Origin of the sequence: Marinobacterium halophilum (assembly GCF_003014615.1) — a bacterium.
Taxonomy (GTDB): Bacteria; Pseudomonadota; Gammaproteobacteria; order Pseudomonadales; family Balneatricaceae; genus Marinobacterium; species Marinobacterium halophilum.
Map to the genome: position 1 here is coordinate 57672 of NZ_PYGI01000004.1, position 57282 is coordinate 114953.

57 protein-coding genes (2 of these 57 running past the window's edge) are annotated in these 57282 nt (G+C 57.9%); 22 read left to right on the forward strand and 35 right to left on the reverse strand.

The window, feature by feature from the left end; all coding sequences use genetic code 11:
- Positions 1–846 carry the 3' portion of a membrane-bound lytic murein transglycosylase MltF gene (gene mltF / locus CLV44_RS03830; protein WP_106590787.1) on the forward strand. 639 nt of this gene lie to the left of the window's left edge, so 846 of the gene's 1485 nt are visible here — the last part of the coding sequence; its start codon lies off the left edge, out of view; its stop codon occupies positions 844–846.
- Here mltF and tadA read toward each other — a convergent pair.
- The 7 genes from tadA to guaB form a co-directional block, all read right to left on the reverse strand.
- Entirely contained in the window at positions 838–1335 is a 498-nt protein-coding gene (gene tadA / locus CLV44_RS03835; RefSeq protein WP_106590788.1) for a tRNA adenosine(34) deaminase TadA, read from the reverse strand. The genes mltF and tadA overlap by 9 nt on opposite strands.
- A 278-nt stretch (positions 1336–1613) precedes the next feature.
- Positions 1614–2675, reverse strand: coding sequence for an NADP-dependent oxidoreductase (locus tag CLV44_RS03840; RefSeq protein ID WP_106590789.1), 1062 nt, complete (start codon positions 2673–2675; stop codon positions 1614–1616).
- Positions 2676–2829: 154 nt separating this feature from the next.
- Positions 2830–3399: a TetR/AcrR family transcriptional regulator gene (locus CLV44_RS03845; RefSeq protein WP_106590790.1), complete on the reverse strand. Its 570-nt coding sequence runs from the start codon at positions 3397–3399 to the stop codon at positions 2830–2832.
- Between the two features lie 68 nt (positions 3400–3467).
- Positions 3468–4532, reverse strand: coding sequence for a DUF3137 domain-containing protein (locus CLV44_RS03850; RefSeq protein WP_106590791.1), 1065 nt, complete (start codon positions 4530–4532; stop codon positions 3468–3470).
- Positions 4529–5101: a LemA family protein gene (locus CLV44_RS03855; protein WP_106590792.1), complete on the reverse strand. Its 573-nt coding sequence runs from the start codon at positions 5099–5101 to the stop codon at positions 4529–4531. The genes CLV44_RS03850 and CLV44_RS03855 overlap by 4 nt, the downstream gene beginning before the upstream one ends.
- A gap of 185 nt (positions 5102–5286) precedes the next feature.
- A complete protein-coding gene (gene guaA, locus CLV44_RS03860; protein WP_106590793.1) occupies positions 5287–6867 on the reverse strand; it encodes a glutamine-hydrolyzing GMP synthase in 1581 nt (526 codons plus the stop codon).
- Positions 6868–6961: 94 nt separating this feature from the next.
- Positions 6962–8431, reverse strand: coding sequence for an IMP dehydrogenase (gene guaB / locus CLV44_RS03865; RefSeq protein ID WP_106590897.1), 1470 nt, complete (start codon positions 8429–8431; stop codon positions 6962–6964).
- 119 nt (positions 8432–8550) lie between these two features.
- Between guaB and xseA the strand changes: the two genes are divergently transcribed.
- The 3 genes from xseA (at position 8551) to CLV44_RS03880 (ending at position 11404) form a co-directional block, all read left to right on the forward strand.
- Entirely contained in the window at positions 8551–9897 is a 1347-nt protein-coding gene (gene xseA, locus CLV44_RS03870; RefSeq protein ID WP_106590794.1) for an exodeoxyribonuclease VII large subunit, read from the forward strand.
- A gap of 66 nt (positions 9898–9963) precedes the next feature.
- Entirely contained in the window at positions 9964–10590 is a 627-nt protein-coding gene (gene bamJ / locus CLV44_RS03875; RefSeq protein WP_106590795.1) for a BamJ family beta-barrel-assembly machinery protein, read from the forward strand.
- A 49-nt stretch (positions 10591–10639) separates the two neighbouring features.
- Positions 10640–11404 carry an alpha/beta fold hydrolase gene (locus CLV44_RS03880; RefSeq protein WP_106590796.1) on the forward strand — a complete coding sequence of 255 codons (765 nt, stop codon included), beginning with the start codon at positions 10640–10642 and terminating at the stop codon, positions 11402–11404.
- A 15-nt stretch (positions 11405–11419) separates the two neighbouring features.
- Here CLV44_RS03880 and CLV44_RS03885 read toward each other — a convergent pair whose 3' ends face one another.
- From CLV44_RS03885 to bioB, 7 genes are all read right to left on the reverse strand, one after another.
- On the reverse strand, positions 11420–12238 hold the full coding sequence (locus tag CLV44_RS03885) for a putative metalloprotease CJM1_0395 family protein (protein ID WP_106590797.1): 819 nt from the start codon (positions 12236–12238) through the stop codon (positions 11420–11422).
- A 25-nt stretch (positions 12239–12263) separates the two neighbouring features.
- Positions 12264–12509, reverse strand: a complete 246-nt coding sequence (locus CLV44_RS03890) for a hypothetical protein (protein ID WP_106590798.1) — start codon at positions 12507–12509, stop codon at positions 12264–12266.
- A gap of 128 nt (positions 12510–12637) precedes the next feature.
- Positions 12638–13324, reverse strand: a complete 687-nt coding sequence (bioD, locus tag CLV44_RS03895) for a dethiobiotin synthase (RefSeq protein ID WP_106590799.1) — start codon at positions 13322–13324, stop codon at positions 12638–12640.
- Positions 13325–13333: 9 nt separating this feature from the next.
- Positions 13334–14119 carry a malonyl-ACP O-methyltransferase BioC gene (gene bioC, locus CLV44_RS03900; protein ID WP_106590898.1) on the reverse strand — a complete coding sequence of 262 codons (786 nt, stop codon included), beginning with the start codon at positions 14117–14119 and terminating at the stop codon, positions 13334–13336.
- A complete protein-coding gene (gene bioH, locus CLV44_RS03905) occupies positions 14106–14882 on the reverse strand; it encodes a pimeloyl-ACP methyl ester esterase BioH (RefSeq protein ID WP_106590800.1) in 777 nt (258 codons plus the stop codon). The genes bioC and bioH overlap by 14 nt, the downstream gene beginning before the upstream one ends.
- Positions 14879–16060, reverse strand: coding sequence for an 8-amino-7-oxononanoate synthase (bioF, locus tag CLV44_RS03910; RefSeq protein WP_106590801.1), 1182 nt, complete (start codon positions 16058–16060; stop codon positions 14879–14881). The genes bioH and bioF overlap by 4 nt, the downstream gene beginning before the upstream one ends.
- 9 nt (positions 16061–16069) lie before the next feature.
- Positions 16070–17125 carry a biotin synthase BioB gene (gene bioB / locus CLV44_RS03915; protein ID WP_106590802.1) on the reverse strand — a complete coding sequence of 352 codons (1056 nt, stop codon included), beginning with the start codon at positions 17123–17125 and terminating at the stop codon, positions 16070–16072.
- 100 nt (positions 17126–17225) lie between these two features.
- On the opposite strand from bioB, the gene CLV44_RS03920 reads away from it, so the two are divergent.
- From CLV44_RS03920 to CLV44_RS03975, 12 genes are all read left to right on the forward strand, one after another.
- Positions 17226–17927: a ComF family protein gene (locus CLV44_RS03920; protein ID WP_106590803.1), complete on the forward strand. Its 702-nt coding sequence runs from the start codon at positions 17226–17228 to the stop codon at positions 17925–17927.
- Between the two features lie 33 nt (positions 17928–17960).
- Complete coding sequence (modA, locus tag CLV44_RS03925; protein ID WP_106590804.1) at positions 17961–18695, forward strand: molybdate ABC transporter substrate-binding protein; 735 nt, start codon at positions 17961–17963, stop codon at positions 18693–18695.
- Positions 18682–19368 carry a molybdate ABC transporter permease subunit gene (gene modB / locus CLV44_RS03930; protein ID WP_106590805.1) on the forward strand — a complete coding sequence of 229 codons (687 nt, stop codon included), beginning with the start codon at positions 18682–18684 and terminating at the stop codon, positions 19366–19368. The genes modA and modB overlap by 14 nt, the downstream gene beginning before the upstream one ends.
- Positions 19365–20438, forward strand: coding sequence for a molybdenum ABC transporter ATP-binding protein (modC, locus tag CLV44_RS03935; RefSeq protein WP_106590806.1), 1074 nt, complete (start codon positions 19365–19367; stop codon positions 20436–20438). Before modB ends, modC begins: the two co-directional genes overlap by 4 nt.
- A 73-nt stretch (positions 20439–20511) precedes the next feature.
- A complete protein-coding gene (locus CLV44_RS03940; protein WP_106590807.1) occupies positions 20512–22143 on the forward strand; it encodes a Na/Pi cotransporter family protein in 1632 nt (543 codons plus the stop codon).
- Between the two features lie 39 nt (positions 22144–22182).
- On the forward strand, positions 22183–22905 hold the full coding sequence (tsaA, locus tag CLV44_RS03945; RefSeq protein WP_245912595.1) for a tRNA (N6-threonylcarbamoyladenosine(37)-N6)-methyltransferase TrmO: 723 nt from the start codon (positions 22183–22185) through the stop codon (positions 22903–22905).
- Between the two features lie 3 nt (positions 22906–22908).
- Positions 22909–24003, forward strand: coding sequence for an efflux RND transporter periplasmic adaptor subunit (locus CLV44_RS03950; RefSeq protein ID WP_106590808.1), 1095 nt, complete (start codon positions 22909–22911; stop codon positions 24001–24003).
- Positions 24004–24014: 11 nt separating this feature from the next.
- Entirely contained in the window at positions 24015–27098 is a 3084-nt protein-coding gene (locus CLV44_RS03955; RefSeq protein ID WP_106590900.1) for an efflux RND transporter permease subunit, read from the forward strand.
- 27 nt (positions 27099–27125) lie between these two features.
- A complete protein-coding gene (locus CLV44_RS03960) occupies positions 27126–28109 on the forward strand; it encodes an SLAC1 anion channel family protein (protein WP_106590809.1) in 984 nt (327 codons plus the stop codon).
- An 81-nt stretch (positions 28110–28190) separates the two neighbouring features.
- Complete coding sequence (locus CLV44_RS03965; RefSeq protein ID WP_170069255.1) at positions 28191–30098, forward strand: diguanylate cyclase; 1908 nt, start codon at positions 28191–28193, stop codon at positions 30096–30098.
- Between the two features lie 71 nt (positions 30099–30169).
- Positions 30170–31462 (forward strand): adenosylmethionine--8-amino-7-oxononanoate transaminase, encoded by a 1293-nt coding sequence (gene bioA, locus CLV44_RS03970; protein WP_106590811.1) that lies wholly within the window; start codon positions 30170–30172, stop codon positions 31460–31462.
- Positions 31463–31484: 22 nt separating this feature from the next.
- On the forward strand, positions 31485–31916 hold the full coding sequence (locus CLV44_RS03975; protein WP_106590812.1) for an acyl-CoA thioesterase: 432 nt from the start codon (positions 31485–31487) through the stop codon (positions 31914–31916).
- 12 nt (positions 31917–31928) lie between these two features.
- On the opposite strand, the gene dnaB is transcribed toward CLV44_RS03975, so the two are convergent.
- From dnaB to CLV44_RS04015, 8 genes are all read right to left on the reverse strand, one after another.
- Positions 31929–33317 carry a replicative DNA helicase gene (gene dnaB, locus CLV44_RS03980; RefSeq protein WP_106590813.1) on the reverse strand — a complete coding sequence of 463 codons (1389 nt, stop codon included), beginning with the start codon at positions 33315–33317 and terminating at the stop codon, positions 31929–31931.
- Positions 33318–33431: 114 nt separating this feature from the next.
- Positions 33432–33878: a 50S ribosomal protein L9 gene (gene rplI / locus CLV44_RS03985; protein WP_106590814.1), complete on the reverse strand. Its 447-nt coding sequence runs from the start codon at positions 33876–33878 to the stop codon at positions 33432–33434.
- 137 nt (positions 33879–34015) lie between these two features.
- Positions 34016–34246 carry a 30S ribosomal protein S18 gene (gene rpsR / locus CLV44_RS03990; RefSeq protein ID WP_091825431.1) on the reverse strand — a complete coding sequence of 77 codons (231 nt, stop codon included), beginning with the start codon at positions 34244–34246 and terminating at the stop codon, positions 34016–34018.
- A gap of 28 nt (positions 34247–34274) precedes the next feature.
- Entirely contained in the window at positions 34275–34688 is a 414-nt protein-coding gene (gene rpsF, locus CLV44_RS03995; protein WP_106590815.1) for a 30S ribosomal protein S6, read from the reverse strand.
- A gap of 134 nt (positions 34689–34822) precedes the next feature.
- Entirely contained in the window at positions 34823–35230 is a 408-nt protein-coding gene (locus CLV44_RS04000) for an OsmC family protein (RefSeq protein WP_425436393.1), read from the reverse strand.
- 27 nt (positions 35231–35257) lie between these two features.
- Positions 35258–36085, reverse strand: a complete 828-nt coding sequence (gene trpC, locus CLV44_RS04005; RefSeq protein WP_106590817.1) for an indole-3-glycerol phosphate synthase TrpC — start codon at positions 36083–36085, stop codon at positions 35258–35260.
- Complete coding sequence (trpD, locus tag CLV44_RS04010; RefSeq protein ID WP_106590818.1) at positions 36085–37125, reverse strand: anthranilate phosphoribosyltransferase; 1041 nt, start codon at positions 37123–37125, stop codon at positions 36085–36087. The genes trpC and trpD overlap by 1 nt, the downstream gene beginning before the upstream one ends.
- Before the next feature lie 23 nt (positions 37126–37148).
- Positions 37149–37730: an anthranilate synthase component II gene (locus tag CLV44_RS04015; RefSeq protein WP_106590819.1), complete on the reverse strand. Its 582-nt coding sequence runs from the start codon at positions 37728–37730 to the stop codon at positions 37149–37151.
- Positions 37731–37963: 233 nt separating this feature from the next.
- Between CLV44_RS04015 and hrpB the strand changes: the two genes are divergently transcribed.
- A complete protein-coding gene (gene hrpB, locus CLV44_RS04020) occupies positions 37964–40489 on the forward strand; it encodes an ATP-dependent helicase HrpB (RefSeq protein WP_106590820.1) in 2526 nt (841 codons plus the stop codon).
- On the opposite strand, the gene CLV44_RS04025 is transcribed toward hrpB, so the two are convergent.
- The 3 genes from CLV44_RS04025 to CLV44_RS17620 all read right to left on the reverse strand — a co-directional run bounded on the left by CLV44_RS04025 (position 40480) and on the right by CLV44_RS17620 (position 43473).
- On the reverse strand, positions 40480–42576 hold the full coding sequence (locus CLV44_RS04025; protein ID WP_106590821.1) for a sensor histidine kinase: 2097 nt from the start codon (positions 42574–42576) through the stop codon (positions 40480–40482). The two genes, hrpB and CLV44_RS04025, sit on opposite strands and share 10 nt — an antisense overlap.
- Entirely contained in the window at positions 42576–42887 is a 312-nt protein-coding gene (locus CLV44_RS04030; RefSeq protein WP_106590822.1) for an antibiotic biosynthesis monooxygenase family protein, read from the reverse strand. Before CLV44_RS04030 ends, CLV44_RS04025 begins: the two co-directional genes overlap by 1 nt.
- A 133-nt stretch (positions 42888–43020) precedes the next feature.
- Positions 43021–43473, reverse strand: a complete 453-nt coding sequence (locus CLV44_RS17620; protein ID WP_106590823.1) for a cold-shock protein — start codon at positions 43471–43473, stop codon at positions 43021–43023.
- A gap of 189 nt (positions 43474–43662) precedes the next feature.
- Here CLV44_RS17620 and CLV44_RS04040 point away from each other — a divergent pair, with 189 nt between their 5' ends.
- Complete coding sequence (locus tag CLV44_RS04040) at positions 43663–43869, forward strand: SlyX family protein (RefSeq protein WP_106590824.1); 207 nt, start codon at positions 43663–43665, stop codon at positions 43867–43869.
- A gap of 15 nt (positions 43870–43884) precedes the next feature.
- Here the strand turns inward: CLV44_RS04040 and CLV44_RS04045 are convergent, their stop codons facing one another.
- From CLV44_RS04045 to mpl, 5 genes are all read right to left on the reverse strand, one after another.
- Positions 43885–44673, reverse strand: a complete 789-nt coding sequence (locus CLV44_RS04045) for a class I SAM-dependent methyltransferase (RefSeq protein WP_245912596.1) — start codon at positions 44671–44673, stop codon at positions 43885–43887.
- The gene (locus CLV44_RS04050) at positions 44670–45494 is read right to left on the reverse strand and encodes an undecaprenyl-diphosphate phosphatase (RefSeq protein ID WP_106590826.1); all 825 of its coding nucleotides are present in this window, start codon (positions 45492–45494) and stop codon (positions 44670–44672) included. The genes CLV44_RS04045 and CLV44_RS04050 overlap by 4 nt, the downstream gene beginning before the upstream one ends.
- On the reverse strand, positions 45491–46183 hold the full coding sequence (gene tsaB / locus CLV44_RS04055) for a tRNA (adenosine(37)-N6)-threonylcarbamoyltransferase complex dimerization subunit type 1 TsaB (RefSeq protein ID WP_106590827.1): 693 nt from the start codon (positions 46181–46183) through the stop codon (positions 45491–45493). The genes CLV44_RS04050 and tsaB overlap by 4 nt, the downstream gene beginning before the upstream one ends.
- A gap of 65 nt (positions 46184–46248) precedes the next feature.
- Complete coding sequence (locus CLV44_RS04060) at positions 46249–46890, reverse strand: flavin prenyltransferase UbiX (RefSeq protein ID WP_106590828.1); 642 nt, start codon at positions 46888–46890, stop codon at positions 46249–46251.
- A complete protein-coding gene (gene mpl, locus CLV44_RS04065; protein ID WP_106590829.1) occupies positions 46880–48262 on the reverse strand; it encodes a UDP-N-acetylmuramate:L-alanyl-gamma-D-glutamyl-meso-diaminopimelate ligase in 1383 nt (460 codons plus the stop codon). The genes CLV44_RS04060 and mpl overlap by 11 nt, the downstream gene beginning before the upstream one ends.
- Before the next feature lie 148 nt (positions 48263–48410).
- Here mpl and CLV44_RS04070 point away from each other — a divergent pair, with 148 nt between their 5' ends.
- The 4 genes from CLV44_RS04070 to CLV44_RS04085 all read left to right on the forward strand — a co-directional run bounded on the left by CLV44_RS04070 (position 48411) and on the right by CLV44_RS04085 (position 52156).
- Positions 48411–49382 carry a class 1 fructose-bisphosphatase gene (locus CLV44_RS04070; RefSeq protein ID WP_106590830.1) on the forward strand — a complete coding sequence of 324 codons (972 nt, stop codon included), beginning with the start codon at positions 48411–48413 and terminating at the stop codon, positions 49380–49382.
- Between the two features lie 99 nt (positions 49383–49481).
- Complete coding sequence (ppa, locus tag CLV44_RS04075) at positions 49482–50015, forward strand: inorganic diphosphatase (RefSeq protein ID WP_106590831.1); 534 nt, start codon at positions 49482–49484, stop codon at positions 50013–50015.
- A 120-nt stretch (positions 50016–50135) separates the two neighbouring features.
- On the forward strand, positions 50136–50981 hold the full coding sequence (locus CLV44_RS04080) for an AAA family ATPase (RefSeq protein WP_106590832.1): 846 nt from the start codon (positions 50136–50138) through the stop codon (positions 50979–50981).
- Complete coding sequence (locus CLV44_RS04085; RefSeq protein WP_106590833.1) at positions 50981–52156, forward strand: vWA domain-containing protein; 1176 nt, start codon at positions 50981–50983, stop codon at positions 52154–52156. The genes CLV44_RS04080 and CLV44_RS04085 overlap by 1 nt, the downstream gene beginning before the upstream one ends.
- Positions 52157–52183: 27 nt before the next feature.
- Here the strand turns inward: CLV44_RS04085 and CLV44_RS04090 are convergent, their stop codons facing one another.
- The 5 genes in view from CLV44_RS04090 to CLV44_RS04110 are tightly spaced (at most 49 nt apart) and all read right to left on the reverse strand, a layout consistent with a single transcriptional unit that may run on beyond the window.
- Positions 52184–53176, reverse strand: coding sequence for a tetratricopeptide repeat protein (locus CLV44_RS04090; RefSeq protein ID WP_106590834.1), 993 nt, complete (start codon positions 53174–53176; stop codon positions 52184–52186).
- 49 nt (positions 53177–53225) lie between these two features.
- Positions 53226–54191 (reverse strand): type II secretion system F family protein, encoded by a 966-nt coding sequence (locus CLV44_RS04095; protein ID WP_106590835.1) that lies wholly within the window; start codon positions 54189–54191, stop codon positions 53226–53228.
- A gap of 3 nt (positions 54192–54194) precedes the next feature.
- A complete protein-coding gene (locus CLV44_RS04100; RefSeq protein ID WP_106590836.1) occupies positions 54195–55184 on the reverse strand; it encodes a type II secretion system F family protein in 990 nt (329 codons plus the stop codon).
- 15 nt (positions 55185–55199) lie between these two features.
- Positions 55200–56579: a TadA family conjugal transfer-associated ATPase gene (locus CLV44_RS04105; protein ID WP_106590837.1), complete on the reverse strand. Its 1380-nt coding sequence runs from the start codon at positions 56577–56579 to the stop codon at positions 55200–55202.
- 3 nt (positions 56580–56582) lie between these two features.
- On the reverse strand, positions 56583–57282 hold the 3' portion of the coding sequence (locus tag CLV44_RS04110; RefSeq protein WP_106590838.1) for a CpaE/TadZ family protein. Its footprint extends 548 nt past the window's final position; 700 of the gene's 1248 nt are visible here — the last part of the coding sequence; the start codon falls outside the window, past its right edge; its stop codon occupies positions 56583–56585.

The following is a 57282-nucleotide window of genomic DNA, read 5'->3' on the forward strand; positions in this document are numbered from 1 at the left end:
TCCTTTTATCCCGGCCTGAAAGCCGCCTTTGAATTGCAGTCTGCACAACCGATCGCGTGGATGCTCAACCGTCATCGCGACGGCACCCTGAAAAATGCCCTGAACCAATGGTTCAAGCTGGACAGCACCCAGGCTCTGATCAAGACACTGGAGGAGCGCTATTTCTCACGCACCAACCCACTCAACTTTTTCGACACCGTCACCTTCAGGCGCGACCTGCAGGAACGCTTTCTGCCACTCTATCCATGGTTCAAGCAGGCCGAAGAGGAAACCGGCATCAACTGGCTGCTACTGGCGGCTATCGCTTATCAGGAATCACACTGGAATGCAGACGCGGTTTCACCCACCGGCGTCAGGGGCATCATGATGCTGACCCAAGCGGCAGCCGAAGAAGTGGGCGTCAATGACCGCACCGACCCCAAAGAGAGTATTCTGGGCGGCGCCCGCTATCTGGTGAACGTAAAGAAAAAGATACCCGATCGTATTACCGAACCCGACCACACCTGGTTTGCACTGGCGGGCTACAATGTTGGCTTTGGGCACTTGGAGGATGCACGCATCCTGACCCAGAAAGCCGGTAAAAACCCGGACAAGTGGCAGCACGTACGTGAATTTCTGCCGCGCCTGAGTAACGCAAAATACTATCCCCAGACCCGATACGGCTATGCACGCGGGCACGAGCCCGTTACCTACGTCAGCAACATCCGCAAGTATATAGAGTTGTTGCGCTGGGAAGTGGATACAGCCAGTGCCCGCGACGCCACCACTACACCCGAAACCGACAGCGACGCGGCAGAGGCGGAAACCCAACGCTTCCCGCTGAGCAACCTGCCCAGCTCACTCTGAGGGTGGTAGCTGACGCTGCTGTTTCTGCTGCCGCTTGTGCTCACGACGACGGCGGAAGAAGTCACTGATCATGGTGGCGCAGTCATCCGCCAACACCCCACCTCGATAGTCAGGGCGATGATTGACCCATGGCTGATCAAACAGCTGCTGATTACTGACCAGTGCGCCCGCCTTGGGTTCTGTCGTGCCGAAGATCACCCGCTCGATCCGCGCATGCACAATCGCGCCCGCACACATGGTGCAGGGCTCAAGGGTGACATAGAGCTCAGCCCCCACCAGGCGGTAGTTCCCAACCTGGGCGGCGGCTTCACGCAGCGCCATGATCTCAGCATGAGCGGTCGGATCATGACCGCTGATCGGCCGGTTCCAGCCTTCGCCTATCACCTGCCCATCGCGCACGATCACCGCACCGACCGGCACCTCGCCCAGGTCTGCCGCCTGCTGCGCCAATTGCAGCGCCCGCTGCATGTAAAACTGATCCTGCTCCATCCTGTACCGCTCTATTTTCCACACACGAAAAAGCCCGCAAACGCGGGCTTCTCAAACCGACAATCCTGACTCCCCAAGATCACCACTCAACGACCAATGGACCCTTGATGGCCAGTATAGCCGGGGCTCACACGGCGACCAATAGCAGATGGCTCAAGCCAGCTTTATCTCTGCAGAATGCAGCTGACCGTACCATAACGCACAGGCCTACACAGACCATCAGCTACTGCTGCAGTAATTACGCTATCTTCAGCAAGGGTCTCGTGATCATCAGACTATTACTGTCCTTCTATGGACTGAACCAATTCGTCCGGGCCTACTCGCACCACCAGTTTGCCGAAGTTCTCCCCTTCTAGCAGGCCTCTCAGAGCATCCGGTACCTGCTCCAAACCCTCGATAATTTGCTCACGATATTGGATCGCGCCATCGGCTACCCATTTGCTCATATGCTCGGAAAATTCACCGTAGCAGTGACCATAATCATCGAAAATGATAAAGCTCTGAACTCGAACTCGGCGAGTCTGCAGTGTTGACCAAGCCATATCCAAATGATCAGGCCCTTCAGGCAATTCGCTGGTATTGTAACCAGAAACAGTGCCGCACAGTGGTATACGGGCACAGAGGTTAAGCAGGGGCAGAACCGCCTTGAATACCTTGCCTCCCACGTTCTCAAAGTAAATATCAATGCCGCTGGGACACGCATCAGCCAGCTGCCGAGCAAAGTCCGTACTCTTGTGGTCCAAGGCCACATCGACCCCCATTGACTCCAGGTGCTGACGCTTTTGTTCGCCTCCGGCAATAGCGACCACTCTACACCCCATGATTTTGCCAATCTGCGCCACCGTCGCTCCTACCGGGCCAGTCGCCGCCGCCACTACCAGCGTCTCACCGGCCTTGGGCTGGCCGATATCCATCAACCCCATGTAGGCGGTAAAGCCCGGCATACCCAACACTCCCAATGCATGGGAAACAGGACCATAATCTGGATCGAGCTTGAACAGCATAGAGCCATCAGACACACCATAATCCTGCCAGCCCACCGTATAACTAACCACCCAATCCCCTTCCTTGTAGTCGGGATGCCTGGAGGCCATCACACGGTTGACTGTGCCACCCACCATAACCTCACCGATGGCAACAGGCTCAGCATAGGACTCGGCATTACTCATACGACCACGCATATACGGATCAAGGCTCAGATACACGGTGCGCAACAGCATCTGGCCGTCTTCAATTTCCGGCACAGGACTTGTCTGGGCATGGAAGTTGTCTTTACCAGGCGCGCCCTCAGGCCGGGAAGCCAAAGTCAGCTGGCGGTTTTCGAATTGGTTTTGGGTCATCGATCTAATCTCACAGTTAAAAGTGTATTAAAGACTGAAATTAAGGGCGTTATGCGCGAGCCTGCCGTCTATCGCCATATCCACTGATTGAAACACGACCCGAAAAAGTAGACCGGTCGTCTAGAAAAAGGGCAAAAAAACGCCCACTCACAATTCAGGTGCGGGCGAGCAATTGACGTGTCAGTTGCATGGCCTGCTTCATATGGCTCTGGTCCCGATTAAGCTTGCCCAGCAAGCCCGTTCCCAACCAGAGTTGATAAAGGTTAGTCGCTAGTAATTGACTATCCTGCTGAGGCAAGGAACCATCAGCAATGGCAACCTCTATCGCCAAAGCCAGGCGGCGGATGACCTGATCAGTACCTTTCTTAAGCGTCAGGCGCATGGCATCGGATAAATCAGCCACCTCCGCACCCAGCTTGATCACCAGGCAATCACTATAGCTTTCTTGCCACTGGTCGAAATAATCCAACAGCAGACTCTGACCATCCTTTCCCTGCACGCCGAATAGCCTGTCCATCTCGGACCGGTATTGACTGAAATAGGATGCCAGCAACGCTTCACCGAATTGCTCTTTGGACTGGAAATAGTGGTAAAAAGACCCCTTGGGCACACCTGCCTCTTTTAACAGCGTGCTGAGTCCAACCGAGCTAAACCCCTGGCACGACAGTATTTGTCGACCAATCTCCAGCAGATGCTCTTTGGTGTTTTCATGTCGGGTATTCATACTGGCTAGTCTATAATCAATTAGACCGGTCGTCTAGTTGTTTTACAGCTCCTTATCACTGGCACTCATTACTCCGAAGCAGACTCGGCAAACTGCTGCCCCGCCAGATTCCTGACCGCCAACCAGTCCAGCTTCAACTGGTGAATAATACCTGTGATCATCGCCAACTCCTGCTCAAGCAACGGCATCTTCTCCAGGTCAAATGCCGATGCATTGATATCGGCCACCTCCATAAGGTCTCCAAAATAGGACAGCATGAACAATACTTTGTCACCTCGAAATTCGCAGGTAAGCCCAGAACCCTGTGCCCGCGCCCGGAACAACTCATCCAGCGCAATGATTCGCTCCATCATTGCTGGCGTCAGCAGGTAGCGCGCATATTGCTGATCCGACCCATAGACCTCATATCGTTTTTCAAAGTCGGGGTTTTCCAACGCGACACGGTCTCGCCTTAGCGGTGCCGACAACACATTACCGACCTTGCCATAATCCGCTTGCACCATCGTATAGCCACTGAACGTAAACGGCATGGTAATCAGCAAGGCACCACCATCATGCACCGTGGTACTGGATTTACCGCTACCGCGCGTCAGGTCCAATTCACAAAACTCAAACATGACATCATCAACGACACCACGAATATAGTCTTCGCTGGTCTTGCGGGAGTAGGACGGCATAATTTCGAACGACTCCACCGCTTTCAGGTCGATACAGCCACTCTCATCGTAAGTGTAATCGCCGAAAGCTTGCAACAAAACCGGCAGCAGCTTCTCCTTGTAGCGACGCATATATTGAACCTGGGGCCAAAATACCCACGTACCGCAGCCGACAAACACAAACAGAGTGACTAATGACAGGTCGCCCGAGATAAGCGTGGCAATATCCAGCGCCAAAGCCGGCAACCAGAGCAACCAGCCCAGACGAATAAACCAGGTCTTGCGCCTGTTTTTGCTGGCCAGCTTTTCCAGCCGATATTGCTCAAGCGGCTCCAGTAACGGCAAAACATCACGCTCTATAATTGCCCGAAACTCATCCGACAAAGGACCGCTCGCTTCGGGTTTACGGTAAGCCGTGCCATTGGTAAGCTGTTTGACGGCCTCGAATGCTTGGAAAAAGGTTCTCAGCAAACTCATGATTTAAGAAAATCATCAGCGTTTATGGGTGCCCGGTCCGTCTCCGCGACCTCAAAAAACGGCATGGATTTCACCCCCATTGCAGCTGCAATCAACGTACCAGGAAAGATTGTGATCGCATCCTTTAAACGACGTGCTGCCGCATTATAGCTGCGTCGCGCAGCAGAAATATGCTCTTCCACATCCGCATATACTCGCTGAGCCTCAGCCATATTTTCTTGGGATTTTAGCTCGGGATAATTTTCGACCGCGACCATCAAGCCTGAGAGCTTCCCTTCCAAAGCCCCTTCCAACTCAAACCGCTTTTCCGCATCCACACGATCAGATGACTCCGCCGCCTTGAGCACCTCGGTTCGCAAGCGAGTAACCTCGGTCAACAATGACTGCTCATGCTCCATGAAGCGCGAGGCTATCTTCAAAATATTGGGAATCAGATCGGTGCGTTTTTTCAGCTGAACATCAATGCCTGAAAACGCTTCTTCAGCCGCATTGCGGCGAGACACTATAGTGGCGTACCAGAAATAGAACAGCAGCAAGACAGCGACAACAGCCGCGATGAGCCAACTCATGACAACATCCTTGTTCAGATGGGTGAAGGACATACAAGACTAGAGCCTGCACCAAAATGGTGTCAAGTTCTTTGCACAGACCCTCTACCCAACTATTTTTCTCACCACGCAGATACAAAAAAGCCCATGATTTCACGGGCTTTTTAAGTTCATCGCAGCCTTAATAAGGTGCTTTTAATGACGCATCATTCCCACTCAATCGTGGCCGGCGGCTTGCTGGATACGTCGTAGGTCACACGCGAGACCTTGGCAACCTCATTGATGATACGGCCGGAAACGGTTTCCAGCAGTTCATACGGCAGGTGCGCCCAGCGTGCGGTCATGAAGTCGATGGTTTCAACGGCACGCAGTGCAATAACGTACTCGTAGCGACGACCATCACCCACAACACCGACCGATTTCACCGGCAGGAATACGGCAAATGCCTGGCTGGTCTTGTGGTACCAGTCAGCCTTGTGCAGCTCTTCGATGAAGATCGCATCCGCTTCACGCAGGATATCGGCGTACTCTTTCTTCACTTCGCCGAGGATACGTACACCCAGACCTGGGCCCGGGAACGGATGACGGTAGACCATGTCATACGGCAGACCCAGCTCCAGACCGATCTTGCGCACTTCATCCTTGAACAGCTCGCGCAGCGGCTCGACCAAATCGAACTTCATGTCTTCCGGCAAGCCACCCACGTTGTGATGCGACTTGATGACGTGCGCCTTGCCGGTTTTGGATGCGGCAGACTCGATTACGTCCGGGTAGATGGTGCCCTGCGCCAGGAAGCGGCAATCCTGCAGCTTTTCTGACTCATCATCGAACACTTCAATGAAGGTGTTACCGATAATTTTACGCTTGGCTTCCGGGTCCGCTTCACCTTTCAAGCGGCCCAGGAACTGGTCTTCAGCGTTAACACGGATCACGTTCACGCCCATGTTGCGGGCAAACATCTCCATGACCTGAGTGCCTTCAGCCTTGCGCAGCAAGCCATTATCCACAAACACGCAGGTCAGCTTGTCACCGATCGCCTTGTGCAGCAGTGCTGCTACAACCGAAGAGTCGACACCACCGGACAGACCCAGCAACACCTTCTCATCACCCACCTGACGCTGAACTTTCTCGATCAGATCCTGAATGATATTGGCAGCCGTCCACAAACCATCAGTACCGCACATCTCGCGTACGAAACGCTCAAGAATACGCAGGCCCTGTTTGGTATGGGTCACTTCCGGGTGGAACTGTACGCCGTACAGGTTACGCTTGGGATCGCACATCGCGGCAACCGGCGCTGAGTCGGTCGCGGCAATGACGTGGAAGCCTTCCGGCATCTCGGTGACCTTGTCACCATGACTCATCCAAACATCCAGCGACAGCGAGCCATTATTGGCAATGTGGTCTTCAATACCCTCCAGCAGACGGCTCGGGCTATCAGCCAGACGCACACGGGCATAACCGAATTCACGCTTGTCGGAGCTGCTAACCTTGCCGCCCAACTGTTCGGCCATGGTCTGCATGCCGTAGCAAATACCGAGAACCGGCACGTCCATCTCGAACACGCACTCAGGTGCGCGCGGAGAGTCCAGTTCAGTCACGGACTCGGGTCCGCCTGCCAGAATGATGCCGTTGGGGGCAAATTCACGAATCGCCGCCTCATCCATATCAAAGGCATGGATCTCGGAGTAGACCCCGATTTCGCGCACCCGGCGGGCAATCAGCTGGGTGTACTGGGAACCGAAATCCAAAATCAGGATGCGTTGCGCGTGAATGTCTTTGCTCATACTCAGTGACTCCACCGAATGCTGGCCGCCAGGCGGCGCAAACAAAAAGTGGGGCAGTCAGACGCCCCACTCTATTGGTTAGTGATTAATGTGTTCAGCCCACACGGTAGTTGGGCGCTTCCTTGGTAATGCTGACATCGTGCACGTGGCTTTCCGTAATACCGGCACTGGTGATGCGGACAAACTTGGGCTTGTTACGCATCTCTTCAATCGTCGCGCAGCCGGTGTAACCCATGGAGGCACGCAGGCCACCCATCAACTGGTGCACAACACCCGCCATCGGCCCCTTGCAGGGCACACGACCTTCGATACCTTCCGGCACCAGCTTCTCGGCACCGTCTTTGGCATCCTGGAAGTAGCGGTCGGATGAACCGGTCAAGCCGGACATCGCACCCAGCGATCCCATGCCACGATAGGACTTGAACGCACGGCCCTGATACAGCTCGACTTCGCCGGGCGCTTCATCAGTACCCGCCAGCATGGAACCTACCATGACCGCAGACGCACCGGCCGCAATTGCCTTGGAGAAGTCGCCAGAGAAACGGACGCCGCCATCAGCGATCAACGGGACACCATGCTCACGCAATGCCGCCGCCACGTTGGCAATCGCAGAAATCTGCGGTACACCAACACCAGCCACAATACGCGTGGTACAGATGGAACCGGGGCCGATACCGACCTTAACGCCGTCTGCGCCGGCTTCAGCCAGCGCCACCGCTGCTTCGGCTGTGGCAATGTTACCGCCGACAACCTGTACCTGCGGGAAGTTCTGTTTCACCCAGGAAACGCGATCAATTACGCCCTTGGAGTGGCCATGTGCCGTATCGACCACAATCAGGTCAACACCCGCTGCAACCAGTGCCGCCACGCGGTCCGGCGTTTCCGGACCCGTACCCACTGCAGCACCGACAATCAGGCGACCCTGGCTGTCTTTTGCCGCATACGGGAACGCCTGCGCTTTGCTGATATCCTTGACGGTCATCATGCCACGCAGAGTAAAGGCGTCGTCCACCAGCAGAATTTTTTCAATGCGATGCAGACGCAACAGGTCACGGATCACTTCCGGGTCTTCACCCTCAGGCGCCGTTACCAAACGATCTTTCGGCGTCATGATAGTAGACACTTTCGCATCCAGATCATGTTCGAAACGAACGTCGCGGCTAGTGACGATACCGACCAGCTCGCCGTTATCCACAACCGGGAAACCGGAGAAACTCAGCTTTCGCGACAGCTCGATGATATCACGCACCGTGGTATCGGAGCTGCAAGTCACGGGGTCCGTAACCACACCAGACTCGAACTTCTTCACCCGGCGCACTTCTTCCGCCTGCTGTTCGAGGGTGAGATTCTTATGGATGATACCGATACCACCTTCCTGCGCCATGGCAATTGCCAGGCGGGATTCGGTGACCGTATCCATCGCCGCCGAGACCAGCGGAATATTCAGTTCAATACCCTTGGTCAGGCGGGTTTTCAGTGAGACGTCCTTCGGGAGCACTTCCGAGTACCCCGGAACCAGCAAAACATCATCAAAGGTGAGCGCTTCTTCAACGATTCGCAACATACTGAACCAGCCCGTTTTCTGTGAAAAATTAAACCGGAAATTATACACAAAACCTGCCCGCACAACAATCAACAATGAATGTGGATGCCATAATTAACAGGGTCATTTAAGATGGTCGCATGAACACACTCACGCCATCCCAAAATCGCAACGCGATCAGCGTCAGCGAGCTCAACCGTCAGGTCAAGTCACTGCTGGAACATTCCTTCATGACCGTGCAGATTGAAGGTGAAATCAGCAACCTGGCACGCCCCTCTTCCGGACACTGGTACTTCACCCTCAAGGATGATCGCGCCCAGGTACGCTGCGCCATGTTCCGCGGCCGTAACCAGCAGGTACGCTTTCGCCCCAAGGAAGGCGATCAGGTGACCGTACTGGCCAAGGTCAGCCTGTACGAGGGGCGCGGCGACTTCCAGCTGATCTGTGAACAGATGCAGGAAAGCGGACAGGGGCGCCTGCAGCAGGCCTTCGAACGCCTCAAGTTGCAGCTGGCCCAGGAAGGGCTGTTCGACCAAGGGCGCAAACGCGCCCTGCCCAGCCCCCCGCGCCATATCGGTGTCATTACCTCGCCGACCGGCGCTGCAATTCACGACATTCTGCAGGTGTTGGCACGCCGCTGCCCGAGCCTGCCGGTCGCCCTGTACCCAACGGCCGTGCAAGGTGCCGAGGCCGCGAGCCAAATTGTCCGCGCGATCCAGCTGGCCAACCGTGATCAGCGCTGCGACGCCCTTATTGTTGGCCGTGGCGGCGGCTCGTTGGAAGATCTGTGGCCATTTAACGAGGAGATCGTTGCTCGCGCCATTGCGGCATCGACCATTCCGATCGTTTCAGCTGTCGGTCACGAAGTGGATATTTCCATCAGCGACCTGGTTGCAGACCTGCGTGCACCGACACCCTCTGCCGCTGCCGAGTTGCTCAGTCCGGACCAGGCTGCACTCCACCTGCACCTGGCGACACTCCGACAACGCCTGACCCGGCTGACACAACGCTACCTGGCCCAGCACAGCACCCGCCTGGCACACCTGCGTGCGCGCTTGCGTCACCCGGGTGAACGCCTGCGCGAGCAGTCTCAACGACTGGATCAGCTGGAATTACGCCTGCATCGAGCACTGCAACAGCGGTTGCAACAACGCCACGTACGCCTGACCGAACTGCATAATCGCTTGCAGCGCTGCTCACCCTCGCGCCTGTTGCTGCAGAAGCAGCAACAACTGCAACCACTGCAGCAACGCCTGCACAACGGCATCACCCTGCTGCTGCAACAACGTCGGCAACTGCTGCAATTTCAGGCCCGCCAGCTACAGGGCGTCAGCCCGCTGGCTACGCTGGAGCGTGGCTACGCCATCGTACAGAACGAGCAGGGACAGGCCATTACTCGACAGGAACAGGTCACACCGGGCGAAACCATCAGCGCCCGCCTGCATGAGGGCATGCTGATCTGCACTGTCGACCGGTACGCAGACTGATCGGTGCCGCCAGCTGTGGTACGATCACAGCCCTTTGCGATCAACCCAACAACACAGGCAAACTTCATGTCAGAACAGGTTTTTGAAACAACCGAACAGCGCGCCAGCTACGGCATCGGCCGTCAGATGGGCGACCAGCTGGCTCAGGGCAGCTTCGACGGTGTCAACGTTGAATCCGTGGTTTCCGGTCTGCGTGACTCCTTCCATGGTGAAGCCCTGCGTGTTCCGGCCGAACAGATTCAGGCTGCGTTCAACGAGATCACTCAGCGCATGCGCGAAGCTCAGGAAGCCCAGGCCAAAGAAGCCGCCGCTGCCGGCGAACAGTTCCTGGCCGACAACGCGGTTCGCACTGGCGTCGTCACCCTGGAATCCGGTCTGCAGTACGAAATTATTACTGCCGGTGAAGAAAACGGTGAGCACCCGACCGCTCAGAGCAAGGTGCGCACGCACTATCACGGCACCTTCACCGACGGTAAGGTCTTCGACAGTTCATACGATCGCGGCCAGCCGGCCGAATTCCCGGTCGGCGGCGTGATTGCCGGCTGGACCGAAGCCCTGCAGCTGATGACCAAAGGTGCCAAATGGCGTCTGTACGTTCCTTACCAGCTGGCTTACGGTGCTCAGGGCTCACCGGGCGGCATCCCGCCTTACTCAACGCTGGTCTTTGATGTCGAACTGCTCGATATCATCTGATCCATCCGGGGTGCCTGCGGGCACCCCGCTTGCCCGAGAGAGTCTTATCATGTTGCTGCACTTTCAACGCCACGGCCAAGGCGAGCCGCTGGTCATTCTGCACGGTCTGTTCGGTACGCTGGATAACTGGGGTGCCCAGACCAAGGCACTAAGCGAACATTTCGACGTAATTGCAGCTGACCTGCGCAACCACGGCCGCTCACCTCATACCGATGAGATGAATTACGCAGCCATGAGTCAGGACCTGCTGGACCTGCTGGATCACCTGCAGCTAAAGCGCATCAACCTGATGGGACACTCCATGGGCGGCAAGGCCGCCATGCAGTTCGCACTGGATCATCCCGAACGGGTCGCACGCCTGATCGTGGTGGACATCGCGCCGGTGACCTATACCGCCCGCCATAACGATGTCATCACCGGCCTCAAGCAGATCGACCTGGCAACACTGAAAAGCCGTGGCGATGCCGACCGCATTCTTGCCGAGCACGTTGATTCCGTCGCTACCCGTGCATTTCTGTTGAAAAACCTCTACCGCAACCAGGACAAACAGTTCGCGTGGCGGATGAACCTGCCGGTGCTGGAACAGCATTACGCCGAGATCGGCGCCGCCCCAAAAGGTGAGGCCTACACCGGCCCGGTACTGTTCATTAAGGGTGGGGATTCAGACTACCTGCAGGCAGAACACCAGCAGCCGATTCAACAGCTATTCCCGACGGCAGGTTTCAAGATCATTGCCGGTGCCGGTCATCTGCCGCACGTGGAAAAACCGACCGCATTTACCCGGCTGGTGGAAAAGTTTCTGGCTGATAACTGATGCGAGAGGGGGCGTTCAGGCCTGAAGGCTGAACAGTGAACCGGGAGGATACATGCGGTTGTAGGCACCGCTGTTGATCAGTTGTTGCTGCACCACATTCAACCCGCCCTGCTCCGGTGTCTCACGTCCACGCGAATCAGACTCTGCAGAGCGATTACCCGCCGCCGCTTGCGTTACGCCGGTAGTATTCGGTTCATCGGCGGCAGCGGACTCATCCACAGCACCGACCTCTTCCGCATCACCTTCGTCGTCCGCAGGCTCACTTTCTTCCAGCTTGGCCAGCTCGGCACGAGCCTCAGACGCCATCGCCCGCGCACTGGCAGCCACACGGTAATCCTGGGATGACGGCTCAGCCGGTGCCATGGCAGCACGTACGATCGCATCGGCTTTTTCCAGCGTCGCCTGAGGGCTGTCACTCACCGCCGAGGTATCGATGCTGACTTCACCACCCACCGCGTACATGCGACCATCCGGTCCACGCTGGTAGCTGTAAGAAACGGCACCGGTATGACCACCGCCAGCGGCCTGGTGCGCCATTTCATGCTGCCGTACTTCAAGATCACGGGCGCTGAGTTCACGCAGAATCTGCTGATCCTGCTGTTGCTGAGCCGCATCAGAAGAGCTAGTTGCCGGCGTACGATCACGACGCGAAGCCTCTTCCGGCTCGCGCCCCGGCGATGCTTCGCTGCTGGCATTCGTACCCGGCAGCTCAGTGCGTGCAGTCGCCGGGTCTGTGGCCTGTGCACCGTCCGCAGACGCTACACGACCATAGCTATTACTGCCGCTTGCGATAACAGCTATGGGAGATGGCGAGATGCTGCTCAGTGCAGACATGAATGCAGGCTCATGATGAGGTTATTCAGACACGGGTATCGATCAGATTGCCCAACACTTCGTCGGTCTGATTAACCACCTTGGTGGCTGCTGCCTCGGTTGCCTGATCAACGCTGGTCTGAGCGACAGAGGCGTTCACTTCCCGGCCGGAAGCCAATTCAGCGGAATCGGCACGACCCGCGCCCTGAGCATCACCGGAGACCTTGGGCGTATTATCCAGAGTACGGTTGACGCTGAACATGCCGCTGTTCTGAGCTGAGGTTATATTCATGGTAAACCCTCCATCGATCCTTGGGGCCAATCGACTGCCGACTGCCTGAACGGAAAAAGAGCTCTGTTCAAACCATCAACAATCCTAATTAGGGCCAGTATAGATCAAGCGCCGCAACTGGTCACTTTTTACTCACCCCATAGCGCACTCAGATCAAGATGGTCGGCGGCAGCATCGGCTGTCGGCTCTTCCAGCCAGGGCACTCGTCCCAACAACGGTGCGCGGAACAGGCGCTCCAGCGTCGCCAGATTTTCGTCCGGGCAGCTCATGTCGGGATCGACATGGTTTGCCACCCAGCCGACCAGACGCAGACCGTCACGGGCAATCGCTTCGGCGGTCAGAATAGCGTGGTTAATGCAGCCCAGCTTCATGCCAACCACCAGAATGACATCCAGTTCCAGCAATTGCGGCAACCGCGCCAGGCTTTCACGCGTGTTCAATGGCACGCGCCAGCCACCGGCCCCCTCAACCAGCACCAGGTCCGCCGGCTGCATCATGGCTCCGCGGCAATAGGCCGCCAGCCGATCAGCCGTTAAGGCCCGCCCTTCCTGCTCGGCCGCGATATGCGGTGCAATCGGTGGGGCAAAGGCGACCGGATTGATCTGTTCGTAACTAAGCTTAATGCTGGCGGCTTGTTGCAGCTGCAGCGCATCGGCATTGCGCAACCCGTCCGGGGTCTGCTCGCAACCTGCCGCAACCGGCTTCAGGCCGACCGTTTTCAGCCCCTGTCGGTTCGCAGCGGTCAGCAAACCGGCGGTCACCAGTGTCTTGCCGGCATCGGTATCGGTACCGGCGATAAAGAAACGCTTTTTCACTGAGACTCCTTATGCACTGGGCTCTTTGAACAATTCCAGATAATAGACTTCGTAGGTCGCCGGCAGCGCACCCTCAGGTAAACGCTGCTGCTCGTAGGCGTCCAGTAGCCGAATCAGGCGCTGACGGCTACTCAACCCCTGTTCACGGCGGCTGTTGACGTTGTGCGCCCCCAGGGCCTTGAGTTCGTGCATCAATTGTTGCAGTCGATCGTAATACAGCACCCGGTGTTCCACTTCGGTGCGCACCGGGCGCAAGCCGCGATTATGCGCCAGTAACTGATCCAGCGAAACGAAACCGTTCACATGGACATCATCATCGACTGCAGCCCACGCGCGCTTGAGTTCATGCAGGGTGTCCGGCCCCAACGTGGCCAACAGACAGCGGCCACCCGGCTTCAGCACCCGCGCCAGCTCGGCGAGCAGACGGTCGGGACGTTCACACCACTGCACCGCCAGGCTCGACCAGATCAGCGCCACACTGGCATCGGCCAATGGCAACTGCTCGGCATCACCGCACAGGTAATGTGCAGCACTGACCGGCCGCTGCTCACGGGCAAAAGCCAACATGCCGTGGGCAAGATCCAGATGCAACAGCGGCGCGTCGGGATAATGCTCACGCAATGAGGGGGCTGCGTAGCCGGTGCCGCACCCCAAATCGAGCAAACAGCCATCGACGCGCTCAGGGAGCCAGCCCATCAACCGATCGGCGATGTCACGCTGCAACTGAGCCACGGAATCATAGCTCTGGGCGGCGCGACTGAAAGCCTGGGCAACCTTGCGTTTATCCCGCTGCATGCGCATCGTCCCAGTATTCGATCAGGGACATCAGCCGCGTCAGTACGGTATCGGCGTGACTGATAAAGGGCAGATGGGCACTCTGTTCGATAATTTGAATGCGCAGCTGGGCATTCAACCTCAAAGCCTCATCTGCCAGCGCCACCGGCACCAGCTGATCTTCACGGCCCAGCAGCAACTGCGCCGGGCAGTTGAGACCAACCAAGGCGGTACGCAGGTCAGCTTCCAGCAGCTGCAACGCCGCAGCCAATGCCTGAGGCCGGGCGTCGGCAATTACAGCCTTCAGCTGTTTAAGTTCATCACGGGCACTGACCGAACCGCGTGTCTGCAGAGCGGCAAAACGCTGCAATGTTTTCGCCTCGTTGCCCACCAACGATTCGGCAAATGCACCGAACACCTCGGCCGCCATGGCGCAGGGCCAACCTTCACGGGCCACAAAACAGGGATTGGCCGCAATCAGACTCAGGCTGGCAACCCGTTCCGGCACCTTGGCCGCCACCGCTAATGCCAGCTGTCCACCCAGGGACCAGCCAACCCAATGAGCGCGCTCAGGCGCAACGGCCAACAAGGACTCCACGACAGTCTCCAGCGACATGTCGCCCGCAGGTGCCGAGCGCCCCAGTCCCGGCAGATCGACCCGAGTGACTCGGTAACGCTCGGACAGCCGGTCGGCAAAATCGCCCCAGATGTCGGAGCTCAAGCCCCAGCCATGCAATAACACCAGGTCGGTCCCCTGGCCACGCACGTTCGTCCACAGACTCACGCGGCACCTCCTGCGGCTCGATCGATACGCACGGCGTCCAGCGCATCCAGCAGACGGTCGACTTGCGCCTCGCTATGAGCAGCACTGAATGTCACACGCAGACGCGAACTGCCAGCCGGCACGGTCGGCGGGCGAATGGCGCTAATGAAAATGCCCTTCGCTGCCAGCGCGGCGCTGATCCGCATCGCCTCACCGGCATCGCCGATCATGATCGGCTGAATCGGTGTAGGTGACTCCATCAACTCATAGCCCAACTGCTCACAACCACTGCGGAAACGCTTGATCAGCTGCGCCAACCGGTCACGACGCCAGCTGTCGGCCTGCACCAATCGGAGACTGGCACGGGTGGCTTCGGCCACTGCCGGTGACATGCTGGTGGTATAGATGTAGGTCCGAGCGAACTGGATCAGGGTTTCGATCAACACCTCAGAGCCAGCCACAAAAGCGCCGGAGGTACCGAACCCCTTGCCAAGCGTACCGACCAATACCGGCACCTCGTCATTACTCAGACCGAAATGCTCGACGCAGCCGCCACCGGTGGCACCCACACAGCCAAAGCCATGAGCGTCATCGACCATCAGCCAGCCCTCATGCTCACGGGTGACGCGACTCAGCTCGGGCAGGTCGGCAATATCGCCATCCATGCTGAAGACACCGTCAGTCACCACCAGTTTGCGCCGCGCCTCGGAACGACTCAGACGCTGGGCCAGGCTTTCAGGATCGTTGTGCAGATAGCGTTGGAAACGGGCACCACTGAGCAGGCCCGCATCCAGCAGAGAGGCGTGATTGAGACGGTCCTGAAACACGGCATCCTGCTTGTCCACCAGAGCATTGACTGCACCGATATTGGCCATATAGCCGGTGGAAAACAGCAACACTCGCTCACGGCCGGTGAATGCCGCCAGCTCTTCTTCCAACGCATGGTGCGCCTGCGAGTGACCATTGACCAGGTGGGACGCGCCGCCACCGACGCCATAGGTATCCGCACCGCGTTTGAGCGCCGCGATCACCTCCGGGTGGTTGGCCAGCCCCAGATAGTCGTTGGAGCAGAACGCCAGATAACGCTGCCCGTCGACACTGACTTCCGGCCCCTGTGCCGACTCCAGCACCCGACGCTGGCGGTACAGGTTGTCGCGCCGCCGCGCCTCAAGCGCAACGGCCAGATCGTTGAACGACATGAGCGCGCCTCAGTGCGTAGCAGAGGCGTCGACGAACAGGTCAGCATCCTGCTGCGCCTGAATTTCGGCCGCCAGCTGCTGCTCCTGATCGGCATCGGAATTTTCGATGCGCTGCTCCGGGCGGATCCCCAGACGCTTGAACAGCTGCAGGTCACGGTTGGTTTCCGGGTTCGGCGTGGTCAGCAGACATTCGCCATAGAAGATGGAGTTGGCACCGGCGAAGAAGGCCATCGATTGCAGCTCATCGGACATCTGTTCACGACCGGCCGACAGACGCACATGGGATTTCGGCATCATGATGCGGGCAACAGCGATGGTACGGACGAACTCCAACGGGTCCAGATCATCGACGTTTTCCAGCGGCGTGCCCTGCACCTTGACCAACATGTTGATCGGCACCGATTCCGGCTGCTGCGGCAGATTGGCCAGCTGCATCAGCAGGCCGTAGCGGTCGCGGGCAGTCTCGCCCATGCCGAGGATGCCGCCGCTGCAGATTTTCATGCCGGAGTCACGCACATGCTGCAGCGTATCGAGACGGTCCGCATAGGTGCGGGTGGTGATGATCTTGTCGTAGAACTCCGGCGAGGTATCCAGATTATGGTTGTAGTAATCCAGTCCTGCCTCGGCCAACTGACCGGCCTGGGATTCCTGCAGCATGCCCAGCGTCATGCAGGTCTCCAGTCCCATCGCCTTCACGCCTTTAATCATCTCGATCACGTAGGGCATGTCGCGCTCGGTCGGGTGTTTCCAGGCCGCGCCCATGCAGAAGCGGCTCGAACCGGATTCTTTCGCCTGTTTGGCCTTGTTCAGCACCGCTTCCACTTCCATCAGACGCTGCTTTTCCAGGCCGGTATTGTAGTGCGCGCTCTGCGGGCAATATTTGCAATCTTCCGGGCAGGAGCCGGTCTTGATCGACAACAACGTGCTGACCTGGACCTCGTTGGGATTGAAGTGCTGACGGTGCACCGTCTGCGCCTGGAACAGCAGGTCATTCATTGGCAGCTCGAACAGGTCGCGAACTTCCTGCTCAGTCCAGTCGTGGCGCACTTCGGCGTTGCTTTGCATGACTTCAATCCCCTTGTGGCATAATCGTTGAGCGCCCCCAAGGATGCGGGGGCGGACAGAATGCAGATCATCATAAGGCGACAGAGGAAGCTGTCAACCTATGTTTAAACCAGTAATGAACTACTGTTCAAAAAACATACATCCGTGCGCATTATGCGGTGCGCCCGATGCCGACCATCATGGCCTCTGTGCCGACTGCCATGGCGACCTGCCCTGGCTGGTCCGTGCCTGCCCCCGTTGCGCCCTGCCACTGGAGCCGCATGCGACCACTACCTGCAACCATTGCCGACACGCACCGCCCCCCTTCGACCGAACCCTGGCCGCCTTTCATTACGACTTTCCCCTCAGCCAACTGTTGCCACACATCAAGTATCAGCGCCAGCCGGCACACATTGGCTGGCTGGGCCGAGTACTGGCGGCCTATCTACGGGTACATTATGAAGATGATTGGCCCGATGCCCTGATACCGGTGCCCATGCACCCATTGAACGAGCTGCACCGGGGCTTCAATCAGGCATCTCTGTTGGCAGAGGTACTGGCCAAACAGTTACAGCTGCCGATAGAGCCGGTTTTGCGCAAGCGTCAGCGCACCCCTCATCAAATGTCGCTGAATCTGGAGGATCGCCGGCACAATCTGCACAACGCCTTTGATGTAGCCCGACCACCCGCCCGCCATGTTGCCCTGATCGACGACGTCATGACCACCGGTACCACTGTCAGTACGCTGACCACGCTGCTCAAGCGGGCCGGTGCCGAGCGGGTCGATATCTGGGTACTGGCCAGAACGCCCGAGGTTCGTTAAATTGAACCTTCAGATTCCGTCACAAGGCCTCCCATGTTCAAAACCGCGCTCTGCTGCCTGCTCCTCTGGCTCCCCGCCAGCGTCAGCGCCGATACGCTGAAGCTGGCAGTGGCAGCCAACTTCAAGACTACACTGGAAATGCTGGTCAAGCAGTTCGACCCGCAGCAGCAACATGACATTGTCATCAGCAGTGCATCCACCGGTGTGCTCTATACCCAGATTCATCAGGGCGCACCCTTTGATATTTTTTTTGCTGCCGACCGTGCCCGTCCTGAGCGCCTTGAAGCCGAAGGACTTGGCCTGGCCAACAGTCGCATGACCTATGCAGTGGGCCAGTTGGCTTTGTGGCAACCGGCAGGACAGCCAACTTCACTGCACAGCCTGAACAGTACGCGTCTGGCCATCGCCAACCCCAAAACGGCACCCTATGGTCTGGCCGCGCAGCAGGCACTGATGACAACCGGTCACTGGCAGGACATGCAACGGGTACAGGGCAGCAACATTGCCCAAACCTTCCAGTTCGTCCACAGCGGCAACGTTACCCAGGGCCTGGTTGCACATGCGCAACTCCGGCAGCTCGATATACCTGCCAACCAATGGGTGGTTATCGACGCCAGACTCTACGCCCCCATAGAGCAGCAGCTGATCCGCCTGCAGCGCAGCGCCGACAACCAGTTGGCCGAGCAGTTCATCCACTTCATGCGTTCAGCCGACGCTCGCCACCTGATTGAACACAGCGGTTACGGGCCTGCCGATGCTGCCCACTGAGCAGGACTGGGCCGCACTCTGGCTGACCTTGCAGCTGGCCAGCCTGACTACGGTCATCCTATTGCTGCTCGGCACTCCGTTCGCCTGGTGGCTGGCGAATACCCGCTGCCGCTGGAAAGCCGTGCCTGAAGCGCTGGTAGCACTACCGCTGATCCTGCCCCCCACCGTACTCGGTTTTTACCTGCTGCTGGCTTTCGCCCCGGATGGCATCCTCGGTGCGCCCTGGTTGTGGTTGACCGGCTCCGGGCTGGCATTCAGTTTCACCGGTCTGCTGATCGGCTCCATCCTCTATTCACTGCCGTTTGTGGTGCAGCCGTTACAAAGCGGTTTCGAGCAACTGGACCACTCACTGCTGCGCGCAGCTGCAACGCTGGGTGCCGGGCGCTGGTCTCAATTCAGACGGGTCGTGGTGCCGCTGTGCCGCCGCAGTTTTCTCACCGCCATTACCCTCGGCTTTGCCCATACGGTTGGCGAGTTCGGTGTCGTGCTGATGATCGGCGGCAATATCCCCGGCAGCACCCAGGTGCTGTCGATCGCGCTCTATGATCATGTCGAAACCCTCGACTACGCCCGCGCGCACTGGCTGGCTGGCGGCCTGTTGCTGTTCTCCGTCCTGCTGTTACTGCTGCTGTACAGTCTCAACCGGCGGCCACGTACCGAGGCACGCTCATGAGTCTGGAGATAAGTGTTCGCCATCGTTACCGCGATTTTGAACTGGACCTGCAGCTAAGCCTCGCTGGCAACGGCATCACCGCTCTGTTTGGCCCTTCAGGTTGTGGCAAATCCACGCTGCTGAGAGCACTGGCAGGCACCGAACCGGCACAGCACGGCACGATCCACTTTGCCGACCAGTGCTGGCAGGACAGTCAAACCCGGTTCCTGCTGCCCCCGCAACAGCGCGACATCGGTATGGTATTTCAGGATGCGCGCCTGTTTCCGCACCTGAACGTGGGCGAAAACCTGCGTTTTGCCGCACCCTATACCCGTGGGGGCGTTCAGCTGGATGCCGATAGGCTGCTGCACCAGCTCCAGCTCGAACCGCTGCTGCAGCAGATGCCCGCTACCCTTTCCGGTGGCCAGCAACAGCGCGTCGCGCTGGCCCGAGCCCTGCTGAGTCGCCCCCGTCTGCTGCTGATGGATGAGCCCCTGAGCGCCCTGGATCAAGCCTCACGCAACCTGATTCTTAGCCTGATCGAACAGCTGCAACGCAACCATTCCCTGCCGATCATCTATGTCACTCATGCCGTCGATGAAGTACTGCGGCTGGCCGAACACATGGTGCGCCTGCAGGACGGACGCGTCATTGCCGAAGGCGATCCGGCTATTCTATTCGGGCGTTCCGACAGCGATCCATTACTGAGTGACCGCGCCCTGCTGCGAGGGCAGGTCAGCCACCATGACATGGAGTACCGCATGAGTGCCGTGGCCTGTGCCCCCGGCCAGCCGCCAGTCTGGATCTCCGGTACCGAGCATGCACCGGGAACGGCTATCACGCTCAGCATACAGGCCCGCGACATCGCCCTGTCGCTCCACCCGCTCACCGGCACCAGTCTGCAAAACCAGCTGCCGATGGAGGTAGTCGAGATCAACGGTCATGACAGCGACCGTCCCCGCCTCATTCTGCGTTTCGGCCAACACCGGCTCCCCGTCAGCATCACTCGTCGGGCACTGGTACAGCTGGAACTGCGCAGCGGCATGCATGTATGGGCGCTGATCAAGTCCGTTGCCGTAGAACATCAATAAAGACAAGTAGTTACTCGACCAACGTCCAAGTCTTTGCTAGCTTCATCATTGTACGTATAAAAAGGCACACGGAATGACACTGGAAATGCTGGGACAGCTATTCGGCGGTATCGGGCTATTTCTGCTCGGCATGCAACTGCTTACCAACGGCCTCAAACAGGCCGCCGGGCGTTCGCTCAAGGCCACGCTGGAACACGCCACCGGGTCACGCCTCAAGGGCGTCGTGTCCGGTGCCTTGATTACCGCACTGGTCCAGTCCTCCAGCGCAGTCACGGTGGCCACTCTCGGCTTCGTCAACGCCGGCCTGCTGTCACTGGGACAGTCGGTATCGATCATTTATGGCAGCAATATTGGTACCACCATGGTCGGCTGGCTGGTGGCGCTGATCGGGTTCAAATTCAAGATCAGTGCCTTTGCCTTGCCCCTGATCGGAGTCGGCATGGTGTTGCGTGTCAGCGGCGGCAACAGCCGACGTGCCCATCTCGGCAGTGCCATTGCCGGTTTCGGTCTGTTTTTCATCGGCCTCGACTTTCTGCGCGGCAGTTTTGACGGTTTGAGTGCCTCGGTTCCGCTGGCTGAATTCGGTACCGGCCCGCTGGCGCTGGCACTGTTCGTACTGGCCGGCATTTTGCTGACCTTCCTGATGCAAGCGTCCGCCGCCGTGATCGCCATCGCCCTGTCGCTGGTATATACCGAGAGCATCTCCCTGACCGCCGCCGCCGCACTGGTGATCGGAGCGAACGTCGGCACCACTACCACGGCTCTGCTGGCCTCCATCGGCGCGACGCCCAACGCCAAACGCATATCGGCCGCCCACGTTCTGTTCAACCTACTCACCGGTCTGGTCGGACTGGTACTGTTGATCGGACTTAGCGGCATCCTCGATCGGCTCGACTCGGCACACGTTGACCTGGTCTCCATGCTGGCCCTGTTCCATACTCTGTTCAACATTGCCGGTGTACTGCTGATGTGGCCGCTGACCGACCGCATGGTACGTTTTCTGAAGCAACGCTTCCGCACCCAGGAAGAAAACGAAGCCCACCCCCGATACCTGGACAACAATATCCTGACCACGCCCTCACTGGCCGTTGAGGCGATAAACATGGAGTTGGCCCGTGTCAGTCGGGTCTGCAGCCGCATGGCACGTGAAGCGATCAGCGCTGAGCGTGCTGCCTCCGTGCGCCTGCAGCAGCAATATGAAAGCATTAACCTGCTGATCAACAAAATTGGCAGCTTCAACCAGGAGCTGGCCCGCCAGAACCTCAATGCCGAAATCAGCGAAACCCTGCCCGTCTCTCTGCGTGTCGCCCGCTATTTCAGCGAAATGGCCCGGCTTGCCGCCCGTCTGCCAGAATACTATCCGGTGCTGGAACAGATTGAAGATTTGGGCATACGGGCCAATGTACACGACTACCAACAGGCCGTTATCCACCTGATCGATGCCTGTGAGATCAATGAGGCTAAGGATACTCAGGGTTATGAAGCCCACCAGATGAAACGCCAGATGGAGCATGAATATCAGCACCTGAAAAGCACACTGCTGAATCAGACCATCTCCAGCCAGTTGACCCCGGCGGATTCGGTCGCCCTGCTCGATGCGCTCAGCCATATTCACCGCCTGGCGGAACAGGCCGAGAAAGCCTCCCGTCACTGGAGCAGTACTACACCGGTACAAACCCGCGCGCCGCTGCTGGACACCGAGTGATGCGATATACTGCGCGGCAACGGACCAGCGGAGCAGCAGATGAGCGATCAGACGACCCTACCGATGCAGGCAATCGGGTATATTCACAGCCCCTTTGACGAAAAGTTCGGTATTCCGCGCCAGCCCGGCCTGGCCTCCATCCGCGCCCAGGTGGAGCTGGTACCACCCTTTGCGTCGCCTGATGCCGTGCGTGGTTTGGAGCATTGCTCTCATATCTGGCTGGTATTCATATTCAGCGCCACGGCTGACAAGGGCTGGAGCCCTACCGTTCGCCCCCCGCGACTCGGCGGCAACCAGCGCCTCGGGGTGTTTGCCACCCGCTCGCCCTTCCGTCCCAACCCTATCGGCCTCTCCTGTGTTCGCCTGGTTGGCATACGCTGTGAAGGCGAACGGGTGTGGCTGGATGTAGAAGGAGCTGACCTGCTTGATGGCACGCCGATTCTGGACATCAAACCTTACCTGCCCTATTCCGACAGTCTGCCGGAGGCCGAATTTGCCCTTGCTTCCCGCATCGAACGCCTTGCGCTACCGGTGGTATTCAGTGCCGAAGCCGAAACTGCCTGCAGCCGGATCAGCGATGAGCTGAACCAGCCACTGGCGCGGCAAATCAGTGAAATTCTGCTGTGTGACCCACGCCCTGCCTACAAGAAGGGCGACAGCGAGCGTATCTACGGCATCAGCCTGTACGGCTTCAACATCCGCTTCCGGATCAGCTCCGAGCAAATCGATGTGCTCAGCCTTGCCCCCCACCCAGAGACTTGAACCATGCGCATACGGACTCGCCTGCCCCTGACCATCAGCCTGCTGAGCGCAGCCCTGCTGTTGGCTGGATGTGAACCTGCCCCCATCGCACAGCCAGATCCTGACCGCTCTCGCCCGGCTAACCTGTTCAAGGTGCGCTCGGCTGAAGCGGGCCTGCAACGCCAGTTCCCGGCAACCGTTGAGGCCTGGCGCAGCGCCTCGCTGGCGTTTCGCGTCCCCGGCACGCTGGAGCAGCTGCCGGCTCAGGCCGGGCTGGAGGTCAAACAGGGCGACCTGTTGGCACAACTCGACACCACCGACTATCGCCGCGTTCTTGAAGAGCGCGAAGCACGCTTTGAACTGGCCGATATCCGCTATCAACAGCAGGCCTCATTGCTGGCGCGCAACTACACCTCCGAAGTCAGCCTCGATGAGGCCCGCGCCGAGCTGAAAGCGGCCCGTGCCGCACTGAATATCGCCCGCGACAATCTGGGCTATACCCGTTTGCACGCGCCGTTCAGCGGCATCATCTCGCAGCTGCAGACCGAAAATTTCCAGCAGGTGCAAGCCCAGCAACCGGTCCTTATGCTGCAGGACGAGAGCCGTCTGGATATCCGCTTTGGCGCCCCTGAATCGATTATCAGCCGTCTGCGTCCGGACCTGGAACCCAACGGCGACATCTGCGGTCAGGTCCGCTTCACCTCTCACCCTGCACATGAGTTCACCGCCTGCTATGCCGAGCACGAAGTGGTATCGGACAGTCGAACCCGCAGCTATGAAGTGGTCTTCCGCATGGACCGTCCCGAAGTTTTCACTGCCCACAGCGGCATGAGCGTGGAGATGAATGTGGATCTGGCCCCCCTGCTGCAACCACAAGCCATCACCGGCCTGCCAGTGCCGGTAGGTGCCGTGTTCATGCGTGACCAACAGCACTGGGTCTGGCGTCTGGATCACGAAGATCGCGCCCGGCGGGTACCGGTCACACCCTTGCAGGTACGCGGTAGTCTGATGCTGATCGATGCCGATCTGAACAGCGGCGACCGGCTGGTGGCTGCCGGGATCAGTGAAGTCAGGGACGGCATGAAGCTGCATCCGATCCTTCAGGAACGCGGACTCTAGGCGGAGCGATGATGAATCTGACCGAATATGCCATGCGCCAGCGCGTGATCAGCTGGATGTGCATACTGCTGCTGTTTGTCGGCGGTGTGCTGTCGTTTTTCAAACTGGGTCAGCTGGAAGACCCCGAGTTCACCGTCAAGGAAGCGATCATCGCTGTACCCTACCCCGGTGCCTCGGCTCTTGAGGTGGAGGAAGAGGTCACCCTGCCGGTCGAGATGGCACTGCAACAGTTGGCGCAAGTGGATACCATCGCCTCGATTTCCTCGGCGGGGCTGGCGCAGATCACGGTGGAGATGAAAAGCACCTATCGCGAACAGGAGCTGCGTCAGATCTGGGACGAGATGCGGCGCAAGCTTAATGACCTGACCCCTGCGCTGCCTCCTGGCGTAGGGCCGCTGCAGATCAATGATGATTTTGGGGATGTCTTCGGTGTCTTTCTGGCCCTGACGGGTGAAGGCTTTGACTACCAGACGATGGCCGATTATGCCGACTTTCTGCGCCGCGAACTGATTCTGGTCGATGGCGTTAGCAAGGTCAGCATTGGCGGCCGCCACCAACAGCAGATTATTGTCGAAGTCGACCGCAACCGGATGGCCGCGATGCAGGTTTCGCCGCTGATGATTCAACAAGCGATCAATGCACAGAGCCTGATCAGCAACGCCGGCAGCATCCGCATCAACGGCCATCGCCTGCGTATCAGCCCCGAGGGCAGCTCGACCTCGGTGGAACAGCTCAGCAACCTGTTGCTGGGCCAGGCCGGTGGGCAGCTGGTGTACCTGAGTGACGTAGCCAATGTGTACCTCGACTATGCCGAGCCACCCGCGCACCTCTATCGCTACAACGGTACCCAGGCACTGACGCTGGGGGTTTCCTTCACCTCGGGGGTTAATGTTGTCGACGTGGGCAAGGCGGTCAAGGCGCGACTGACGGAGCTGGATTACCGCCGCCCTGTCGGGATGACACTCGATACTATCTATGACCAACCGCGCCAGGTCGAAACCTCGGTCAACAATTTCCTCATCGGGCTAGCCCAGGCAATCGCCATTGTGGTGCTGGTACTGCTGGTGACCATGGGCGCACGCTCCGGGTTGTTAATGAGTCTGGTGCTGCTGCTGACGATTCTGGGGACGTTCATTGTCATGAACATCGCCTCAATCAGCCTGCACAGGGTCTCGCTGGGGGCACTGATCATCGCACTGGGGATGCTGGTCGATAATGCCATCGTGATTACCGAGGGCATTCTGATTAACCTGCAGCGCGGCTATTCACGACTGGAGTCTGCCGTGCGCATTGTCGGCCATACACGCTGGCCACTGCTCGGTGCGACACTGATTGCGATCACCGCTTTTGCACCGATCGGACTCTCTCCCGATGCCACCGGCGAGTTTACCGGCAGCCTGTTCTGGGTGCTGTGTATCTCATTACTGCTGAGTTGGCTGCTGGCCATCACCGTAACCCCGTTTCTGGCATCGGTACTGTTCCGCGAACGCGCCGACAACAGCCCGGTACAGGAACCCTATCAGAGCCTGTTCTACCGTCTGTTCCGCATACTGCTGGGATACGCTCTGCGCTGGCGTTGGCTGACGCTGGCACTGGCATTTGCCCTGCTGGTTACGTCTGTTGCCAGCTTCAAACATGTGCGCCAGGGCTTCTTCCCTGATGCCAGCCTGCCGCTGGTACAGGTCGATTACTGGTTGCCCCAAGGCAGTGATATCCGTGCCACTGAAACCGACATCAGCCGGATCGAACAGGATCTGCTGCAACTCGACGGTATTCGCCAGATCACCAGCACACTCGGCCGCGGGGCCGAGCGCTTCATGCTCACCTACGCACCGGAGCGCCAGTATGCCAGTTATGCCCAATTGCTGGTGGAAGCCGACAACCGCGAGGATCTGGAGCGGCTGCTGCCACACATACGCTTGTATCTGAGCAGCCAGTACCCGCAGGCCCAAAGCAAGCTGACCCGCATTTCCATCGGTCCGGCGTCGAAGTCCAAGGTTGAGGCTCGCATCAGTGGCCCTGATGCTGAAATCTTGCGGCAGCTGGGACAACAGATGATCACCGAGGTGTTCGACTCCACTCCAGGCGCGGTGAATATCCGTCACGATTGGCGTGAGCGTACACCGGTGATCGTCCCCCGCTTCGATGCTGCCGAGGGCCGCCGATTGGGCATTACCCAAGCCGACCTGTCCGGTGCCATTGCTCGCAACGTCGATGGCCAACTCAGCGGGCTGATCCGCAACGGCAGCCAACTGCTGCCGGTCATGTTGCGCCCGCCGGCTGCACAGCGCCAGCATCCCGAGCAGCTGGAATCGATGCCAATCTTCAGCCAGACATTGCAGCAGTGGGTGGATGCCAGCCAGGTCATCAACCGCATCGATGTCGACTGGGAAGACCCACTGATCATGCGGCGGGATCGCAAGCGCACTCTGACCATACAGGCCGACCCGGATCCTGCCAGCAGCCTTACCGCTGCAGACCTGTTCGCCGAGATACGCCTCCGTGCAGAAGCCATGGCTCTGCCGACCGGCTACAGTCTCAGCTGGGGCGGCGAACACGAAATCCAGCAGGATGCCAACCGGGCACTGTTTGCGTTCGTACCGGTCGGCATCCTGGTGATGGTGGTGATTACTGTGCTGCTGTTCGGTTCGGTTCGACAAACCCTGGTCATCTGGCTAACGGTACCGATGGCACTCATCGGCGTCACGCTTGGCCTGCTGACCATGCAGACCGCCTTCGCCTTTACCGCTCTGCTGGGCATCCTCAGCCTGAGCGGCATGCAGATCAAGAACAGCATCGTGCTCGTCGAAGAGATCAAGCGTCTGCATGATGAAGACGCCTACAGCTGGCATGACGCCATTGAGGAGGCCGCAATCAGTCGCTTGCGTCCGGTCTCCATGGCAGCGTTGACCACCATACTGGGCATGCTGCCGCTGCTGCCTGATGTGTTCTTCAGACCTCTGGCCGTGACCATCATGTTCGGCTTGGGATTCGCAACCCTGCTGACCCTCCTGGTCGTGCCGGTGCTGTTTGCCCTGTTCTACCGCATCAAGTTCCAGTTGCCACCGGCAGACACCCAACGTCATAATATATAAGAACATACTAATCAAAGGAGTGCCTTCATGCCGGACTCACACGCTGCCCCGACCGGGGTGGCCGCCTGGCTGCCGTTTTTCCCCGTTGCGTTTTTTGCCAGTGTAATGGGGTTGACCGGCCTTACACTGAGCTGGCAGAAAGCAAGCCATAGCCTAGGACTGTCGCCGGTTGTCGCCCAGGTACTGCTGGTCGTGGCCGCCAGTGTGCTGCTGACGCTAACCTGCGTGTATCTGGTCAAGGTCTTGCGCTACCGCCAGCAAGTGCAGGAGGAGTTCAACCATCCAATCCAGATCAGCTTTTTCCCGGCGTTCTCCATCAGTCTGCTGCTGTTGTCTGCGGCCACATTCGAGGTATCGGTGGCACTGTCGCATTATCTCTGGGTCTGTGGAGCCGGAATTCACCTGCTGCTGACGCTGCACGTACTGACCCAATGGATCCACACCTCGCGCTGCAAGGTTCAGCACAGCACTCCGGCCTGGTTCATTCCAATTGTCGGCAATATCATCGTGCCCATCGCGGGCGTACAGCATGGCTATATCGAAGCCAGCTGGTTCTTCTTCGCCATCGGCCTGCTCTACTGGCTGGTATTGAAGACGCTGATTTTCAACCGCATCCTGTTTCATGACCCGCTGCCGGAAAAGCTGCTGCCGACCCTGTTCATCATGATCGCTCCCCCGGCGATCGGCTTCATTTCCTATGTCCAGCTGAACAACGGTGAAGTGGATAACTTTGCCCGGATACTCTATTACGCCGCGCTGTTCATCACCCTGCTGCTGTTTACCCAGCTGCCTCGCTTTTCACGCATTCAGTTCTACCTGTCCTGGTGGGCCTATAGCTTTCCTCTGGCCGCCTTTTCAATCGCGACACAAATCATGTGGTGGCACACGCACAGCCCGTTCTTTCTGTTGCTGAGCTGGGTTTCGCTGATCGTCGTCACTTTTGTTGTCATTCTGTTACTGATCAAGACCCTTCAGGCCGTCATCAGTGGCAGACTGTTTCAACCCGACTAAACTGTCGCTGAACACCAGACGACTCATACCTGTGTGTTAAGCTGAAGTCACCAACAACCAACACCGATGGATAGCCCCCGAATGAAAAGAGTCAGCTATATTCTGGTTCTGGTGGGGCTGTATGTCGGCGTGGTGTTCTTTCTGCACCAAATCCGCCAGGACAAGGAGCAGCAGTACCTCAACCACGTCGCCACGCTGCTTGAAACCACCTATACGGCCAGCCTGGATCGTTATGCGCTGGCAATGGACACTTTTCATTCCGGCCTTATCCAGCAGCCGGGGGTTTTGTCGTTGTTGAAAGACGGTAGCCAAAGCGAAGGCCCGCGCCAGCAGGCACTGCGCAATGCGCTGTATGAACAGCTGCTGCCCCGTTATCACTTCCTGCAGGAACGCGGGATCCAGCAATGGCAGTTTCACCTTGCCGACGGCAGCAGCTATCTGCGCTTCCATGCACCGGGGGTTTACGGCGACAACCTGCTGCCAGCACGCCCATCACTGCAGCAGATGCAGCTGCAGCCCCGACCCCGCTACGGCTTTGAGGTCGGTCGCCTGTTCATTGGTTTCCGCTTCATTCACCCCCTGTTTTATCAGGGTCAGTGGATTGGCAGCATGGAGACGGCCGTGTCCTTTCAGCAAGCCAGCCAAACCCTGGCCCAGCTTGCTCCCGGACAGGCGTTCCTGTTCCTGCTGCACCGTGGGACGGTAGAAGATGTCAGCTTCAATGACCTGCGCGGACAACTGCGACCGGCCATCATCAGTGACGACTTTCTGCTCGATGACCGCAACTTGCGCCAGCCCGGACACAGTCCACTGCCGCTTGATCAGCTGCTGGACACACTGGCCGGACGTACACTGGACCGACAACTGGCAAACGGCCAGCAGTTTGCGCTGGCAATTTACCACCAAAGCCTGGGCTACAGCGCCACCTTTATCCCGGTATACAGCTTCGACCAGACCCTGGGTGGCTATATCCTGGCCCTGCATCCGGAGCCATTGCTGACCAGTATTCAATGGGAGTACTACAGTGCAGCGGCGATCAGCCTGCTGATCATGATCCTGCTCGGCTGGCTGTTGCTGAGCCTGCACCAGCAGCGTCAACAGGTGTTGTCACAGAAGCAGCGACTGGATGCCATCGGCCAGGCTGTTGGTGAAGGCATTTACGTGCTTGACCCCAGCGGCCAGACCCTCTACGTCAATCCCGCGACCTGCCGCCTGACCGGCTACAACGCCGGTAAGCTCTACGCCAGCAATATCCATACGCTGCTGCATACACATGATGGGAACGATACCCTGCCGCTGGAGCAGTGCCCCATCTTCAGTACCGCATTGCGCGGCCACACATACGAAAGCGATGAGCTGTTCCGCACCCGCACCGGCACCCTTCTGCCCGTAGTCGTGACCAGCCGCCCCATGATTGAAAACGGTCTGATTACCGGTGTGGTTTCGGTGTTCCGTGATATCTCCGAGCGCAAGGAAAACGAACATAAACTGGAATTGCTGGCGACAACCGACCCGTTAACCGGTCTCAGCAATCGCCGTGCCTTCATTGAGCGCCTGCACGAAGAGCAACGCCTGTGCCGCCGCTTGCAGCATGAGAGTGCATTGATGATGATCGACTTTGATCACTTCAAGGAGATCAATGATCGTTACGGACACTCGGCAGGGGATGCCGTATTGCAGCATTTTGCCCAGGTTGCCAGCGACTGCCTGCGCACTACCGACCTGCTGGGCCGTTTGGGTGGTGAAGAATTCGCCGTACTGTTGCCCGGCACCGACCGCGCAGGCGCCCTGCATCTGGCCGAGCGCATCCGCGAATGCCTGGAACAGGAGCCGACCCATACCGATGACGGTGATATACCGATGACGTTGTCAATCGGCCTGACGCTGCTTGACCCCGCCGATGATGGCACATCCACCGCGCTGAACCGGGCTGACAAGGCGCTGTATCAAGCCAAGAGCAGTGGCCGCAACCGCGTCGAGTTCTGCTGAAGCGGGGTTGCGCCCATCGCTAAAGACCGCTCTAATGAGGCCCCTCATCCATCCACGAGGAGTCAGCTCCCATGACGCACGGCCCCAACGCAGAGCAACTGGCGTTCGATTCCCAGCATATCTGGCACCCCTATTCATCCATGATCAATCCACCGGCGATGTTTCCGGTCGAGTCCGCCGCCGGTGTGCGCATCCGCCTGAGCGATGGCCGGGAACTGATCGATGGCATGGCCTCCTGGTGGTCGGCGGTACACGGTTACAACCATCCACGCCTGAACGCGGCGGCCAAGGATCAGATCGACCGCATGTCCCATGTCATGTTCGGCGGCCTGACCCACAGCCCCGCGATCGAGCTATCACGCAAGCTGGTTGAAATGACACCGGAGCCACTGCAGCGGGTATTCATTGCCGACTCCGGTTCAGTCGCGGTGGAAGTCGCGTTGAAAATGGCAATTCAGTACTGGCACGCCCGTGGCAAACCCGGCAAGCAACGCATGCTCAGTATCCGCAATGGCTATCATGGCGATACCTTCGGTGCCATGTCGGTGTGTGACCCGGTCAACGGCATGCACGAGCTGTTCAGCGGTGTGCTGAGTACACAGCTTTTCGCCCCACGGCCCGAAACCGGCTTCGATGCCACCTTCGACCCGAGCGACATTACTGCACTCGAGCAACTGCTGGTCGACCATCAGGATGAGATTGCCGCGCTGATTCTGGAGCCTATCGTTCAGGGTGCAGGCGGCATGCGTTTCTACTCGCCGGAATGGCTGCGTGCGGCCCGTTCGTTGTGCGACCGCTATGAGGTCCTGCTGATTGCCGACGAGATCGCCACCGGCTTTGGCCGCAGCGGCGAGCTGTTTGCCTGCAACCATGCCGATATCAGCCCGGATATCATGTGTGTCGGCAAGGCACTGACGGGCGGCTATATGACCCTGGCGGCCACGCTGGCAACTGCCGAGATTGCCACTGCCATCTCCTCTGGTGGTGCCGGTTGCTTCATGCACGGTCCCACGTTCATGGCCAATCCTCTGGCCTGTGCCGTTGCGTTGGAAAGTCTGACCCTGCTGGAAGAGATGAACTGGCAGCAACAGGTCCGGCGACTGGAAGCCGGCCTGAAGCAGGGACTGGCACCGGCCCGTGAACTGCAGTCCGTAGCTGATGTACGCGTGCTTGGGGCCATCGGCGTCATTGAACGCCATGAACCGGTCAACCTCGCCGAGGTACAGCCGCTGTTCGTCGAACGCGGCATCTGGGTGCGCCCTTTCGGCAAGCTTGTCTATGTCATGCCGCCGTATATCATGAGTGATGACGACCTGGCCACTCTGACCGGTGCCATGGTCGATGTAATCCGTCTTCTGGATTAAGCAAACGAAGGAGCCTGCAATAATGGCGCGAATCAAACTGGATATGCCGGACAACTACCTGTTCAGTACGGAGCTGGCCGTGCGGATCAGTGATATCAACTATGGCGGCCATATGGGCAACGATGCCGTATTGTCGATGGTACACGAAGCCCGGCTGCGCTTTCTCAAGCACTATCACTACACCGAGATGGATGTGGAGGGAGCCAGTATCATCATGACCGACTCAGCCATCGTTTATAAAGCGGAAGGGTTTCATGGTGACCGTGTACAGGTGGATGTCACTGTCGCCGATTTCAACAAGTACGGCTGCGACCTCTACTACCTGCTCAGCAACAAGGATACAGCGGTGGAAATTGCCCATGCCAAAACGGGCATTGTGTTCTTCGACTACGATACCCGCAAGGTACTCGCCGTCCCTACAGGCTTTCGCAACAAGGTGCTCAGGGAACCCTGAGCACTACCGACACTACTCGTCCATGCCGTAATCGTAACTGCCGTGCGCCAGGTTTTCGAAGCGGGTGTACTTGCCGATGAACGCCAGCCGCAGTGAACCGATAGGGCCGTTACGCTGCTTACCGATGATGATCTCGGCGGTGCCCTTGTCCGGACTGTCTTCGTTGTACACTTCATCGCGATAGATGAACATGATCACATCCGCATCCTGCTCGATGGCACCGGATTCACGCAGATCCGAGTTGACCGGGCGCTTGTTGGGACGCTGCTCAAGACTACGGTTCAGCTGCGACAATGCTACCACCGGACAGCCCATCTCCTTGGCCAGCGCTTTCAATGACCGCGAGATCTCGGAAATTTCCTGGGTACGGCCTTCACTCTTGCCGGTCTTCAGAGTCATCAACTGCAGGTAATCGACCATGATCATGGCCAGGTCACCATGCTCACGCACGATGCGGCGAGCACGGGTCCGCATTTCATTGGGACTGATGCCCGGCTGGTCATCAATGAACAGCGGCTTGTTCTTGAGCATGTTGACCGCCGTGGTCAACTTCGGCCAGTCATCTTCTTCCAGCTGCCCATTACGCACCTTGGTCTGGTTGATACGCCCCAACGAGGACAGCATACGCGTCACCAGCTGATCGGCAGGCATCTCCAGCGAGAACACCAGCACCGGCCGCTCGGTCGCCATCAGTGCGTTTTCCACCAGGTTCATGGCAAAGGTGGTCTTACCCATTGACGGACGCGCCGCCACGATGACCAGATCCGCCTTCTGCAGGCCACCGGTACGGTCATCCAGATCATCGAAGCCGGTGGTCACACCGGTCAGCGAATCGGCGTTATTGAACAGTTCATCGATACGATCAACCGCGCGCTTGAGCAGCGGATTAACACCTTCAGGACCACCTTGATTAGGCCGGTTCTCAGCGATCTGGAAGATCTTCTGTTCGGCTTCATTGAGGATCTCGTCCGACGCGCGACCCGCAGGGTGAAAAGCGCTGTCGGCAATCTCGTTGGCAACACCAATCATCTGCCGCAGCAGCGAGCGGTCACGCACGATTTCCGAATAGGCTCGAATATTGGAAGTGCTCGGCGTGTTACGCGCCAACAGAACCAGTGCTTCCAGCCCGCCCGCCTGCTCCAGCTCAGCGGTCCGATCCAGCTCTTCGGACAGGGTAACCACGTCGATCGGCCGCCCGCCGTCGATCAGTTTCTGCATGGTCCGGAAAATCATCCGGTGGCCCTGGCGGTAGAAGTGCTCTTCAATCAGGATTTCGGAGACGGCATCCCAGGCATTGTTGTCCAGCATCAGGCCGCCCAACACCGACTGCTCGGCTTCGACCGAGTGCGGTGGTTGCTTGATCTGCGCCAAAGCGTCGTCATTCAAGTCGGCGATTTCCATTGCTGAACTACCTCTTGCCGTTACTGACCATTGTCAGGGTGTTGAACATGCATAAAAAAAGCACTGCGCAGTATACCACGCAGTGCTTTTTCGTAACCGGATGTCGGGCGGAGATTACTCGCCAGCGATAACCAGTTTGATGCTCGCAGTCACTTCAGGGTGAACCTGAATGTCGACGTCGAATTCACCGATGTGACGGATCGCGCCTTCCGGCAGACGCACTTCGCTCTTGTCGACTTCAACGCCGGCAGAGCTCAGCGCTTCAGCGATATCACGGGTACCGATAGAACCGAACAGTTTACCTTCATCACCCGCTTTGGTGACCAGGGACAGTTCCAGCTCGTTCAGCTGCTCAGCACGCGCCTGCGCAGTGGCCAGCTTGTCGGCAGCTGCTTTTTCCAGCTCGGCACGACGTTCTTCGAATTGTGCTACGTTAGCAGCAGTAGCCGGTACGGCTTTGCCCTGGGGAACCAGGTAGTTGCGACCAAAGCCTGATTTAACAGCAACTTTGTCGCCCAGCTGACCCAGCTTACCGATATTTTCGAGCAGAATAACTTCCATCTCGTAAAACCTCTTGTTCTGCAAAGGCTGCAGTCTTGAATCCTGTCTGCGGGTGCCTGCCGACACTCACAGCATCTAACATGTCAGCTGTGCCATATCCTCGGATACGCACAGCTTCCAGCTGTATCAGCCGACGCTTATACGTCGTGGCTGTCGGTGTACGGCAGCAGAGCCAGGTAACGAGCGCGCTTGATAGCGGTCGCCAGCTGACGCTGGTAGCGTGCCTTGGTACCAGTGATACGGCTAGGAACGATTTTGCCGGTTTCAGTGATGTAGCCTTTCAGGGTATCCAGATCTTTGTAATCGATCTGTTTTACGCCTTCAGCGGTGAAACGGCAGAACTTGCGACGACGGAAAAAACGTGCCATCTGAACTTCTCCAATAATAAGTTAACGATTACTCTGCAGCAGGGGCTTCTTCAGAAGATTCAGCAGGCTGTTCCTGCTTCTGCTCTGAACGCTCTTCGCGACGCGGCTTGCGCTCTTCGCGAGATTCGGCTGCTTTGATCGGAGAATCTTCAGTGACAGCTTCGTTGCAACGGATCACCATGTTACGCAGAACAGCATCGTTGTAGCGGAACATGCTGGACAGTTCGTCCATCACTTCCTGAGTCGCTTCAACGTTCATCATGATGTAGTGTGCTTTGTGAGCATTGTTGATCGGGTAAGCCAGCTGACGACGGCCCCAATCTTCCAGACGGTGGATCTGGCCTTCGGCACCTTCGATCAGCGCTTTGTAACGCTCAACCATCGCCGGGACCTGCTCGCTCTGGTTCGGGTGAACCAGGAATACGATTTCGTAATGACGCATTTTTGCTCCTTACGGTTTCACAGCCTCCAAATCACCCGCCACATGCCGGTGGTTGAAAGCAAGGAGTTAAATAAATAATAGGACGCAACATTTTACGGCCGCGTCCCGAATAATACAAGTAACAATCAGACAACTTACTCGACTTCGATAATATCGAAGCTGTGGCTGATCTTGACGCCGCCACGTTCCAGCATCAATGACGCTGAACAGTACTGCTCAGCGGACAGACGCACGGCACGTTCGACCGCCGCCGGCTTCAACTTGCGCCCGCTGACCGTGAACTTGACGTGGATCTCGGTGAAGACCGAGGGGACTTCATCGGAGCGCTCGGCCTGAATATCGGCCACGCAGTTAACCACATCCTGACGTGCCTTGCGCAGAATGCCGACCACATCAACACTGGTGCATCCGCCCAGGCCCGCCAGCATCAGCTCCATCGGCCGCGGTCCCTGCTGCAGGTCTTTATCAATCGTAATATCGAAACCGGAACCGGTGGTCGCCTTGAAGCGATCATCGCCGTCCCAGTTGACACTGACACTCATACTCATTCGATGTATCTCTGTAGAGGGTTAGTTTGCCGTCTGTGCGGCCGCAAAGAAGTCGGCCAGGGTCTGGCCCGGGTCTTCAGCACGCATGAACGCTTCGCCGATCAGAAAGGCATTGACCTTGCGTGCCTGCATGGCAGCCACATCATCGGGGGTAAGGATACCACTTTCCGTGACCACGATGCGGTCCTCCGGGATCTGGTCCAGCAGTTCAAATGTGTTGTTCAGGCTGACGTCAAACGTGTGCAGATCACGGTTATTGATACCGATCAGGCGTGTATTGAGCGGCAGAATACGGTGCAGTTCTGCAGCATTGTGGACCTCGATCAGAACATCCATGCCCAATTCATGGGTCAGCGCCGTCAAGTCGGCCAACTGCTGGTCATTCAACGCTGCCACGATCAACAGGATGCAGTCGGCTCCCAGTGCCCGCGCCTCATAGATCTGGTAGGGCTCAACAATGAAGTCCTTGCGGATCACGGGCAATGAACAGGCGGCACGTGCCTGCTGCAGATAGTCATCACTGCCCTGGAAAAAGTCCACATCGGTCAGCACCGACAGGCAGCTTGCGCCCCCGGTTTCATAGGATGGCGCGATCTCGGCCGGTACAAAGGGATCACGAATCACACCCTTGGACGGACTCGCTTTCTTGATCTCGGCGATCACGGCAGCACGTCCGGCCGCCAGCGCACGCTCCAGACTGGCAACGAAGCCGCGCGGGTCGGTTGCACCGCCCTGCTGCCGAGCGATCTGCGCCTTGAGATCGTCAATGGAAACGCGCGCGCTGCGTTCGGCAACTTCTTCATGCTTGCGCGCAATGATTTTCTTCAGAATCGTCGGCGTATCGCTCATCACTTGTCCTGCTCCAGCTGCTGACTGAAGGTGGCCAGCTGTTCCATTTTATTCAGCGCCGCACCAGAGGCGATCGCCTCCAGCGCCTGCTCGACGCCCGCCTTATGGCTCTCGGCCTGCCCACCCAGATAGATGGCTGCACCGGCATTCAGCGCAATCATCGCTGCAGCCTTTCGCGCCATCAGGGTGTCGCTGTTGCTCAGCGCGGCCCGAATCAGGCTCAGCGATTCATCGGCATTGCTGATCGTCAAACCGATCAGGCTCTGGCTATCAATGCCCAAGTCTTCAGGTGACAGGGTATATTCACGAATTGCACCGTCTTTCAGCTCAGCGACATGGGTGTGGGTCGCCAGACTGATTTCGTCAAGGCCATCATCGGCATGTACCACCATGATGTGTTCAGCACCCAGCTGCTGCATGACCTCGGCCATCGGTCGGCACAGCTTTTTGGTGAACACGCCGATCACTTCACGCTTGGCACCGGCCGGATTGGTCATCGGACCGAGGATGTTGAACAGGGTACGCATACCCAGGGCCTTGCGCGCACCGATGGCGTGCTTCATGGCACCGTGATAACCCGGTGCAAACATGAAGCCGACACCAACCTCATCGATACAACGCGCCACCGCATCAGCCCCCAGATCCAGATTGATCCCGGCCTGTTCCAGCAGATCGGCACTGCCACTACTGGATGACACCCCTCGGTTACCGTGCTTGGCCACGTATACACCGCAGGCGGCCGCAACAAAGGCACTCGCAGAAGACACATTGAACAGGTTGGCACCGTCACCGCCAGTACCGACGATATCAACCAGCGGCCCTTTCTCGGGACGGACCGGCGTGGCCAATTCACGCATCACCTGAGCGGCACCGGTGATCTCCTCGATCGATTCGCTTTTCATCCGCAGCGCCACCAGAAAGCCCGCTACCTGTGACTCTGTGCAGGCACCGGTCATAACCTGCCGCATGACTTCGACCATCTCGTCGCGACTCAGATCGATATGATCGACCACACGCGCCAATGCGTCCTGAATGTTCATTCCGTGTCTCCTCTGAAAACGGGTTAACACTGCTGCAAAAAGTTGTCCAACAACTGATGTCCCTGTTGGGTCAGCACCGATTCGGGGTGAAACTGGACCCCCTGAATGGGCAAATCCCGATGCCGGAGCGCCATGATTTCGTCAGGCTCACCGTCGGCATTTTCGGTCCAGGCGGTCATTTCCAGGCAGTCCGGCAACGTCTCACGACGCACCACCAGCGAGTGGTAACGGGTAACCTCCAACGGCTCGGCAAGCCCGCTGAACACGCCCTGTCCATCATGTCGAATCAGCGAGGTCTTGCCATGCATGACCTGACGCGCACGCACCACCTCGGCACCGAATGCCTGGCCAATACTCTGGTGACCCAGACACACACCCAAAATGGGAATGCGGCCGGCAAAATGGCGGATTGCCGCGATCGAGATCCCGGCTTCATCCGGGGTACAGGGGCCCGGCGAGATCACCAGATGCGACGGCTGCAATGCTTCGATCTGTTGCAGCGTGATGGCATTGTTGCGATAGACCTGAACCTCGGCACCCAGCTCCTCGAAGTAGCGCACCACATTCCAGGTAAAGCTGTCGAAATTATCGATCATCAGCAGCATCTCAACTGCCCTCCACCGATGTGAAAGATCCATACTGCACGCACTGCACCCTTGCACTCACCTTGACTGTCGTTCGGCTGTCATCGGAATGGCAGCCTGTATGAGAAGCCATAATACAGCAAGAGCATGTAATAGCGAACTGATACATGGCAGCCTGCAACCACCCCTGAACGCGGCCAGCGCCCGCCATTTCTGCTAGAGTCATCTCTTTTTCACACGTTGATGAAGTGACCATGGCCGATACGCACCTGCCGCTGCCGATCGATCCCCTGCTGGACGAGATCCGCCACACCCTGACCCGGCATGACGAGCTGATCCTTGAAGCGCCGCCCGGTGCCGGCAAAACCACACGCGTACCACTGGCATTACTGGATCAGCCATGGCTGGGACAGCAGAAGATCCTGCTGCTGGAACCGCGACGCCTGGCGGCAAAAGCGGCCGCTCAACGGCTGGCCGATCAATTGGGCGAGTCCGTGGGACAACGGATCGGCTACCGTATCCGCCTGGAGAGCAAGATCAGCGCCGCCACCCGCATCGAAGTCATTACCGAAGGCATTCTGACCCGTATGCTGCAGGACGACCCCGGCCTTGAGGGGATCGGCATGATCATTTTCGACGAATTCCATGAACGCAGCCTGGATGCCGACACCGGGCTGGCGCTGGCATTGCAGGGACGAGAACTCCTGCGCGAAGGGCCGGCGCTGAAGCTGCTGTTGATGTCGGCCACTCTCGACAGCGACGCTCTTGCGGCTCTGCTGGGTGATGCCCCGGTACTGCGCAGTGAAGGCCGCAGCTACCCTGTCGAATGCGTGTATTCAGCTCCTTCCCGCACGGACGATCCGATCGAAACCCGCGTCGTACGCCGGATCCAGCAGGCCCTGGATCAGCACTCCGGCAGCGTACTGGTCTTTCTTCCCGGTCTGGGTGAAATCCGCAGGGTCATGCAGCAGCTCGAAGCCACACAGCATGCACATCAGGATCTACGGATCGCTCCTCTGTATGGCGACCTCTCCCTTAGCGAACAGCAGCAGGCCATCGCCGCGCCAGCGACAGGGCTCCGCAAAGTGGTACTGGCCACCGCGATCGCCGAAACCAGCTTGACCATCGAAGGCATCGAGGTTGTCATCGATGCCGGACTCAGCCGCCAAGCCCGCTTCGACCCTGCCACCGGCATGACCCGCCTGTATACCACTCGCGTCTCCGCCGCCGCCGCTACCCAGCGTGCCGGACGTGCCGGGCGTCTGGGTCCGGGCACATGCTACCGCCTCTGGTCAGAAGAACAGCACGCTCAATTGCACGCACACACGCCCGCCGAGATCCTTCATGCCGACCTGGCTCCTCTGGCGCTGCAACTGCTGCAATGGGGCGTAAATGATCCGACCGAACTCTGCTGGCTGGATATACCACCGGCAGGCGCGTTCACTCAGGCACTAGCGCTACTGCAACAACTCGACGCCATTGATTCACCGGTACCACAACAGTTCCGCCTGACTCCGCGCGGCAAACAGATGGCCTTATTGCCAGCCCACCCGCGCCTGGCACACATGCTGCTGTGCGGTGCCGAACAAGGACACATCGAACTGGCTGCCAACATCGCCGCACTGCTTTCGGAGCGAGACCCGCTGAACAGCGACCAAGCCGACCTACTGCAACGCCTGGATTGGCTGCACCAACAACATTCACGGGATGGGCGTGCTGCCCGCATGCGCCAGCTCGCCCGACAATATCGACAACTCTGTCCTGCCCCCGACACTACCAGGACGGAGCTGCCGGCCCCCATGGCAGCCGGTTATCTGCTGGCATGCGCCTATCCCGACCGTCTCGCACGCCAGCGCGACGCGCAGCCGACACATTACAGGCTCAGCCAAGGACGCGGCGCACAACTGGCTGCCCATGATCGCCTGACCCGACACCCCTGGCTGGCTGTTGCCGCGCTCAGCAGTCATCAGGACAATGCCACCGACCGCATTCGTCTGGCGGCACCGCTTGACCCTCAGCTGTTCGAGACCCTGCTGGCTGACCGAGTCAGGCAGGAAAAAATTGTGGAGTGGGATACACAACAGGACCGCCTGATTGCTGAACAACGCACTCGTGTGGGGCAACTGATTCTGCAGCGCCGTACTATTGCCACCGTCAACGCCGAGCAGAAAGTGACTGCGTTAATTGCCCTGGTCCGGCGTGAAGGCCTTGGTCTGCTGGCCCTTGATGCGGATACCGAACAACTGCGCCGCCGCATCGCCTTTGTACGCACCCACGATTCTGAGCCGGACACCTGGCCCGACTTTTCAGACACAGCCTTGCTGGCAAACCTTGAAGACTGGCTGGCTCCCTGGCTCAACACGGTGAGTCAGCGCAGCGATTTTGCCCGCCTGAACCTGCATACAATGCTGCGCAGCCAACTGGACTGGGAACAACAACAGCGGCTGGACCGGCTCGCACCCGAGCGCATGACCGTGCCGTCAGGTTCACGTATCCGCATCGACTACAGCCAGTCCCCTCCGGTACTGGCGGTCAAGCTGCAAGAGATGTTCGGCTGCGACACCACCCCGCTGCTGGGCTTCGGCATTGCCGTCACCCTGCATCTGCTGTCACCGGCACAGCGACCGCTACAGGTAACTCAGGATCTGGCCGGATTCTGGCGCAGCAGTTATCACGCGGTACGCAAGGAAATGAGAGGACGCTATCCGAAACACCCCTGGCCGGAAGACCCTACCGTGGCGGTCGCCACGGCCCGCACCAAACGTGCGACTCAATCCTGAGCCGCAGCGTCTTCCTCATCGGCAGTGGGGAGCTCAACCCAGAACGTTGAGCCATGCTCTGGAACACTGTCACAGCCGATACGGCCGCCCATCAGTTCAACCAGCTGCTTGCTGATGGTGAGGCCGATACCGGTACCGGGAATGTTGCTGGTTTCATGCCCCAGGCGATTAAATGGCACAAACAGGCCCTGCTGGGCCTCTGCACTCATCCCCCAACCGGTATCACTGACACTGATTCGGACGTGATCACCCAAGTCTCGACACACAACCCGCACCTGCCCCTCTGGGCGGTTGTACTTGATGGCATTGGACAACAGGTTCAGCAGTACCTGCTGCACGCGCTTGGGATCGGCCCACACCAGACTTTCACAGCAACCCTCGACACGAAACAACTGTACGCCTTTCTGGGTGGCCTGGGGTTCGACCATTCTCAAACACCCGTCTACCAGCTCGCCCAACGGCACATGCTCGGCGCGGACCGAAACATGGTCAGCCTGCACCTGAGCCAGGTCCAGCACATCATTGATCAGGCTCAACAACAGATGGGCCGCATGCAGGATCTCATCGACACAGGCCTGCTCGTCAGCCCCCAACCGATTACTGCCTCGCAGCAGCTCGGCAAAGCCTATGATGGAAGATAACGGCGTTCTCAATTCATGGCTGACACTGGACAGAAACCGGCTCTTGGCACGATTGGCACGTCCCAATTCAGCCCCCATGGCGACCACCGCATCGGCACTTTGCTGCAATTCCTGCAACTCAAACCGGGGCCGGGGCTGCTCATAATGCTCTTGGCCAATATTGACCATGATGCGGTTAAGCGTGTCCAACGGCGTGGAAATGGCACCGCTCAGCCACACCGAGCGGCGCCAGATATAGACAAAGAACAGCAGATAAAACAGCAGCAGCCCCGCAATCAACAGGTACCCTATAAGACGAAAATCACGGGCCAGGTCATCCACCGAACGGTACACTTCAGCTTCATCAACCACCGCCAGCAGCTGCCAGCCGGTGGCACCAATTTCTTGCCAGGCAACCCGTTTTTCCCTGCCACCAAGCTGCAAGGTGCCCCGACCCTCTCGTGCATTGCGCATCATTTCAGCCAGTACACGGGTGTCTGCACGCTGCTGTATATTGAACTGCTCCGGCTTGAAGCTTTCTCGGGTGATCGCCTCCGAGTAGCTGAACCGGGTCAGTTCCTGCACCCCGAAATCATCTTCACCCTTGGATGGCAGCGCCATGATGATGCCCTGACGGTTGATCAGCATCACATAGCCCTGCCAAGGGATGTCGAGTTGCAGAATCTGCTGCACAATCGTCTTCACGGTTACATCCAGACCAACCACGCCCTCCAGAAAGTCACCCCGGTAAACCGGCGCAATCGCCGACGTCATCCACCCCAGCCCTGCCGGGTCCACATACACATCGGTCCACACCACGTTACGGCCAGGGTTATGCGCCTGATCGGCCTTGTAGTAAAAGTTGTATTCAGGAATAGCCATGTCCGGCGGATACTGCGAGGGGGTGTTAAACCAGGGATATATACGGTTGTAGGAGTCCCAACTGTTGAAATAGATCGCATTGATCAGCGGACTCGCCTGCATCAGACTTTGCATCAACGGATCCAGGGGCTCAAGCCGATGGACCTTGTCCATATTCTGCTGCCCCGCCGGCGTCACCGCCGAATAGAAGGACGCCGCACGGCCATCGTTTACAGGGCTGTACAGCACACCGTCGGCATTGCGCTCATAGTCCTGCTTACCCTGCAGATGATCAGGTCGTACAGCACCGAATGCCCGCTCGACCGCTTGACGATAAACGTCCGTCAGCGCACTGACCGCATGCAGTTGCTCATCGATTACACTGACTTCCAGCCTGACCGTGTTGATCAGCTGCTCATCCGCCTGTCGGCGCAACAGCTCCACATTGGCATCGTGAATATAACTGCTGGAGAACAGGTAGATCACCACCAGCAATACTTCAACCAGCAGTAACGGTATCAGCGCACTGCGCACCAGCGCCCGCCATACCCAGCGCTGAGTACTGAGCAGAGGTGCAGTCGCCTGCTGCGCCGGCGGCGTCGACATCAATCAGACCCGGCGTAAATCTCGACTTCGTGCATTTCCAGACCGCCACCGGCACCAAACGCTTCCTTGGGCAAGGATGACTGACGGTGGGCGGCCTTGAAATCCTCCGATGCGACCCAGCCATCGAATGCGCCCTTGTCACGCCAGTGCGTCATCACCACCCAGGGACTGCCATCATTCACCGGCCGCATCACCTCAAGGCGAACAAAGCCGGGCTGCTGCTCAACCTGACCGGCACGCTGACGAAAACGCTCGGCAAACGCAGCTTCATAACCGGGGTTAACCATAATTCGATTGGCTACTACGAACATGACACTCTCCTGATAGCGATACTGTAAACAGTCTATCAGACAATGAAGGCGCGGATGTATAGAGGGGATGCAGGAGGGAAGCGAGGAAGATACAGAAGAAATGGCCGGCACTTTACGTACCGGCCGGAGGGGGTCAGCTGCGGACGATGGAAACGTCTTCAGCCTGCAGTCCCTTGTCGCTCTCACGCACACTGAAACGGACCTGCTGGCCCTCGTTCAGCGAGCGATGACCACGACCGCGGATATTGCGGAAATGGACAAACACATCATCACCATTACCACGGGTGATGAAGCCGAAGCCCTTGGATACGTTGAACCATTTGACAACACCCAGCTCTCGCGGGTCATTGACGTCATCGCTTTCAATATCATCATCCTGCTGCGCCGCATCAGCCGTGACAGCAGTTGCAGCGCCCGGCTGCCACGCGGACGCCAGCGTAACGATAAAGACAACAACAGCAATAACTGCAAGCACAGCCACGTCAAAGCCGATCTCGATGGACGCGACACTCTGCAGCAGAAAAGGAATAACAAACGCAGCCACGACACTGGCCAATACACTTTTGATTAACGGATTACCACTCATTGATCTTCTCTATATTATTAACAAATTATTTACATGAAGGTGCGCAAATGTTTGAGCAACCGCGCACTAGCTGACCAGATATACTGTATTCGCTATTTTTTTTCAACGGCTTAAATACCGGCATCCTTCTCGTCAAGCGATCAATCGTCTATGCTTCAAACACATCCACCAGACCGCAAAGAGCCCGGCATGACTGATCACAATACCCTGACCGAACTGGAATCCCGTATCGCTTTTCAGGAAGATGCCATCGACAAGCTCAGCGACGTGGTGGCACGCCAGGAAATAGACCTTGAACGCCTGACCCGCATGGTCAAGCTGCTGCATCATCAACTGCGCGAGATGGGTGGCGATAGCGATACACCGGCCGCAGACGAGGCGCCTCCACACTACTGAGAGACCGGCAGCGGCTCAGTCGCTGCCCAACGCCTTGAGTGCATAAATATCATAACGGCTGGACTTGCCTTCAACGGTATATGTAGGTGCCATGCCTTCGATTGCAGGTGCCTTGCGTGCCCGCTTGACCACAACCCGATAGCGCGCCACCTGTAGCGCAGCCGCCAGCAATTCACGGTCATCGCTGTCGTACCCCACCAGATCACGAAACGCCAGCATCTCTTTCTTAACCTGCGCCTTCTTATCGGTATGTGGAAACATGGGGTCCAGATAGACCAAGTCAGGTGCGCACTCGGGTGTACACTGCTCCAGCCAGGCACGGCCATCGGCCTGCTCCAGCGTCATTCGTGCCAGCGTATCCGCCAGCTCCACGACCGACTCCGCCTGCTCCAACCCTGATGCCAACAGCGCATGCACGACTGGCGAGCGCTCCAGCAGATGCACCTGACACCCCAGGCTCGCCAAGACAAAAGCATCTCGCCCAAGACCTGCCGTAGCATCCAGAATACGCGGCCGAATCCCGCCCTTGATACCGCAGGCCTTGGCGATCAGCTGGCCGGTACCACCCCCGAACTGGCGTCGATGGGCCACCGCGCCGCCAACAAAATCGGCTCGTACCGGACCTGCGCGCTTGCGTCCGGTCGCACACAGCGACAGTCCATTATCAGTCACCAGCAAAATCTGCTGCCAGTTCTCGCTGCACGACAGGTCAGGCTGCGCGACGACCGGTAACTGCAAGCGTTCGGCCAACTGCTCCGCTTGTGCTCTGTCAGCCTCCACGCACCACCCGACAGCCAGACTCACAACGCCGCCTCCGGCATCCAGAAATACACCGCCAGCAACAGCACGCCCAGCAACAAACGATAGATCACGAAGGGCGCCATGCCGACCTTGTCCAGCCATTTGAGAAACAGGTGAATACAGGCCAGCGCACTCAGGCCAGCGATCACAGTACCGGCACCGATCTGCACCCAGTGGGCACTGTTACCGGCCTGATACAACTCCAGACCTTTCAGTGACCCTGCACCCAGAATGACCGGTATGGACAGCAGAAACGAAAACCGGGCGGCGCTCTGACGATCAAAGCCCAGCATCAATGCGGCAGTGATGGTAATGCCGGAGCGCGACGTGCCGGGAATCAGTGCCACCGCCTGAGCCAGACCGATCATGCAGGCATCGCGAACCCCCAGCGCCTCGACACTGCGCTGTTCAGAGCGCCGACTGTCGGCCCAGCCAAGTAACACACCAAACACCAGGGTCGTCGCCGCAATCACCAGTATCGAACGGCCATAATGATCGATCATGCCCTCAAGCATGAAACCGAATGCCAGGGCCGGCAGCGTCGCCAGAATCACCAGCCAGGCAAGCCGACCTTCGGCATCCGTTGTACCAGAGAGCGAGCGCCCCCAAGCCAACGTCATCACCACCAGTTCCCGCCGAAAATAGAACATGACCGCCAGCAACGTACCAACATGCACGCCTACATCAAACGCCAGCCCCTGATCCGGCCATCCCAGTAGCTGGGATGGCAAAATAAGGTGTGCCGAGCTGGAGATCGGCAGGAATTCGGTCAATCCCTGAATAACAGCAAGAACAGCCGTGTGTATCCATTCGCTGATATTCACTGCTGGTCCTTTTTCTTCCAGGCCACCTGGTCACGCAAGTACACCGGCCGAGCATCGTCCGGTGCAATGGCCAGTCCCTGAGCCAAGGCTTGCCGGGCCAAGTGAGCCATGGCTTCAGCTTGAGGATAAAGGTCCATACGGCATATCCCGATCCGTGCCATCAGCTCGGCACTCATCTGCTCGGCATAGCGCCAGCCGCTGCCCAACGCGGTAAAGCCGTTGGCCGTCACGGTTTCAGGCAACCGAACCGCCGCCGGTGCACAGACTTGCTCATCCACCAGCCGAACCAGCTCACCGTCCACTCGCTGCCAGGCACTCCAGTAAACTTCGTCCATACGCGCGTCCAGTGCGGTCAGCAGATACTCGCCATCTGCCTCTTCGGCTGCATAGGCGATCGCCTCCAGCGTAGACACGGGCACCACCGGCAGATCGGCCGCCAATGCCAGCCCTTGCGCCGCTCCTGTGGCAATACGGATACCGGCGAATGAGCCGGGACCACGACCAAAAGCAATCGCATCCAGTGCATTCAAACCAACACCGGCTTCGGCCAGCAATTCTTCCACCATCGGCAACAGCAAGTGGGTATGACGACGCGGCTCAACGGTAAAGCGCTGCAGCAGTCGCCCCTCCAATAACAGGGCTGCCGAACAGGCATCGGTCGAGGTATCAAGTGCGAGAATGTTGGACATGGGAGTCTCGATCAGTAAAAAACGCGGCTATTGTAATGACACGGCAAGCACAATGCATCTATCGACTAGAGCATCGCCTCGCCCCAGCGTGGCAGCAGCGACTGTTCGAAGCCGAGCTGCGACAGCAGGCGTGCAACAATAAAATCCACCATATCCTCAACGCTTTGCGGTCGTTGATAGAAACCGGGACTGGCCGGCACTACCACAACCCCCATGCGGGTCAGCTTGAGCATATGTTCCAGATGGATCTCGGAGTAAGGGGCTTCACGCGGCACCAGCAGCAGCTGACGGCGCTCTTTCAGTGCCACATCCGCGGCACGCTCAATCAGGTTGTTACTGGCCCCGCTGGCGATTGCCGACAACGTACCGGTACTGCAGGGGCATACCACCATCGCACTCGGCGCGCCGGAGCCCGACGCCACCGGTGCCATCCACTGCTCACGCCCATACACCTTCAACTGCCCGTCGCGGGCATTGAAATGCTCGCTCAGAAACGCCTCCATCGCATCCGGTGAACCCGGCAAGCGCAGATCGGTTTCCGTGGCGATCACCACTTGGGCCGCCTTCGATACCATCAGCAAAACCTGGGTATTCAACTCCAGCAGGCACTGAAGCAGACGCAGACCATACTGCACACCGGAGGCGCCAGTAATAGCAAGGGTGACTCGGCGCTCAAACGCCGCTACCGGCTGATGTTCAGAGAACATGGATCGACTCCCGCTGTTCCAATGCTTTCAGCAGCTTGCGATGAACACCGCCAAAGCCACCGTTACTCATAATGACCACTTGGGCACCGCGCGGCAGCTCACTGACCAGACGGTTTACCAGACTATCGATCTGCCGTTCCAGGCTGGCGGGTACCGGGCTCTGCTCAACCACTTCATCCAGTGACCAGTCCAGCTCCTCCGGCTGATACCAGTACACCCGATCCGCTGCTGCCGTCGATGCTGCCAGCGCGGCCTTGTGCGCCCCCAGGCGCATGGTATTGGAGCGAGGCTCAATCACCGCTACAACCTGACCACGACCGCTCATCCGCGCCTTGATCCCTTCCAGCGTGGTCTGAATGGCGGTGGGGTGATGGGCAAAATCATCGAACACGTTAATGCCCGCCACCTCGCCCAGATGCTCCATCCGCCGCTTGACCCCACCAAAACAGCTCAACGCTTCGATCGCGTGCTGTGGCTGCACCCCGACATGACGAGCGGCTACCAGCGCATTGATGGCATTACTGACATTGTGCAAACCGGTCAACGCCCAGTGCACCTCACCCAACGACTCGCCGTCATGCTGTACGGCAAAACGGCTGCCATCTTCGCTGAGCAGTTGTGCCGACCAGGCAGCACGTCGATCAAAGCCGGTCAGTACCTGCTCGCTCCAGCAGCCCTGCTCGATCACCTCATCCAGCGATTCGGCATCAGCCGGCATGATGATCTGGCCGTTGTCCGGCACCAGACGCACCAAATGGTGAAACTGGCGCTGAATCGCCGCCAGATCAGGGAAAATATCCGCATGATCAAACTCAAGATTGTTCAGAATCAGCGTACGCGGATTGTAGTGGACGAACTTGGAGCGTTTGTCGAAGAAGGCGGTATCGTACTCGTCCGCTTCAATCACGAAGAACGGCGTATCGCCGAGTCGGGCTGAGGTGTCGAAGCCCAGTGGAATGCCGCCGATCAGGAAACCCGGTGCCATGCCGGCCTGCTCCAGAATCCAGGCCAGCATGGTCGCCGTGGTGGTTTTGCCGTGCGTACCGGCCACGGCCAACACCCAGCGATCAGCCAACAGATGATCATGCAACCACTGCGGCCCGGAGGTGTACCGCATATTACGCTGCAACATGTACTCGACACAGGGGTTGCCTCGCGACATGGCATTGCCGACCACAATCAGGTCCGGCTGCGGCTCCAACTGGGCCGGATCATAGCCCTCGATCAGGGTAATGCCCTGCTGCTCCAGCTGGGTACTCATTGGCGGATAGACGTTGGCATCCGAGCCTGTGACGTGGTGCCCCAGCTGTTTGGCAAGCACGGCCAGCGAGCCCATGAAGGTTCCACAGATTCCGAGAATATGGATATGCACCCCGGTACTCCTTTTTATTTGGGTATGCGCCTCATGATAACAGGTCATCCGATTGAAAACCGCACTGCCGAAGCCATGCAAAACCGCCACTGATAGCGTACAATGCAGGGGTCTTTTTCATCGGATCAAGCAAAGGCCGACACCACCCATGCAGCTGCTCAGCAACTACCTGAAACACCACAACACCGATCTTGAACTCGTTGAATTGATCGATACCCTGATGATCGCCTGCAAGGAAATTGCCTTGCAGTTGCGTGAAGGCGCACTCGCCGGCGTGCTCGGCACCACCGAGGACACCAACGTACAGGGCGAAACCCAGAAAAAGCTGGACGTCATTTCCAACGATGTACTGAAAAAGGTACTGCTGGACAACCCTCTGGTACGCGGCATTGCCTCGGAAGAGGAAGATGATCCCGTATTCGGCAATCCGGACGGCCGTTTTCTGGTCACGTTTGATCCGCTTGACGGCTCATCCAACATCGACATCAACGTTTCCGTCGGTACGATCTTTTCCATTCTGGAAGCGCCGAAAGACGCGACCGAAGATTCCGTCGACATGTTCCTGCAGTCCGGCCGCAAGCAGCTCGCCGCCGGCTACGTGCTGTATGGTCCGTCCGCAGTACTGGTCATGAGTACAGGCCAGGGCGTCAACATGTTCACGCTGGCCCATACCGGCGATTTCCTGCTGACCCGTGAACAGGTACAGATCCCGGTACAGACCGGCGAGTTCGCGATCAACATGTCGAACCACCGCTTCTGGGAAGAGCCGATGCGTAACTACATCGACGACCTGCTCAAGGGCAGCGACGGCCCACGCGGCAAGAACTACAACATGCGCTGGATCGCCTCCATGGTTGCCGAAGTGCATCGCGTTCTTACTCGCGGCGGCCTGTTCACCTACCCCTGGGATTCTCGCGATCCGTCCAAGCCCGGCAAGCTGCGCCTGATGTATGAAGGCAACCCGATGAGCCTGCTGATCGAACAGGCCGGCGGTATCTCCAGCACCTGCTACGGCGACATTCTTGACGTAGAGCCGGACCACATTCACCAGCGTGTTTCCGTCGCACTGGGATCCAAAGAAGAAGTCGAAGCACTGCTTGGGTATCATTGCGAGTGCTGAATATTCACCGGTAAGTCGTATTCCCGCGGATGGCAGTGCTGATTATACTGCGGTCCGCTATCCGTTCTGCCCTTGAAACCGATAACAGGAAAACAGCTCATGAGCTTTGCGAAAGTCCCTGCCGGCAAAGAACTGCCGAACGACATCTACGTAGTCATCGAAATCCCGGCGGAAAGCTCCCCGGTGAAATACGAAATCGACAAAGATTCCGACTCAATCTTCGTTGACCGTTTCATGGCTGCACCGATGTTCTACCCGGCCAACTACGGCTACATCAACAACACACTGGCAGATGATGGCGATGCCCTCGACGTACTGGTACTGACCCCGCATCCGGTCATGACCGGTTCCGTGATCCGCTGCCGTCCGGTCGGTGTACTGAACATGACCGACGAAGCTGGTGGTGACGCCAAGCTGGTTGCCGTTCCGCACGAGAAGCTGAGCCAGGCTTACAACGACATCCAGGACGTGGACGATATCCCGCAGCTGACCCGCGACCAGATTTCCCACTTCTTCGAGAACTACAAAACGCTCGAAAAAGGCAAATGGGTCAAGGTTGAAGGCTGGGCAAATGCCGACGCCGCACGCGCCGAGATCGTCAAGGCTGCTGCTGCATACGAAGCTGCCAAGTAAGGCTGCTTTACGGGAGGTGTACCCTGTTGCATCTCCCTGTTTCAACCCCCATCCTGACCTTTTCCGCCCTCCCCGATCTGATACACTGCGCTTTGTCCTAGCCAACCGACAGAGACGTTGATGAAATTTTCAGGTACCGACCGTTACGTAGCCACCGACGACCTGCAGATGGCCGTCAATGCCGCCATTACCTTGCAGCGCCCCCTTCTGGTCAAGGGTGAACCCGGCACCGGCAAAACCATGCTGGCCGAAGAACTCGCCGAAGCACTGGGAAAGCCCCTGCTGCGCTGGCACGTCAAGTCCACCACCAAGGCCCAGCAAGGCCTGTACGAATACGATGCAGTCTCGCGCTTGCGCGATTCCCAGCTGGGTGACGATCGTGTCCACGACATTGGCCACTACATTCGCAAGGGCATGCTCTGGCAGGCGTTCGATGCCGACGAACAGGTCGTGCTGTTGATTGATGAAATCGACAAGGCCGACATCGAGTTTCCCAACGATCTGCTGACCGAACTCGACAAAATGGAATTCGATGTCTACGAGACCGGCGAGCGCATCGCCGCGCGCCAGCGCCCGATCGTGATCATCACCAGTAACAACGAAAAAGAGTTGCCGGACGCCTTCCTGCGCCGCTGCTTCTTTCACTACATCGCGTTCCCCGACAAGGACACCTTGCAATCGATTGTCGATGTACATTTCCCCCAGATCGAACAAACACTGGTGCGTGAAGCACTGGAGATTTTCTTCCGCCTGCGCGATGTGCCGGGACTGAAGAAAAAGCCCTCCACATCCGAGTTGATCGACTGGCTCAAGTTGCTGCTCGCCGACCGTATCCCCAGTGATCTGTTGGCCGAACGGGATCCGTCCAGTGCCATGCCGCCGCTCTACGGTGCCCTGCTCAAGAATGAACAGGACGTACACATGCTGCAGCGCCTGGCCTTCATGGCGCGTCGCGAGGCCCGCTGATGCTGATCGACCTGTTTACCCGGCTGCGTCAGGGGCAGGTGCCGGTGACGCTACGCGAACTGCTGGACCTGATTGCCGCATTGGAGCAGCGTGTTGCCTGCCTGAGTACAGATGACTTTTATCTGCTGGCACGCACCTGTCTGGTCAAGAATGAAACCCATTATGATCGTTTCGACCGCGCCTTTGGCCAGTACTTCGCCGGGCTGCAGGCGCAAGGTGACATCACTGACGCTCTAATCCCGTCGCACTGGCTCGACAGCGATATTCTCAAGCAGCTCAGCGCCGAAGAACGGGCACAGATCGAGGCACTGGGCGGGCTGGACAAGCTGCTGGAAACGCTGAAACAGCGCCTGGAGGAACAGGGCGAACGCCATGCCGGTGGCAACAAGTGGATCGGCACCGGCGGCACGTCCCCGTTTGGTCATAGCGGCTATAACCCGGAAGGGGTCCGCATCGGTGGCGAGAGCAAACACAAGCGTGCCGTTAAGGTGTGGGAGCAACGCCAGTTCCGCAATCTGGACGACAGCGTGGAGCTGGGCACCCGTAACCTCAAGGTGGCACTGCGCAAGCTGCGTAAATTCGCCCGCACCGGTGCCGCCGACCAGCTCGATCTGGATGACACCATCCGCTCGACTGCCCGTAACGCCGGACTACTTGACCTGAAAATGGTGCCCGAGCGCCATAACGCCGCCAAGGTGTTGCTGTTTTTTGATATCGGCGGCTCCATGGATCCGTTCATTCGCACCTGTGAAGAGTTGTTCTCCGCTGCCCGCACCGAGTTCAAGCATCTGGAGTACTTCTATTTTCACAACTGTGTTTACGAGAAGGTCTGGCGCGATAACCGCCGTCGCCATGACGAAGGGATATCGACACTGGATGTACTGCATACCTACGGTCGAGACTACCGCGTGATCTTCGTCGGTGATGCCGCCATGTCGCCCTATGAACTGATCGACCGTTATGGCAGCGTGGAACACATGAACGAAGAACCGGGGCAACTCTGGTTGCAACGGATTCTGGATACCTGGGATAAAGTCATTTGGCTCAACCCGGCTGCCGAACGCTACTGGGGGTATACCCACAGCACGCAGATGGTTCGCCAACAGCTGGATAATCACATGTATCCGCTGACAGTCGAAGGCATTGATGCGGGCATTCGTTACCTGTCACGCTGACGCTATCTGTACTGATCCGGCCGCAGTTCAGCGGCCGGTGCCCTGAGCAACCGCCTCTTGCATGCGGCGCACGTAGGTCAAATTGTCCTGTGCCTTGGGATAGAACACCGGCGACAGGGTCAATGCCTGTTCAAAATAATCTTGTGCCAATGCGTAGCGCCCATCGAGCATGCAGATGTAACCGATATCGTTATGTGCCTGAGCACTGTCCATTACCCGTTCAAATGCATGTAGTGCCGCCAGATAACGCTGCTGACGTGCATAGACCAGCCCCAGATTACGCCAGGCCTGCTCATAGTCCGGTGCAATCTCCAATGCCTTGCGGAACTGCTTCTCGGCATCACCCCAGCGTGCATCCAGATAATACGAGTAGCCCAGGTTATTCAGCGTATCGGCGGCATCCGGTTTGATCGCCAACGCTATCTGATAGAAGCCTTGGGCTTCAGCCGTCTGGCCGTCAAGATCTGCCAACACGCCCAAGCCATTGTAGGCTCTCGCCGGCGAGCGGGCGTCATAGTCCTGCCCAGCATCCTCGGCAAACCGCTTGCGGTCATTGGCAACCGCACGTTCCAGATACTCACGGCCTTCGGCATAGCGGTTCTGCTTCAACTGCAGCACACCCAGTGCCGTCAGCGCGCCAATATGCTCGGGTTCATTGCCCAGGGCACTGCGCAGCGCCAGCGAGGCCAGCTTCATATTGTTGCGTGCCATGTGGATCTGGCCGATACGAAAATAGGCACTGGCATTATCCGGTGCCCGCTCCAGCACCTGAACATAATGGTACAACGCCTCATCGGCATCGCCACGTGCAAGGGCCTGATCTCCCATGCTGAGGCCCGCCTTGACCGTTGGTGCCTGCGGCAACCCACTAAATGCAAGGGTCGGCTTGCCCTCATAGAAGGCTTCGTTGGCACTCGTCGTCGGTTCCATCTGTGAATTGGCAGCACACCCGTTCAGCAACACGATGGTTGCCAATAGCAGTCCCTTGCCCGTGCTGTATTGTCCTGTTCGTGAAGTCATGGTGATGCCCTCTATTCGGGTATGCGTACGTTGCCAAGGCGCAAGGAAATTATCGACCAAAAACCTCGAACACCTTCAGAATAGCTGGCCCGATGGCAACCACAAAGAAACCGGGCCAGATACAGAACGTCAGCGGGAAGATCATTTTGGTACCGATCTTGGCGGCTTGCTCTTCGGCTGCCTGCATGCGCTTGTCCCGGAACTCCTCGGAGTAAACCCTCAGAGTATCCGCAATACTGCTGCCGAAACGGACGCTTTGATCCAGCAGAGCTACAAGCCCGCGGATATCTTCAACACCGGTGCGCTGAGCCATACCGCGCAAGGCTTCGATTCTGTTAACGCCCGCTCGTATTTCCACGTTGACCAATTGCATTTCTCCCGACAATTCCGGATGGCTAACATCCAGCTCATTACCCACCCGTTGCAGTGCGGCCGTCAGACCCAACCCTGACTCAACACAGACCACCAGCAAGTCCAACGCATCAGGAAAACCGTTTCGAATCGCACGCATCCGGCGTTTGGCCAGGTGGTCCAACACCATATTGGGCAGGATATAACCCATGTATGTGGCACCAGCGCAAATCATCAGCACCTTGTCTGCTGTCAGCTTTGAATTGAAACTGGTTGCCATCCAGGCAATACCAAGCGCACTGATACTCAATAATACCTTCAAGGCATAGAGCGAACTAATTGCACTGGGAGTTCTAAAACCTGCATGAACCAGCTGGGCATGTAGTTTGTTTTTGTCCCAGTCCTTACCAGGCAACAAATGCTTGGTAAGAGGGTCCAACGAGGACAGCACCTTACTCCGACTATCACCAGAGCGTGCCTTGCCTCCAGAGTGTCCGGTCAGCACCCGCACCCGTTGCCGGAACGGTGTCACCAAGCCGGTAATCAATACTGTCAGGCTCAGAAAAAATGCGAGTGCAGCAGCCGCAACTAGCCCGATCACCACATAGCGTGCATATAATTCGTTATCCAACTGCTGGTTAACTAACTCCAGTAATGTTTCCATGACTCATACCTCGATTCTCAGCAAACGCCGAATCCAGAATGCACCGACCAACATCAACACAAAACTGATAGCGATCAATTGATGGCCATCGGCGGATTTCACCAGAATTTGCATGTATCCCGGCGTAGTAAAATAGATCAAGCCGAACAAGCCGAACGGTACCAGCATCAAGATCCAGGCCGACATCCTCCCCTCGGCAGACAGTGTCTTGACCCGGCGCTGGAAACGAAAACGGCCGCGAATAACCGTACCGATGTTCTCCAGAATTTCGGCCAGATTGCCGCCGGTTTCCTTCTGCACCAGCACCGCTGTCACGAAGGCCATCAGGGTTACACTGGGGACCCGCTCAAGCAAACCAAGCATCGCCCGACGCAGATCGGAGCCGTAACTCAGATCCGAATATGTAATACCAAATTCGATGGAAGCCGGTCCCTCCAGCCCCTCCGCAACCAGGTTGAGTGACTCGCTGAACGGATGGCCCGTCAACAGTGCGCGTTTGATAATATCGATCGCCTCGGGCAATTGCGCTTCGAACTCGTGCAGGCGCTTACTGCGCAGATAAATCAAGCGCAAATACGGTGTCACGATTAACACAACTCCTGCTGCCAATGCTGCCGGCCAGTACCTGAGCACCACCAACACCAGCACAAAGCCGGTGATCCCAAGAAAAAACGAGAACAACAACACTCGGTAAGCCAATACTTTGCTCCCCGATTGCTCGATCAAACGCGCCAACGGTTCCATTCCAGGTAATGACTCAAGCCCCCGCTCCAGCGGGTTGAGCTTTTTCAAATAGCGCGCTCGTAACAGCGTGCTGATTGCTGGCTGATCCGACTCCGCGGCTATTTCACCGATTCGTTGCTGCAGCCGCCGCCTGACTCGACGCTGCTCGCCGAATACCGGAATTGATAGACTCGCTAACAGTAAAAAAACTGAAGTAAAAACCATCACCAGAATGACGATAAGCTCCGTGGATTCCAATTCGAAATTCATTGCAATACCCTCCCGCTATTCCGGTTCGAACAGCGATGTCGGTAGTTCGATTCCACGCTGTGCCAACCGTTTGTGGAAACCGGGGACAATGCCGGTGGCCTTAAATTCGCCCAAGACATTACCTTTTTCATCAATGCCACGGCGCTCAAAGGTGAACAGCTCCGACATGGTAATGATGTCGCCTTCCATGCCGTTGATCTCCTGAATGCTGACCAGTTTTCGGCGCCCATCTTCCAGGCGGGTCACCTGCAGCACGACATCGATTGCCGAGGCAATTTGTGACCGCAGCGCCCGCGTCGGGAAGCTGATACCGGTCATTGCCACCATGTTTTCGATACGCCCCAATGCATCGCGGGCGTTGTTGGCGTGAATGGTGGTCAGAGAACCATCATGGCCGGTATTCATTGCCTGAAGCATATCCAGAGTTTCGCCACCACGAACCTCACCCAACACAATACGGTCAGGTCGCATCCTCAAGCTGTTCTTGACCAGATCACGCTGAGTTACTTCACCACGTCCCTCAATATTCGGCGGACGGGTTTCCAACCGCACCACATGGGGCTGCTGCAACTGCAGCTCGGCAGAGTCCTCAATGGTAACGATGCGCTCATCATGAGGGATATAGCCGGACAGGATGTTGAGCAAAGTGGTCTTGCCGGAGCCGGTGCCACCGGAAATCAAGATGTTTAGCCGCCCCTTGACCACACCTTCAAGCAACGGCGCAACCACTGCTTCCACCGAACCCAGCTCCACCAGGTTCTGCATCGACAACAGTTCAACCATGAAGCGGCGGATGGATATCTGTGGCCCGTCAAGCGCCAACGGCGGGATGATCACATTGACACGTGAGCCATCTTTGAGACGTGCATCCACCATAGGTGAGGACTCGTCGATATGCCGCCCAACCCCCGAAACAATTCGGTCAATGGTATTCATCAGATGACTATTGCTGCTGAAACTGACCGGGCAGGCTTCCAGCTTGCCAAAGCGTTCCACGAAAATGGAGTTGTAACCGTTGACCAGAATATCGGAGATGGTCGTATCTTCGAGCAAGGGCTCCAAGGGCCCCAACCCCATAATTTCGTCTTCGATCAGTTTCATTATTTTCTGTCGTGACGACGTACTGAACGGCACGGCCTGCTCGTCCATCAACTGACGGCATAGTTCACCAATTTGGCGTCGTGCTTCAGCTTCCTCAAGGCTGTCAATCAGGGAAAGATCCATGCGTTTCAGCAGTTCCTGATGCAATTGAAACTTGCATTCCCGCTCATCCGGCGACAGCGTTTCGATCAGCAGCGGTGGCCGCTCCCGGTCCGGTTTGGACTCCACCTCTGGCGTGGGCACCTCCGTCTCAGCAAGGCGCAGCTTGTTAATCCTGTTACCTAATATCGACATGGCTCAGTCCCCTTTGACCAGGTTAACCAATTTCCCCAAAAGCCCTGGGCGGGCAACAAGCCCGGCTCCCGACACCTGTTCGCTCAATGCATTGAGTGCCCGGCTTATAGGGGCACGGCGCGCCACTTCCAACAAGGGTATGCCATTGTTCAAAGACTCACACACGTGCTTGAAGTCGTTCGGTATCATTAGTATCGACTGATGTTTGAGAGCCTGTCTGATCTCGTCAACGCTGATCGGTGCTGACTTGTCGTACCGGTTCACGACCACCAAAATGCGATGATCAGGGATATCCAGCTCACGGCGCATGACCTCAATCAGACGGGCAGCATCGCGCAGGTAGGTAATGCCCTGCTGCAACACCAGCACCACCTGATCGGCATGCTCAAGTACGGTTGTCGTAATCAAATCAACCTGCCGTGGCAGGTCTACCACCAAATGCTGGTGATCCTTGGCCAACAGTTTGAACAACTGCAACAGTTGTTCACTAGATACTTCATCATTCAACAACAGACGGTCGGGCTCAGAACTCAGTACCTTAAGCCCACTGACATGACGGGCGAGATAACCATCAAGTGCCGTACCGTCCAGATCCTCAACATTTTCCAGGGCCTGTTTGATACCCCGTTGAGGGTTAAGATCCAGATAGTGCGATAGAGAACCAAATTGCAGGTCGAGGTCGACCAATACAACCTTGCGCCGA

What these genes read in the sequence shown, in the direction of transcription:
- tadA (WP_106590788.1), bottom strand. Translation starts at nt 1,335, where the DNA reads ATGGAGCAGGATCAGTTTTACATGCAGCGGGCGCTGCAATTGGCGCAG.
- CLV44_RS03840 (WP_106590789.1), bottom strand. Translation starts at nt 2,675, where the DNA reads ATGACCCAAAACCAATTCGAAAACCGCCAGCTGACTTTGGCTTCCCGG.
- CLV44_RS03845 (WP_106590790.1), bottom strand. Translation starts at nt 3,399, where the DNA reads ATGAATACCCGACATGAAAACACCAAAGAGCATCTGCTGGAGATTGGT.
- CLV44_RS03850 (WP_106590791.1), bottom strand. Translation starts at nt 4,532, where the DNA reads ATGAGTTTGCTGAGAACCTTTTTCCAAGCATTCGAGGCCGTCAAACAG.
- CLV44_RS03855 (WP_106590792.1), bottom strand. Translation starts at nt 5,101, where the DNA reads ATGAGTTGGCTCATCGCGGCTGTTGTCGCTGTCTTGCTGCTGTTCTAT.
- guaA (WP_106590793.1), bottom strand. Translation starts at nt 6,867, where the DNA reads ATGAGCAAAGACATTCACGCGCAACGCATCCTGATTTTGGATTTCGGT.
- guaB (WP_106590897.1), bottom strand. Translation starts at nt 8,431, where the DNA reads ATGTTGCGAATCGTTGAAGAAGCGCTCACCTTTGATGATGTTTTGCTG.
- xseA (WP_106590794.1), top strand. Translation starts at nt 8,551, where the DNA reads ATGAACACACTCACGCCATCCCAAAATCGCAACGCGATCAGCGTCAGC.
- bamJ (WP_106590795.1), top strand. Translation starts at nt 9,964, where the DNA reads ATGTCAGAACAGGTTTTTGAAACAACCGAACAGCGCGCCAGCTACGGC.
- CLV44_RS03880 (WP_106590796.1), top strand. Translation starts at nt 10,640, where the DNA reads ATGTTGCTGCACTTTCAACGCCACGGCCAAGGCGAGCCGCTGGTCATT.
- CLV44_RS03885 (WP_106590797.1), bottom strand. Translation starts at nt 12,238, where the DNA reads ATGTCTGCACTGAGCAGCATCTCGCCATCTCCCATAGCTGTTATCGCA.
- CLV44_RS03890 (WP_106590798.1), bottom strand. Translation starts at nt 12,509, where the DNA reads ATGAATATAACCTCAGCTCAGAACAGCGGCATGTTCAGCGTCAACCGT.
- bioC (WP_106590898.1), bottom strand. Translation starts at nt 14,119, where the DNA reads ATGCAGCGGGATAAACGCAAGGTTGCCCAGGCTTTCAGTCGCGCCGCC.
- bioF (WP_106590801.1), bottom strand. Translation starts at nt 16,060, where the DNA reads ATGTCGTTCAACGATCTGGCCGTTGCGCTTGAGGCGCGGCGGCGCGAC.
- bioB (WP_106590802.1), bottom strand. Translation starts at nt 17,125, where the DNA reads ATGCAAAGCAACGCCGAAGTGCGCCACGACTGGACTGAGCAGGAAGTT.
- CLV44_RS03920 (WP_106590803.1), top strand. Translation starts at nt 17,226, where the DNA reads ATGTTTAAACCAGTAATGAACTACTGTTCAAAAAACATACATCCGTGC.
- modA (WP_106590804.1), top strand. Translation starts at nt 17,961, where the DNA reads ATGTTCAAAACCGCGCTCTGCTGCCTGCTCCTCTGGCTCCCCGCCAGC.
- modB (WP_106590805.1), top strand. Translation starts at nt 18,682, where the DNA reads ATGCTGCCCACTGAGCAGGACTGGGCCGCACTCTGGCTGACCTTGCAG.
- modC (WP_106590806.1), top strand. Translation starts at nt 19,365, where the DNA reads ATGAGTCTGGAGATAAGTGTTCGCCATCGTTACCGCGATTTTGAACTG.
- CLV44_RS03940 (WP_106590807.1), top strand. Translation starts at nt 20,512, where the DNA reads ATGACACTGGAAATGCTGGGACAGCTATTCGGCGGTATCGGGCTATTT.
- tsaA (WP_245912595.1), top strand. Translation starts at nt 22,183, where the DNA reads ATGAGCGATCAGACGACCCTACCGATGCAGGCAATCGGGTATATTCAC.
- CLV44_RS03950 (WP_106590808.1), top strand. Translation starts at nt 22,909, where the DNA reads ATGCGCATACGGACTCGCCTGCCCCTGACCATCAGCCTGCTGAGCGCA.
- CLV44_RS03955 (WP_106590900.1), top strand. Translation starts at nt 24,015, where the DNA reads ATGAATCTGACCGAATATGCCATGCGCCAGCGCGTGATCAGCTGGATG.
- CLV44_RS03960 (WP_106590809.1), top strand. Translation starts at nt 27,126, where the DNA reads ATGCCGGACTCACACGCTGCCCCGACCGGGGTGGCCGCCTGGCTGCCG.
- CLV44_RS03965 (WP_170069255.1), top strand. Translation starts at nt 28,191, where the DNA reads ATGAAAAGAGTCAGCTATATTCTGGTTCTGGTGGGGCTGTATGTCGGC.
- bioA (WP_106590811.1), top strand. Translation starts at nt 30,170, where the DNA reads ATGACGCACGGCCCCAACGCAGAGCAACTGGCGTTCGATTCCCAGCAT.
- CLV44_RS03975 (WP_106590812.1), top strand. Translation starts at nt 31,485, where the DNA reads ATGGCGCGAATCAAACTGGATATGCCGGACAACTACCTGTTCAGTACG.
- dnaB (WP_106590813.1), bottom strand. Translation starts at nt 33,317, where the DNA reads ATGGAAATCGCCGACTTGAATGACGACGCTTTGGCGCAGATCAAGCAA.
- rplI (WP_106590814.1), bottom strand. Translation starts at nt 33,878, where the DNA reads ATGGAAGTTATTCTGCTCGAAAATATCGGTAAGCTGGGTCAGCTGGGC.
- rpsR (WP_091825431.1), bottom strand. Translation starts at nt 34,246, where the DNA reads ATGGCACGTTTTTTCCGTCGTCGCAAGTTCTGCCGTTTCACCGCTGAA.
- rpsF (WP_106590815.1), bottom strand. Translation starts at nt 34,688, where the DNA reads ATGCGTCATTACGAAATCGTATTCCTGGTTCACCCGAACCAGAGCGAG.
- CLV44_RS04000 (WP_425436393.1), bottom strand. Translation starts at nt 35,230, where the DNA reads ATGAGTGTCAGTGTCAACTGGGACGGCGATGATCGCTTCAAGGCGACC.
- trpC (WP_106590817.1), bottom strand. Translation starts at nt 36,085, where the DNA reads ATGAGCGATACGCCGACGATTCTGAAGAAAATCATTGCGCGCAAGCAT.
- trpD (WP_106590818.1), bottom strand. Translation starts at nt 37,125, where the DNA reads ATGAACATTCAGGACGCATTGGCGCGTGTGGTCGATCATATCGATCTG.
- CLV44_RS04015 (WP_106590819.1), bottom strand. Translation starts at nt 37,730, where the DNA reads ATGCTGCTGATGATCGATAATTTCGACAGCTTTACCTGGAATGTGGTG.
- hrpB (WP_106590820.1), top strand. Translation starts at nt 37,964, where the DNA reads ATGGCCGATACGCACCTGCCGCTGCCGATCGATCCCCTGCTGGACGAG.
- CLV44_RS04025 (WP_106590821.1), bottom strand. Translation starts at nt 42,576, where the DNA reads ATGTCGACGCCGCCGGCGCAGCAGGCGACTGCACCTCTGCTCAGTACT.
- CLV44_RS04030 (WP_106590822.1), bottom strand. Translation starts at nt 42,887, where the DNA reads ATGTTCGTAGTAGCCAATCGAATTATGGTTAACCCCGGTTATGAAGCT.
- CLV44_RS17620 (WP_106590823.1), bottom strand. Translation starts at nt 43,473, where the DNA reads ATGAGTGGTAATCCGTTAATCAAAAGTGTATTGGCCAGTGTCGTGGCT.
- CLV44_RS04040 (WP_106590824.1), top strand. Translation starts at nt 43,663, where the DNA reads ATGACTGATCACAATACCCTGACCGAACTGGAATCCCGTATCGCTTTT.
- tsaB (WP_106590827.1), bottom strand. Translation starts at nt 46,183, where the DNA reads ATGTCCAACATTCTCGCACTTGATACCTCGACCGATGCCTGTTCGGCA.
- CLV44_RS04060 (WP_106590828.1), bottom strand. Translation starts at nt 46,890, where the DNA reads ATGTTCTCTGAACATCAGCCGGTAGCGGCGTTTGAGCGCCGAGTCACC.
- CLV44_RS04070 (WP_106590830.1), top strand. Translation starts at nt 48,411, where the DNA reads ATGCAGCTGCTCAGCAACTACCTGAAACACCACAACACCGATCTTGAA.
- ppa (WP_106590831.1), top strand. Translation starts at nt 49,482, where the DNA reads ATGAGCTTTGCGAAAGTCCCTGCCGGCAAAGAACTGCCGAACGACATC.
- CLV44_RS04080 (WP_106590832.1), top strand. Translation starts at nt 50,136, where the DNA reads ATGAAATTTTCAGGTACCGACCGTTACGTAGCCACCGACGACCTGCAG.
- CLV44_RS04085 (WP_106590833.1), top strand. Translation starts at nt 50,981, where the DNA reads ATGCTGATCGACCTGTTTACCCGGCTGCGTCAGGGGCAGGTGCCGGTG.
- CLV44_RS04090 (WP_106590834.1), bottom strand. Translation starts at nt 53,176, where the DNA reads ATGACTTCACGAACAGGACAATACAGCACGGGCAAGGGACTGCTATTG.
- CLV44_RS04095 (WP_106590835.1), bottom strand. Translation starts at nt 54,191, where the DNA reads ATGGAAACATTACTGGAGTTAGTTAACCAGCAGTTGGATAACGAATTA.
- CLV44_RS04100 (WP_106590836.1), bottom strand. Translation starts at nt 55,184, where the DNA reads ATGAATTTCGAATTGGAATCCACGGAGCTTATCGTCATTCTGGTGATG.
- CLV44_RS04105 (WP_106590837.1), bottom strand. Translation starts at nt 56,579, where the DNA reads ATGTCGATATTAGGTAACAGGATTAACAAGCTGCGCCTTGCTGAGACG.